The sequence below is a fragment of the Mesorhizobium sp. M7A.F.Ca.US.006.01.1.1 genome, from assembly GCF_003997935.1.
GTDB lineage: Bacteria > Pseudomonadota > Alphaproteobacteria > Rhizobiales > Rhizobiaceae > Mesorhizobium.
The window spans coordinates 1-44,413 of sequence record NZ_RZQL01000021.1 but is presented as its reverse complement, the minus strand read 5'-3'; the positions used below and the strand labels follow the sequence as shown (position 1 = coordinate 44,413).

At 62.8% G+C, this 44,413-nt stretch carries 34 protein-coding genes, 1 tRNA gene and 1 pseudogene; 22 read left to right on the top strand and 14 right to left on the bottom strand.

Annotation, left to right across the window (positions count from 1 at the left end; translation table 11 throughout):
- Window positions 1-75 precede the first annotated feature (75 nt).
- Window positions 76-443 (bottom strand): annotated as a pseudogene (locus tag EN943_RS06460) (four helix bundle protein).
- A 54-nt stretch (window positions 444-497) separates the two neighbouring features.
- A complete protein-coding gene (locus tag EN943_RS06455; RefSeq protein WP_027035719.1) occupies window positions 498-1,934 on the bottom strand; it encodes a glutamine synthetase family protein in 1,437 nt (478 codons plus the stop codon).
- A 164-nt stretch (window positions 1,935-2,098) separates the two neighbouring features.
- Between EN943_RS06455 and EN943_RS06450 the strand changes: the two genes are divergently transcribed.
- Window positions 2,099-2,812 (top strand): HAD family hydrolase, encoded by a 714-nt coding sequence (locus EN943_RS06450; RefSeq protein WP_127411963.1) that lies wholly within the window; start codon window positions 2,099-2,101, stop codon window positions 2,810-2,812.
- 68 nt (window positions 2,813-2,880) lie between these two features.
- Here the strand turns inward: EN943_RS06450 and EN943_RS06445 are convergent, their stop codons facing one another.
- The 3 genes from EN943_RS06445 to aceA form a co-directional block, all read right to left on the bottom strand.
- Window positions 2,881-3,288, bottom strand: coding sequence for a response regulator (locus EN943_RS06445; protein WP_245475612.1), 408 nt, complete (start codon window positions 3,286-3,288; stop codon window positions 2,881-2,883).
- Between the two features lie 275 nt (window positions 3,289-3,563).
- Window positions 3,564-3,806 (bottom strand): hypothetical protein, encoded by a 243-nt coding sequence (locus EN943_RS06440; RefSeq protein ID WP_006202762.1) that lies wholly within the window; start codon window positions 3,804-3,806, stop codon window positions 3,564-3,566.
- Window positions 3,807-3,864: 58 nt separating this feature from the next.
- Entirely contained in the window at window positions 3,865-5,154 is a 1,290-nt protein-coding gene (gene aceA / locus EN943_RS06435; protein ID WP_127411961.1) for an isocitrate lyase, read from the bottom strand.
- A gap of 228 nt (window positions 5,155-5,382) precedes the next feature.
- On the opposite strand from aceA, the gene EN943_RS06430 reads away from it, so the two are divergent.
- The 7 genes from EN943_RS06430 to EN943_RS06400 all read left to right on the top strand — a co-directional run bounded on the left by EN943_RS06430 (window position 5,383) and on the right by EN943_RS06400 (window position 13,469).
- Entirely contained in the window at window positions 5,383-6,825 is a 1,443-nt protein-coding gene (locus tag EN943_RS06430; RefSeq protein WP_127411960.1) for an XRE family transcriptional regulator, read from the top strand.
- A gap of 140 nt (window positions 6,826-6,965) precedes the next feature.
- Window positions 6,966-7,868, top strand: coding sequence for a DUF2167 domain-containing protein (locus tag EN943_RS06425; protein WP_127411959.1), 903 nt, complete (start codon window positions 6,966-6,968; stop codon window positions 7,866-7,868).
- 181 nt (window positions 7,869-8,049) lie between these two features.
- Window positions 8,050-9,000, top strand: coding sequence for a DMT family transporter (locus EN943_RS06420; RefSeq protein WP_127411958.1), 951 nt, complete (start codon window positions 8,050-8,052; stop codon window positions 8,998-9,000).
- 340 nt (window positions 9,001-9,340) lie between these two features.
- Window positions 9,341-10,438 carry a polyamine ABC transporter substrate-binding protein gene (locus tag EN943_RS06415; RefSeq protein WP_127411957.1) on the top strand — a complete coding sequence of 366 codons (1,098 nt, stop codon included), beginning with the start codon at window positions 9,341-9,343 and terminating at the stop codon, window positions 10,436-10,438.
- A gap of 84 nt (window positions 10,439-10,522) precedes the next feature.
- A complete protein-coding gene (locus EN943_RS06410) occupies window positions 10,523-11,662 on the top strand; it encodes an ABC transporter ATP-binding protein (protein ID WP_013530249.1) in 1,140 nt (379 codons plus the stop codon).
- 9 nt (window positions 11,663-11,671) lie between these two features.
- The gene (locus EN943_RS06405) at window positions 11,672-12,646 is read left to right on the top strand and encodes an ABC transporter permease subunit (protein WP_127411956.1); all 975 of its coding nucleotides are present in this window, start codon (window positions 11,672-11,674) and stop codon (window positions 12,644-12,646) included.
- Between the two features lie 4 nt (window positions 12,647-12,650).
- Entirely contained in the window at window positions 12,651-13,469 is an 819-nt protein-coding gene (locus EN943_RS06400) for an ABC transporter permease subunit (protein ID WP_127411955.1), read from the top strand.
- Between the two features lie 23 nt (window positions 13,470-13,492).
- On the opposite strand, the gene EN943_RS06395 is transcribed toward EN943_RS06400, so the two are convergent.
- The gene (locus EN943_RS06395) at window positions 13,493-15,346 is read right to left on the bottom strand and encodes an AsmA family protein (RefSeq protein ID WP_127411954.1); all 1,854 of its coding nucleotides are present in this window, start codon (window positions 15,344-15,346) and stop codon (window positions 13,493-13,495) included.
- A 255-nt stretch (window positions 15,347-15,601) separates the two neighbouring features.
- On the opposite strand from EN943_RS06395, the gene EN943_RS06390 reads away from it, so the two are divergent.
- Window positions 15,602-17,560, top strand: a complete 1,959-nt coding sequence (locus EN943_RS06390) for an acetoacetate--CoA ligase (RefSeq protein ID WP_127411953.1) — start codon at window positions 15,602-15,604, stop codon at window positions 17,558-17,560.
- 261 nt (window positions 17,561-17,821) lie between these two features.
- Here EN943_RS06390 and EN943_RS06385 read toward each other — a convergent pair whose 3' ends face one another.
- The gene (locus EN943_RS06385) at window positions 17,822-21,598 is read right to left on the bottom strand and encodes a PAS domain S-box protein (RefSeq protein WP_127411965.1); all 3,777 of its coding nucleotides are present in this window, start codon (window positions 21,596-21,598) and stop codon (window positions 17,822-17,824) included.
- Between the two features lie 248 nt (window positions 21,599-21,846).
- Between EN943_RS06385 and EN943_RS06380 the strand changes: the two genes are divergently transcribed.
- Together EN943_RS06380 and EN943_RS06375 are read left to right on the top strand one after the other, a co-directional pair.
- Complete coding sequence (locus tag EN943_RS06380; protein ID WP_013530255.1) at window positions 21,847-22,305, top strand: phasin; 459 nt, start codon at window positions 21,847-21,849, stop codon at window positions 22,303-22,305.
- Between the two features lie 370 nt (window positions 22,306-22,675).
- A tRNA-His gene (locus EN943_RS06375) sits at window positions 22,676-22,752 on the top strand.
- A gap of 435 nt (window positions 22,753-23,187) precedes the next feature.
- Here the strand turns inward: EN943_RS06375 and lhgO are convergent.
- Window positions 23,188-24,378, bottom strand: a complete 1,191-nt coding sequence (gene lhgO, locus EN943_RS06370) for an L-2-hydroxyglutarate oxidase (protein ID WP_206522734.1) — start codon at window positions 24,376-24,378, stop codon at window positions 23,188-23,190.
- Between the two features lie 26 nt (window positions 24,379-24,404).
- Entirely contained in the window at window positions 24,405-25,133 is a 729-nt protein-coding gene (locus EN943_RS06365; protein WP_127411951.1) for an ABC transporter ATP-binding protein, read from the bottom strand.
- Between the two features lie 165 nt (window positions 25,134-25,298).
- Here EN943_RS06365 and EN943_RS06360 point away from each other — a divergent pair, with 165 nt between their 5' ends.
- From EN943_RS06360 to EN943_RS06310, 11 genes are all read left to right on the top strand, one after another.
- Complete coding sequence (locus EN943_RS06360; RefSeq protein WP_127411950.1) at window positions 25,299-26,495, top strand: ABC transporter substrate-binding protein; 1,197 nt, start codon at window positions 25,299-25,301, stop codon at window positions 26,493-26,495.
- 95 nt (window positions 26,496-26,590) lie between these two features.
- On the top strand, window positions 26,591-27,361 hold the full coding sequence (locus EN943_RS06355) for an ABC transporter ATP-binding protein (RefSeq protein WP_127411949.1): 771 nt from the start codon (window positions 26,591-26,593) through the stop codon (window positions 27,359-27,361).
- A gap of 11 nt (window positions 27,362-27,372) precedes the next feature.
- Window positions 27,373-28,287 carry a branched-chain amino acid ABC transporter permease gene (locus EN943_RS06350; RefSeq protein WP_027035660.1) on the top strand — a complete coding sequence of 305 codons (915 nt, stop codon included), beginning with the start codon at window positions 27,373-27,375 and terminating at the stop codon, window positions 28,285-28,287.
- Window positions 28,287-29,339: a branched-chain amino acid ABC transporter permease gene (locus tag EN943_RS06345; RefSeq protein ID WP_245475610.1), complete on the top strand. Its 1,053-nt coding sequence runs from the start codon at window positions 28,287-28,289 to the stop codon at window positions 29,337-29,339. The genes EN943_RS06350 and EN943_RS06345 overlap by 1 nt, the downstream gene beginning before the upstream one ends.
- Complete coding sequence (locus EN943_RS06340; protein ID WP_127411948.1) at window positions 29,332-30,033, top strand: GntR family transcriptional regulator; 702 nt, start codon at window positions 29,332-29,334, stop codon at window positions 30,031-30,033. The genes EN943_RS06345 and EN943_RS06340 overlap by 8 nt, the downstream gene beginning before the upstream one ends.
- A 26-nt stretch (window positions 30,034-30,059) precedes the next feature.
- Window positions 30,060-32,090: a hydantoinase/oxoprolinase family protein gene (locus EN943_RS06335; RefSeq protein WP_127411947.1), complete on the top strand. Its 2,031-nt coding sequence runs from the start codon at window positions 30,060-30,062 to the stop codon at window positions 32,088-32,090.
- A gap of 11 nt (window positions 32,091-32,101) precedes the next feature.
- Window positions 32,102-33,799 (top strand): hydantoinase B/oxoprolinase family protein, encoded by a 1,698-nt coding sequence (locus EN943_RS06330; protein WP_127411946.1) that lies wholly within the window; start codon window positions 32,102-32,104, stop codon window positions 33,797-33,799.
- Between the two features lie 4 nt (window positions 33,800-33,803).
- Complete coding sequence (locus tag EN943_RS06325; RefSeq protein ID WP_127411945.1) at window positions 33,804-33,995, top strand: hypothetical protein; 192 nt, start codon at window positions 33,804-33,806, stop codon at window positions 33,993-33,995.
- A 97-nt stretch (window positions 33,996-34,092) separates the two neighbouring features.
- Window positions 34,093-35,397, top strand: a complete 1,305-nt coding sequence (gene gabT / locus EN943_RS06320) for a 4-aminobutyrate--2-oxoglutarate transaminase (RefSeq protein WP_127411944.1) — start codon at window positions 34,093-34,095, stop codon at window positions 35,395-35,397.
- Window positions 35,394-36,848 carry an NAD-dependent succinate-semialdehyde dehydrogenase gene (locus tag EN943_RS06315; protein ID WP_127411943.1) on the top strand — a complete coding sequence of 485 codons (1,455 nt, stop codon included), beginning with the start codon at window positions 35,394-35,396 and terminating at the stop codon, window positions 36,846-36,848. Before gabT ends, EN943_RS06315 begins: the two co-directional genes overlap by 4 nt.
- Before the next feature lie 364 nt (window positions 36,849-37,212).
- Complete coding sequence (locus tag EN943_RS06310) at window positions 37,213-38,559, top strand: FAD-binding oxidoreductase (RefSeq protein ID WP_127411942.1); 1,347 nt, start codon at window positions 37,213-37,215, stop codon at window positions 38,557-38,559.
- Between the two features lie 57 nt (window positions 38,560-38,616).
- Here the strand turns inward: EN943_RS06310 and EN943_RS06305 are convergent, their stop codons facing one another.
- The 5 genes from EN943_RS06305 to EN943_RS06285 all read right to left on the bottom strand — a co-directional run bounded on the left by EN943_RS06305 (window position 38,617) and on the right by EN943_RS06285 (window position 44,320).
- Window positions 38,617-39,885 carry a D-tagatose-bisphosphate aldolase, class II, non-catalytic subunit gene (locus EN943_RS06305; RefSeq protein WP_127411941.1) on the bottom strand — a complete coding sequence of 423 codons (1,269 nt, stop codon included), beginning with the start codon at window positions 39,883-39,885 and terminating at the stop codon, window positions 38,617-38,619.
- Window positions 39,885-40,871, bottom strand: a complete 987-nt coding sequence (locus EN943_RS06300) for a sugar kinase (RefSeq protein ID WP_127411940.1) — start codon at window positions 40,869-40,871, stop codon at window positions 39,885-39,887. Before EN943_RS06300 ends, EN943_RS06305 begins: the two co-directional genes overlap by 1 nt.
- Window positions 40,872-40,908: 37 nt before the next feature.
- Window positions 40,909-42,126, bottom strand: a complete 1,218-nt coding sequence (locus EN943_RS06295) for an ROK family transcriptional regulator (protein ID WP_127411939.1) — start codon at window positions 42,124-42,126, stop codon at window positions 40,909-40,911.
- Window positions 42,127-42,293: 167 nt separating this feature from the next.
- Window positions 42,294-43,307, bottom strand: coding sequence for a substrate-binding domain-containing protein (locus tag EN943_RS06290; RefSeq protein ID WP_127411938.1), 1,014 nt, complete (start codon window positions 43,305-43,307; stop codon window positions 42,294-42,296).
- 44 nt (window positions 43,308-43,351) lie between these two features.
- On the bottom strand, window positions 43,352-44,320 hold the full coding sequence (locus EN943_RS06285; RefSeq protein WP_127411937.1) for an ABC transporter permease: 969 nt from the start codon (window positions 44,318-44,320) through the stop codon (window positions 43,352-43,354).
- Between the last annotated feature and the right edge of the window lie 93 nt (window positions 44,321-44,413).

The following is a 44,413-nucleotide window of genomic DNA, read 5'->3' as shown; positions in this document are numbered from 1 at the left end:
GCAGTAGGGCAGTAGGGCAGTAGGGCAGTAGGGCAGTAGGGCAGTAGGGCAGTAGCAGTAGGGCAGTAGGTGGGGCTATTCCGGTGACAGTTTTCGGATCAGAAGCCGCAAGAGCGTTCCTACACTCTCACTGCGGGTCATCAATGGTTCGACCGTCTCGTGCGAGGCGATTCCGACGCGTTGCGCGATCAGCAGATGGGTCTCCAGTTCCTTGAGGGATCCCTGGGCAATCCTGAGAAATTGCTGATAGGAAGCTCGGCTTTCTCGTCCGTAACCTTCGGCAATGTTGGCGGGAACGGAGGTGCTGCACGGCGTACCTGAGTCGTCAGTCCGTAGAGTTCATCCCTTGGCCAAGCTCTGGTTGTTTCGTAGATCGATACCGCCAGATCCATAGCTTGCTGCCAGACAATTAAATCCCTGTACGATTCAATCTTGGCCGTCATCCTTGCCCTACTGCCCTACTGCCCTACTGCCCTACTGCCCTACTGCCCTATTCCCTAAACATTCAGCAACAAATACTCCCGCTCCCACGGACTGATCACTTCCATGAACGTCTCGAATTCCGCCCGCTTGATCGCCGCATAGGTCGCGGCGAACGACTTGCCCAGATGCGCGCAGAGTTCCTCGTCGCCCTCGAACAGGTCGACGGCTTCGAGCAGGCCACGCGGCAGGTCGATTTCGTCGGCATTGGCTGTGGTCAGGACGGGAGGCTCGGCCTTGATCTTGTTGGTGATGCCGATCAGCCCGCAGGCAAGCGATGCCGCCAGCGCCAGATAGGGGTTGGCGTCGGAGGACGGGATGCGGTTTTCGACGCGCCGTGCCGCCGGATCCGAGCGTGGCACGCGAAACGCCGTGGTGCGGTTGTCATAGCCCCATTTGTTGTTGACCGGCGCCGACGCCGCTTGTGTCAGCCGGCGGTAGGAATTGACATAGGGTGCGAACATCACCAGCGCGTTCGGCACATGCTTCTGCATGCCGCCGATGAAGTGGAAAAAATCGTCGGTTTCCGAGCCGTCAGCGGCCGAAAAGATGTTCTGTCCGGTCTTCTTGTCGATGATCGACTGATGGATGTGCATGGCGGAGCCGGGTTGCCCCTGGATCGGCTTGGCCATGAAGGTGGCATAGATCTCATGCTTCAGCGCTGCCTCGCGAATGGTGCGCTTGAACATGAACACCTGGTCGGCCAGTTCGATCGGGTCGCCATGGCGCAGGTTGATCTCCAGCTGGCCGGCACCTTCCTCGTGGATCAGCGTGTCGATCTCCAGGCCCTGGCTTTCGGAGAAATGGTAGATGTCGTCGATCAGCTCGTCGAATTCGTTGACGCCGGCGATCGAATAGCCGGCGCCGCCGCCGATCGCGCGTCCCGACCGGCCGACTGGCGGCGTCAGCGGATAGTCCGGGTCGGGATTCTTGCGCACCAGATAAAACTCGATCTCGGGCGCCACCACCGGCTTCAGGCCGAGCTTGTCATAGGCAGCCACCACACGCTTCAACACATTGCGCGGCGTGAACTCGACCGATCGTCCGTCCTGGTGGACGAGGTCGCAGATGACCGCTGCCGTCGGATCTTCTTCCCAGGGCACCACCGTCAGCGTCGACAGGTCGGGCATCAGTTTGAGGTCGCCGTCGTCTTCCGGGTAATGGAAGCCGTTGCCATCCTCGGGGTAGCCGCCGGAAATCGTCGTCATGAAGACTGCCGATGGCAGGGCCAGCGAGGTGTTGGAGGTGAATTTCTTCGATGGCATCATTTTGCCACGCGCGACGCCTGCCTGATCGGGCGTGATGCACTCGATGTCCTCGATGCCGCGCCACTCCAGCCAGGCGCTGACTTCCTTCCAGTTCTTGACGCCCCGTTGGTTTTTCACGAAGGCAGGCGTTCGGGCGCGTCCTCCGCGGCTCGACGGACGGACTTCCTTTTTTGCAGGCGGCATCATTCACCAGATTGGGTTGCGGATTGTGGAGTATAGCCGTGCCCTCCTATGGAAGGGAAGGGGAGCCGCGTCGGGCATTGGCCGGCGCGGTTGAAAATCACGCCAATCGGCCTAGTTTCGGCCGTCCCACTTCCAATCGAGGCCCCAAATCTTAATCGAGAAACTGAATGCGGCCCAACGGCAAACTGACTACGATCGGATTCGATGCCGACGACACGCTGTGGCAGAACGAGCAGTTCTTCCGGCTGACGGAAAAGCGCTTTGCCGCCATGCTCGTCGACCATGGCGAAGCGGAGCAGATCTCCGCACGATTGCTGGAGGCTGAAAGGCGCAACCTCGCCGTCTATGGCTTCGGCATCAAGGGATTTACCCTGTCGATGATCGAGACGGCGATCGAGGTCACGCAAGGCCGCGTGCCGGCCTCGGTCATAGCGGAGATTCTCGATGCCGGCCGCGAGATGCTGAGCCATCCGATCGAGGCCTTGCCGCACGCCCGCGAGACGGTCGAAAAGCTTGCCGGCGCATTCCGCCTCGTGCTGATCACCAAGGGCGACCTCTTCGACCAGGAGCGCAAGCTGGCTGGCTCTGGCCTGGGCGATCTGTTCGACGCGGTCGAGATCGTCAGCGACAAGAATGCCGCCACCTATAGCAGGCTCTTCAACCGCCACGGCGATGGTCCGGCGAAAAGCATGATGGTCGGCAACTCGCTGAAGTCGGATGTGGTGCCGGCCATCGAGGCCGGCGGCTGGGGTGTCCATGTGCCGCATGAACTAACCTGGGTGCTGGAGCATGTCGAAGCGCCGGTAACCGAATCGAGGTTCCGCCAGATATCCGATCTCGGACAACTGCCCGGACTGATCGAAAGCATCATCGATCCGTGATCGCCGGGCCTTACCTGGTTTGCTCAATTCCGGACGGAAAAACCGTTACACACTTTCCCGCAATTGCCTTAGCGGCCGATGAGGCGATCGATCACCGGTTGCAACCGTTCGGGCGTGATCGGCTTGGCGACCACCACGTCGATGATACCAGACAGGCCCAGACTTTCCGTCGTGCCGTTCTTGGTTGACAGCAGGATTACCGGTGGCAGCGATTTGCCCGAGGCGCGGCGCAACGCGTCGATGCTGGACATCAGGCCGTCGCAGTCCTTGTTGTCGGCGCCGCCGTCCAGGACAACCGCGCCGGGAATGAGCGACCGCAAGATCCTTGCCGCCGTGTCGGGAGATTCCGAAATCGGCTTGAGCCCGGACCGCTCGACGATCTTTGAAATCACCACGCGATTGATTGGCGATTTGCCGACGACAAGCACCTGCGACGGATCACGGATCGCCTCGGTGGTTGAGTCGCGGGTCACCAGATTCGGATGTCTTGGAGTCTCGCCTTCACGATTCACCGGGCACACAAGTCGGCCAAGAAGCTCGCCCCTATTTCAATGCAGAGTTGAATCCGGAGCGCAATTGGCGTGAGATCGGAGCCTATGTCAAGTTGAAATAAAAGTGCCGAAATCATCTCCGGGAGCAGTGAATTTCAAGCAACGCTACTGTACTCAACTGTCCACACGTGCATCTCATAAAAAGAAAATTCACCCGCGCAGGGGCTGCGCAGGTGAAGCGTCGGTTGCATGGATTTCGGTCAGCCGTGGCTCTGCTGCGTGACGATCACCGGGATCAGCAGATCGCCCCAGTTGCCGTCGCCGCCGTGATGTCGTGCCGAGCGCACGAGTTCCACCGAGACGCCCGCCTCGACCGCCTTCATCACTGACTGGTTGAGGCGGTGCAGGTCGTTGGCCAGCATGCGGATCGTCGCCTGCTGGTCGACGCTCATCGTCGTCGACTGTTCCTCGGCGCGTTCCTTGACGCGGCTTATCGATGCCATTGGTCTTCTCCTTGTGTCCCAAGCCCTGTTGGGCGTTTCCTCTGAGTTCTTCTGTTCGCTATTCCGCGGCCGGTTTGAACTGCGCGTGCTCGGTCGATTCATGCATGGCGGTGGTCGACGACTGGCCGCCGGTGATCGCCATCGACACGGCGTCGAAATAGCCGGTGCCGACTTCGCGCTGATGCTTGGTCGCGGTGTAGCCATTGGCCTCGGCCGCGAACTCGGCTTCCTGCAACTCGGAATAGGCCGCCATCTGCCGCGCCTTGTAGCCGCGCGCCAGTTCGAACATGCCGTAGTTGAGCTGGTGAAAGCCGGCGAGCGTGATGAACTGGAACTTGTAGCCCATGGCGCCGAGCTCCTTCTGGAACCTGGCGATCGTCGCGTCGTCGAGGTTCTTCTTCCAGTTGAACGACGGCGAGCAATTGTAGGCGAGCAGCTTGTTGGGATGGTGCTTGCGCACGCCTTCGGCGAATTTCCTGGCCTGTGCCAGGTCGGGTTTCGAGGTCTCGCACCAGATCAGATCCGCGTGAGGCGCATAGGCGATGGCGCGGGCAATGCAGGGTTCGATGCCGTTCCTGACATGATAGAAACCTTCGACCGTGCGCCCGGCGTCGTAGTCGACGAAAGGCTGGTCGCGCTCGTCGATGTCGGAGGTGAGCAGCTTGGCGGCTTCCGCATCGGTGCGCGCGACGACCAGGGTCGGCGTGCCCATCACGTCCGCCGCCAGGCGCGCGGCATTGAGGTTGCGGATGTGCGCCGCGGTCGGGATCAGCACCTTGCCGCCGAGATGGCCGCATTTCTTTTCCGACGCCAGCTGGTCCTCATAATGGACGCCGGCGGCGCCCGCCTCGATGAAGGCCTTCATGATTTCGAAGGCGTTGAGCGGTCCGCCGAAGCCGGCTTCCGCGTCGGCAACGATCGGCGCGAACCAGGTTTCGACCGAAAGCCCGTTGCCTTCGGAGGTCTCGATCTGGTCGGCGCGCTGCAGCGTGCGGTTGATGCGCTTGACCAGTTCCGGCGCCGCGTTGGCCGGATAGAGCGACTGGTCCGGATACATCGCACCAGCCGTGTTGGCGTCGGCGGCAACCTGCCAGCCCGACAGGTAGATCGCCTTAAGCCCGGCGCGCACCTGCTGCATTGCCTGATTGCCGGACATGGCGCCGAGCGCGTTGACGAAGTCCTCCTCGTGGATGAGCTTCCACAGCCGGTTGGCGCCCATTTCGGCGAGGCTCTGGCGGATCTGCACCGAACCGCGCAGGCGCTTCACATCCGCCGCGGAGTAGGGCCGTTCGATACCGTCGAAGCGACCTTCCGGGGCCGATGGGACGAGGTTGTAAAAATCAGTCATTGGTCACTCCGAGGAATTGCTGAGCTGTATCAAGGCGCCAAGCATTTGGGGTATTTGGATATGACTGGATTTACATTTCTGCGCGAAAACAACCACAAAAATCCAGAAAACCGACGGAATATAAGAGAAAACCTGTGTTGCGTTTGACAGAGGCGCGTTGTAAATTTGTCATTATTGTAAAAGGCCAGAGCCCAGAAAGTTCGTGTAAATTGCTGTAAAGGACAGTCCGTGGCTGACCAGAAGATCTTCGCCGGGCCGCGCATCCGCCGCATCCGCAATGCCAAGGGCCTGACCCAGACGGCGATGGCCGAGGGTCTCGGCATTTCGCCGTCCTATCTCAATCTGATCGAGCGCAACCAGCGGCCGCTGACGGTGCAGCTGATCCTCAGATTGGCCTCCGTCTACAAGGTCGATCCACACGAGCTTCAGGGCGAGGCGAGGGGATCTGTCGCTGCCTTGAAGGAAGTGTTCACCGATCCTCTGCTCGTCGGCGAGTTGCCGGGTGATCAGGAGCTGATCGAGCTTGCCGAGGCGGCGCCCAATGCGTCAGCGGCGGTGATAAAGCTGTTCCGCGCCTATCGCGAGCAGGCCGAGCGCCTGTCCGATCTCAACGAGCTTTTGGCGCGCGAAGGTCGGGCGACGGCGCTTTCCGGCGCGCGACTGCCGATCGACGAGGTGCACGAGATTTTCGAGCGCCGGCCGAACCATTTCGCTGCCCTCGAGGAGGAGGCCGCGGCGTTCACCTCGGTGCTCGATCCCGGCGACGATCTGTTCGGCGCGCTGAAGGCCTGGCTGAAGCGCGAATATGGCATCGTGGTCAAGGTGCTGCCGGTCGCCACCATGCCGAACTGGCGCCGCCGTTATGATCGTCATTCGCAGCGCCTGTTCCTGTCCGAACGGCTGTCGCCGTTCGACCAGCTGCGCGAAGTCGCGATGGAGGCCTGCCTGATCCGCATGACGGTCGCGGTCGCCGGCGAGATCCAGGCGCTCAAGCTGAGCACCGACGAGGCGCGCCGCCTGGCCCGCTTCGAACTTGGCCGTTATGCGGCGCATGCGCTGATGATGCCCTATCAGGCCTTTCACGCGGCTGCCGTGCGCGCCCGCTACGACATCGATGTCCTGCGTTCGCGCTTCGGCGTCTCCTTCGAACAGGCAGCCAACCGGCTGACCATGCTGCAGCGGCAGGGTGCCTCGGGGGTGCCGTTCTTCATGCTGGAGGTCGACAATGCCGGCAACCGCTTCCGCAAGGCCGGCAGCCAGGGCTTTCCGCAAAGCCGCTTTGGCGGCGGCTGTCCCAAACTGCCCGTGCATGTCGCCTTCACCCAGCCCGGCCAGGTCTTCGTCGAGGCAGTGGAAATGCCCGACGGCGCCGAGTTCCTGTGCATCGCCCGCACGTTGGAAGGGCCGCAAGGCGCGTTCTCGGAACGTCCGCGCCGCACCGCGCTGCTGCTCGGTTGCGACATCGGCTTTCGTGACGAGATCGTCTATGGAGCGGCATTGCCCGGTGCGGCAATCACCGCAAAGGCCGGCAGCATCGCGGCGACGCCGGTCGGGCCTGCCTGCCGGCTTTGCGAACGCGTCGGCTGCCTGGCGCGGGCCGAACCGCCGGTGACGCGTCCGCTCGGCCTCGACGAGATGGTGACGGGCCTGAGCGCCTTCGATTTCCAGTGACGACATGAGTCGGCAAGAATATCTTTCGTCCGGCAGCGAAGGCTGCGGAGTCTTCCCTAGATAGTATTGCCGATCGAAATATTGATTCGGCGTTGACGACGAGGTATCAAGACGAAAATACGCAAGGCTGGGGGGCGGCGATGGGCAGGACGGTTTTTTCGCTTGGGCTGACATTTGCCCTCTCAGCTTCATCTGCATATGCAGAAAAATCCTCGGATTTCTTCAGCTCCTACAAACAGTACAATGATGCCGGCAAGGCATTCCTGGACAAGATAGATCCAAAGACCGGACCGATAGACCTCGCCGAAGGCATTCACCTCGACCTCAAGGGCAAGTTCTATTTTCTGGATAAGAAGGACGCCGTCTCGGTCCTGACCGAGGCTTGGGGTAACCCACCCGATGCCGGTTCCGACGCGATCGGCATGATCTTCCCGAGCAATTACGACCCCATCGCCGACAACAATTGGGGAATAGAGCTGCGCTGGGAAAAGATCGGTTATGTCGATGACGGCGACGCTGCCTCCATCAATTACAGCGAACTATTGAGCAGCATGAAGGCCGACACTTTGTCGGGCAACGATCAACGGGTGAAGGACGGTTTTCCGCCCGTCACGTTGATCGGTTGGGCTTCGCCGCCAGTCTATGATGCCGTCAACAAGCGTCTGCATTGGGCCAAGGAACTCCAGTTCGGAAACGACGCCGTCCACACGCTCAACTACGATGTCCGTTTCCTTGGCAGGGAGGGCGTCTTCGTGATGAGTTACATCGCCAATGTGGAGCAGTTGCCGGAGATAAAGCAGAGCCTGGATGAAGTGCTTGGCCTGGCGGGCTTCAGCACGGGCAAGAGATACACGGATTTCCTGCCCGGCACCGACACGGTCGCCGCGGTTGGGATTGGCGGCCTCATCGCCGGGAAATTGGCGGCAAAGGCTGGTCTTCTGGCGGTGGCGCTCATCGCCTTGAAGAAATTCGGTCTGATCCTGCTGATTCCGTTGGCCGGCCTTTGGCGGCTCATTCGGGGCAACAGGAACGCTTCCTCCTAGATTGGGATGATCAGCCAACCCCAGCAGGGCGAATTTGGTCCAGGCGTTTCACCAGTGCGCCAAAGTGGAACATGAAGCTGGATCACGCCCGGCGGCCGTTGCCGATGCATTAGGCGAAAATGGCACGTCCTTGTCGCCCATTGCACATCGTGCACCGCCGGAAACACCGACAGTGGCAGCCATGACCAATACCGCATCGCCAATCGTCGCATCGCCAGCCGTGTCGCCGCGCGAGGAACGCGTCGGCATGCTTTTGGTCTTCCTGTCGGCGCTGATGTGGAGTTTCGGCGGCACCATCGCCCGCTTCATCACCGTCGGTGACAGCTGGACGGTCATTTTTTGGCGCTCCGTCTGGGCAGCCGCCTTCCTGGTCTGCTTCATGGTCTGGCGTGACGGCTGGCGTGGCACGCGGAAGCTGTTCCGCGACATGGGTCTGCCCGGCCTTGCCGTCGGGATCTGCTTTGCCACCGCATCGACCGCCTTCGTCGTGGCGCTGGCCTACACCACCGTCGCCAACATCCTTTTGATGCAGGCAGGCGTGCCGTTGCTGGCGGCGCTGTTTGCCTGGGCGTTGTTTCGCGAAAGGGTTGGTGTCGCCACCTGGGTGGCAATCGCCGCGGTCATCACCGGCGTCGCCATCATGGTGTCGGAATCGCTTGATGGCGCCGTCTCGCCCATAGGCGACGGTCTGGCGCTGTTGATCGCGGTCATGTTCTCGGTCGCCACCGTCATCACCCGGCGGTTTTCCGGCGTGCGCATGACGCCTGCGACGTGCCTCGGCACCATGCTCGCGGCCGGCTTTGCCGTCTCGCAGGCATCGACCTTCACCGTGTCAGTCAGTGACATGGGCTTTCTGTTCGCCTTCGGCGTGGTCAATCTCGGCCTCGGCCTCGCCTTCTTCGCCACCGGCGCGCGGTTGATCCCGGCGGCCATCGCGGCGCTGCTCGGCACGTTCGAGCCGATCCTCGGCCCGATATGGGTCTGGCTCATCCATTCCGAGGTGCCGTCGGGGCGCACCATCATCGGTGGCGCGGTTGTGGTCACGGCGCTGCTCGTCCATATCGGGCTCGAATTCAAGCGCCAGGCACGGCCCGAACGCGCAGGGGTCACCGGGGTGCCGTCGCCTAATTGAAGCGGCCTGCAGCTTTGCCATTGACAACGTCGCTGCAGCACGGGCAGGCTGGGAATACGGCAACAACAAGACAGGCGTATCTTGCCAAGTCTCCCAGCCGGTCCGATCGGGACCGGACCATATCGTCGTATCTCTGCCCGCGCCACGGCGAAAGCCTATGACGGTATTGGCACGCCTTCCAGGCCGCCTCAGGGGCATCGAGCCATCTCATCGAACCGCCTGCATGGTCTCGGCAGTTCACGCTTGTCGCCCCTTGGAAAGCTCAATAGTCTGAAGAAAATGCCGGTCGCGCTGATATCGCGACGAGCCGGTGAAGGAACACTCATCAAAGGAGAATAGCATGATCCGCAAAGCGCTCTGGCTTTCGGCAACCTCGGCATTCCTGACATTTTTCACCGTCGGCGGTCACGCCGAGGATCGTGTCGTCAACGTCTTCAACTGGTCGGACTACATCGACAGTTCGATCATCGACGATTTCACCAAGGAAACCGGCATCAAGGTCGTCTATGACACCTTCGATTCCAACGAAATCCTTGAGACCAAGCTGCTTGCCGGCGGCAGCGGCTATGACGTCGTCGTGCCCAGCGGCAATTTCCTTGCGCGCCAGATCCAGGCCGGGGTGTTCCAGAAGCTCGACAAGTCGAAACTGCCCAACATTTCCAACATGTGGGACACAGTTACCGAGCGAACCGCCAAATATGACCCCGGCAATGAATACTCGGTCAACTACATGTGGGGCACGGTTGGCATCGGCTACAACATCAAGAAGGTGCAGGCGGCACTCGGCACCGACAAGATCGACAGCTGGGATGTCTTCTTCAATCCCGACAGCCTGGCCAAGTTGAAGGACTGCGGCGTCTATGTGCTGGACTCGCCGGCCGACATCATCCCGGCGGCATTGAAATATCTCAATCTCGACCCGAACAGCACATCGCCCGATGACATCGCCAAGGCCGAGGAGGCGTTGCTCAAGGTCCGGCCCTATATCAGGAAGTTCCACTCCTCCGAATACATCAACGCGCTCGCCAACGGCGATATCTGCCTGGCGGTCGGCTGGTCGGGTGACGTGTTCCAGGCCCGCAACCGTGCGGTCGAGGCCAAGCAGGGCGTCGAGATCGGCTATTCCGTGCCGAAGGAAGGCGCGCAGATGTGGTTCGACCAGATGGCGATCCCCGCCGACGCGCCGCATGTCGCGGAGGCGCTCGAATTCATCAACTACATGATGAAGCCGGAAGTTATCGCCAAGTCGTCGAACTACGTGCTCTACGCAAACGGCAACAAGGCTTCGCAGCAATTCGTCGACAAGGCACTGTTGGATGATCCTTCGGTTTATCCCGACGCCGAGACGATAAAGAAGCTCTACACCGTCTCGCCATACGATCCCAAGACCCAGCGCGTCATCACGCGCACCTGGACCAAGATAGTCACTGGCCAGTAAGCAATCCGACACGGTCCCGGCAGCCACCTGCCGGGACCGTTTTTACCTGGGGCAATAAGCAAGAAAATCAGGACGGAGTGGGACATGAAATCGCTTGGCAGCATCCGCAGGGATTTTGCACCGTGGAACGACCCGAACGCCAAGCCTTACATCCAGTTCGACAACGTCACCAAGAAGTTCGGTGACTTCACCGCCGTCAACAATCTGTCTCTGACCATCTTCGAGCGCGAGTTCTTCGCGCTGCTCGGTGCTTCCGGTTGCGGAAAGTCGACGCTGCTCAGGATGCTCGCCGGCTTCGAGGAGCCGACAGCCGGCCGCATTCTGCTCGACGGCCAGGATCTGCGCGGCATCCCGCCCTACCGGCGGCCTGTCAACATGATGTTCCAGTCCTATGCGCTGTTCCCGCATATGACGGTCGAGAACAACATCGCCTTCGGCCTCAAGCAGGACGGCATGCCGAAGCCCGAAATCGCATCGCGCGTCGCCGAGATGCTGAAGCTGGTCAAGCTCGAGCAATTCGCCAAGCGCAAGCCGCATCAACTGTCCGGCGGCCAGCGCCAGCGCGTCGCGCTCGCCCGTTCGGTCGCCAAACGGCCGAAGGTGCTGCTGCTCGACGAGCCGCTCGGCGCGTTGGACAAGAAACTACGCGAAGAGACGCAGTTCGAACTGATGGATTTGCAGCAGAACCTCGGCCTGACCTTCGTCGTCGTCACCCACGACCAGGAAGAGGCGATGACCATGGCCGATCGCATCGCCATCATCGACAAGGGCGAGGTGATGCAGGTGGCAACGCCGGCCGAAGTCTACGAGGCGCCGGGGTCGCGCTTCGTCGCCGGCTTCGTCGGCAATGTGAACATGTTCGAGGGCAAGATCGCGCGGGGCGAGGCCGGCAGCGCCAGCATCGATGCCGGCAACGGCATCACCATCCGCACCGACAATGCCGGCACCGCCGGCGCCGGGACGGCCGTCACCTTCGCCATCAGGCCGGAGAAGATCAAGGTGTCGTCGAAGAAGCCGGCTGAGGCGGTCAACGCCATCGAGGGCGAGGTCTACGACATCGCCTATCTCGGCGACATGACCGTCTATCATGTCAGGCTGGACGACGGCCAGGTGGTGCGCGCCAGCACCATGAATGCGGCCCGCATCACCGAGGATCCGTTGAGCTGGAACGACCGCGCCTGGGTTTCCTTCCGGCCCGACGCCGGCGTCGTGCTGACGCGGTAGGGGGCGACCATGTCGAGCGCCACCGCCACCACAGCATCAGCCTCTCCGGCATCCAATGCCGGCAGATCCATCCTTGCCAGGCTGGGTGCTGCCTTCTTTGGCCGTCTGGTCATCATCATCCCGTATGTCTGGCTGCTGTTCTTCTTCCTCATTCCGTTCGTCATCGTCTTCAAGATCTCGCTGTCGCAGACGGCGATCGCCATTCCGCCCTATACACCGGCGCTCGATTTCAGCGGCGGCATCTCAGGGTTCCTTGCTCAGCTGAAACAACTCAGCCTCGACAATTACACCTGGCTGACGCAGGACGCGCTCTACTTCAACGCCTATGTGACCAGCGTCATCATCGCCGCGGTCTCGACGGTCCTGACATTGCTCGTCGGCTACCCCATCGCCTACGGCATGGCGCGCGCGCCGGCGACGATCCGCCCAACCTTGCTGATGCTGGTGATCCTGCCGTTCTGGACCTCGTTCCTGATCCGCGTCTACGCCTGGATCGGCATTCTCAAGCCCGAAGGACTGCTCAATCAATTGCTGCTCGCCACCGGCGTCATCCACCAGCCGCTGATCATCCTCAACACCTATACGGCGATCTTCATCGGCATCGTCTATTCCTACCTGCCGTTCATGGTGCTGCCGCTCTATTCCGCGCTTGAGAAGATGGATTATTCGCTGATCGAGGCGGCCAAGGATCTCGGCTGCCCGCCGACCAGCGCGTTCTGGAAGATCACCTTCCCGCTGTCGCTGCCCGGCGTCATCGCGGGTTGCCTGCTGGTGTTCATTCCGGCTGTCGGCGAGTTCGTCATTCCCGACCTGCTCGGCGGATCGCAAACGCTGATGATCGGCAAGACGCTGTGGAACGAGTTCTTCGCCAATCGCGACTGGCCGGTATCGTCGGCCGTGGCCGTCATCCTGCTGTTGCTGCTGATCGTGCCGATCATGCTCTTCCAGCGGGCTCAGGCGCGCGCTCAGGAAATGGACAGGTGACCTGATGAACGCCACCTGGAGCCGCTTCAACATCACCTCGATCGTGCTTGGCTTTGCCTTTCTCTATCTGCCGATCGTGCTGCTCATCGTCTTCTCGTTCAACGAATCGAAACTGGTCACGGTCTGGGGCGGTTTCTCGACCAAATGGTACGTCTCGCTGTTCCACAACCAGGGTCTCATGGACGCGACCTGGGTGACGGCGCGTGTTGGCCTGATCTCGGCCACGGTTGCGACGGTGCTGGGTACCCTGGGGGCACTCACCTTGACCCGCTATACGCGCTTCAGGGGCAGGGTGCTGTTCTCCGGCATGGTCTTTGCGCCGCTGGTCATGCCGGAAGTCATCACCGGCCTGTCGCTGCTGCTGCTCTTCGTCGCGGTCGGGCTCGACCGCGGCTTCCTCACCGTGACGCTCGCCCACATCACGCTGACCATGTGCTTCGTCGCCGTGGTCGTGCAGTCGCGCCTCATGACCTTCGACCGCTCGCTGGAAGAGGCCGCGATGGATCTTGGCGCAACGCCGGTGAAGACCTTCTTCCAGATCACATTGCCGGTCATCATGCCGGCGATCGTCTCCGGCTGGATGCTGGCTTTCACGCTTTCGCTCGATGATCTGGTCATCGCCAGCTTTACCTCCGGACCGGGCGCGACGACGCTGCCGATGAAGATCTACAGCCAGGTTCGCCTCGGCGTGACGCCGGAAATCAACGCTGCCTGCACCATCCTGATCGCCGTCGTGGCGATTGGCGTCATCATCGCCTCGCTTGCCAACAAGCGGCGTGAGGTGCAGCGCCAGCTCGACGAGCAGGCGGCGCAGCGCGGGTGAAAGATAGAAGGCGCGGTGGCGGCCTATTCCCCCGAAACGCCGCGGCTGATCGGGGAAATGAACGGCGTGCTCCAGGTTCCGCCGACGAAGAACGATGACTGGTTGGGGCCTTGCTGGCCGTTGGCCTGCGTTGCCGCCTGGTCCGGCTGAACGACGCCGCCGGACAGGGCCAGTCCGCGCCCGGCGTAGGACGCGATGCCGGATAGCCAGATCTTGTACTTCGCTGAATTGGCCTCGGCCTTGTCGATCCGCGCCACGCCCTTCGAAATGGTGGCCTTGATCTCGGCACCGTCGATCGGCAATGTTCCGTCGGAGACGTCGTCGAGCGCGAAGAAGCCGCCCTGTTCGGTATGTTTGAGGAAGGCCGGCAGGTTGAGCTTGCTCAACGCACCCGGCCCGAAGGTCGCCGAGACCGAGCCGTCGGCGTTGTCGAAGATGGAATCCCAGGTCCTGCCCGGCCCCTTGAGGATCACCGAGACGGTGCCCGTGCCGACCGGCACCAGCCGCGTCATCCCTGCCGCCGTACCGAAAGCACCGCCGTCGATGTCGGACGCCAGAAGGCGGATTTCGACCTGCGAGCCTTCCGGCTTGCGATCGAAGCGAAGGCTGGTCTGGATGTTGCCGCCGAAGGCCGAGGCATCGGAGATGTCGAAGACGGACAGACCATCCTTGACCTGGGCGGTGGCGGCGACATCGGCGAGCTGGATAGGCCCCGCCGTCGCGTGGGCCGCGGATAGTCTGAGATCGAGGTTGATCTTGTCGGCGAAACTTGTGTCGATTTCGCCGGGCCCCGCCCCTCCGGTCGGTACCAGCGGGGTGAAGGCCGACAGAAACGATCTGAGGTCGAGCGTGTCGAAGGCGAGCGTACCGGAGATTACCGGTTGTGCTTCACCAAGCGAGAGGTCCAGCGCACCCATCCCCGGATTGTTGTCGAGCGCAATCGCCGTGTTGTCGAACTTGACGCGCCCGCCGGTCGCGGTGATCTTGCTCGAAATGCTGACCGAGCCGATCGCCGCACCCGGAGCGATGCCGGCCTGCGACCATTCCAGGACACGCCGCAGCGAGGGCGCCGAGAACTTCGCCTGACCGTCGAAATAGGTATTTTCAGACATGCTGGCCGTGCCGTCGAACGAGAAGGTGGCGGGTGCCGCCTTGAAGGACAGCGTCAGCGGCGCTGTACCGCCGGCAAACAGCACAAGCGGTTTGGCCGAGGCGACGTCCAGCGCGACGCTTTCGCCCCGCCAGATCCCTGTTGCCGACAGCGTCGCATTGCTGTTCATCGCCGCCCAATTCGCCTGACCGTTCAAACTGCTCAGGATCTCGACATCCTTGCCGCCGATGGAGGCGACCATACGGCCGTCGCGAAACTCGACCGTGCCGAAGGTGTCGGTAGGCAGCTTGTCGAGGTCCGGCTTGGCGGGGTCGGCATTGACCACGCCGCGCGCCGTGTCGATGGAGCGCGTGATGCGCCCGCCGGTCGGGACAGCAGGCAGGAAAAGGCCGGTTGGCGTGCGCTGAACCCGGATCGTCGGCCGCACCAGCCGCGCCGTCGAAAACACCACGTCGCCGCGTAGCGCCGCCATGGCGGAAAGGTCGACCTCGACCCGTTCTGCCTCGACCACCGGCGGCGCCTCGGTGTCGGTCCATTGTGAAAGCGTCACATCGGTCAGGATTGCGCGGAATGTCGGCCAGACCTCGATGCGCGGCGAACCGTCGATGGCGACCCGGAAACCGCTCCATGCACTCATTTCCCAGGCGATGCGGTCGCGCACGATACGGGTGGAGGCGATCAGTGGCAGGGCGGCAACGACCAGCGCGACGACGATCACGGCAGCGCCGATCGCCCATATTCCACGCCGGATCATAGATGATGGCATATGGCCCCGTATGCTTCCATTCCGACAAATCGCCCGACGGGTGTAACCCCAGTCGTCACCACGCCCCCCAGTCGCGACCACGACTTCCGGCCGTCACTACGACTTCAAGTTGTCACTACGACTTAGGGCTGAGGCATTTCAAGTCTTTATGGCCCGGCGATGGCATTTGCGCACATCTGGTCGCATCAGCCGAACAGAATCTTGCTCTGCTGCGCTGCGATATGCATAAGCGATGGCGACCGTGGAGGAACGATCATGGCTGCCGAACAACCGCTCTGGACCCCGACACAAGACCAGATTGACGCAGCACCCTTGACCGCCTTCACCAAGGCCGCCGGAGTGAAAGCCGGCGTAGCGTTTTCCTCGTATTCGCAGCTTCATGCCTGGTCGGTCGAGGACCGTGAAGGGTTCTGGAGCCTGGTCTGGGATTTCTGCGGCATCGTCGGCGTCAAGGGCGATAACCTGCTCGTCGACGGCGACAAGATGCCCGGCGCTTCTTTCTTTCCCGATGCGACACTGAATTTCGCCGAGAATCTGCTGAAGAAGACCGGCTCAGGCGACGCAATCATGTTTCGCGGCGAAGACAAGGTCGAGCGCCGGCTGTCCTGGAACGCGTTGCACGCGCTGACCTCGCGGCTGCAGCAGCTTTTCCTGTCGCTCAAGGTGAAGAAGGGCGACCGCATTGCCGCCATGATGCCCAACATGCCGGAGACCGTCGCCGCCATGCTGGCCGCCGCCTCGATCGGTGCCGTCTGGTCGTCCTGCTCTCCCGATTTCGGCGAGCAGGGCGTGCTCGACAGGTTTGGCCAGATCGAGCCCGTCGTCTTCATCGCGCCGGATGGCTATTGGTACAACGGCAAGGCGATCGAGGTCGCCGACAAGATCGCCGCGGTCGCGGCCAAGCTCGGCACTGTCCGCAAGATCCTGGTCGTCGACTATCTCGGCACATCGAGCGATGTCGCTGCTACCATCGACAAGGCGGTGGCGCTGGAAGAGGCGCTGTCGCCCTTCGCCGGCAAGCCTGTCACTTTCGAGCCGCTGCCGTTTTCGCATCCGCTCTACATCCTGTTTTCGTCGGGAACGACCGGCATTCCCAAATGCATCGTCCATTCGGCCGGCGGCACGCTGATCCAGCATGTCAAGGAACACCGGCTGCATGCCGGTCTCACCGATGGCGACCGCTTCTTCTACTTCACCACCTGCGGCTGGATGATGTGGAACTGGCTGGTGTCGGGGCTCGCTTCGGGTGCAACGCTGCTGCTCTATGACGGTTCGCCCTTCTACCCCGACGGTAATGTGCTGTTCGATTTCGCCGACGCCGAGAAGATGACCTTTTTCGGCACCTCGGCCAAGTTCATAGATTCCGTGCGCAAGGCCGGCCTCAAGCCGATCCGCACGCATGATCTGGCCACCGTGCGGGCAATCTCCTCCACCGGCTCGCCGCTGTCGCCGGAAGATTTCCGCTTCGTCTATGACGGCATCAAGAAGGACGTGCATCTGGCTTCGGTCTCCGGCGGCACCGACATCGTCTCATGCTTCGTGCTCGGCGTGCCGACGCAGCCGGTCTGGACCGGCGAGATCCAGGGACCCGGCCTCGGCCTGGCCGTCGATGTCTGGGACGACGACGGCAGGCCGGTCCGACAGGAAAAGGGCGAGCTGGTCTGCGCAAAAGCCTTTCCGGCGATGCCGATCGGCTTCTGGAACGACCCCGATGGCAAGAAGTACCGGGCGGCCTATTTCGAGCGCTTCGACAATGTCTGGTGCCACGGCGATTTCGCCGAATGGACCGAGCATGGCGGCCTCATCATCCATGGCCGCTCCGACGCCACGCTCAACCCGGGCGGGGTGAGGATCGGCACGGCGGAGATCTACAACCAGGTCGAGCAGATGCCCGAGATCCTGGAAGCATTGTGCATCGGACAGGAATTCGACAACGACGTGCGCGTCATCCTGTTCGTGCGCCTGGCCGCCGGCGTGCAGCTCGACGAGGATCTGGAAAAACGCATACGGGCAAAAATCCGTAGCGGCGCGAGCCCACGTCACGTGCCGGCAAGGATCGTCGCCGTGTCAGACATCCCACGCACCAAGTCGGGCAAGATCACCGAGCTTGCTGTGCGCGACGTCGTGCATGGCCGCGCCATCAAGAACAAGGAGGCGCTCGCCAATCCGGAAGCGCTGGAACTGTTCAAGAACCTGTCGCAATTGGCCGAGTAATTGGGCGGCCGGCATGGTTAACCAAATATGTCGCTAGAATTTACCTAGATTTCATGAGTGGTACACATTCGTAAATTTTCCGGCGCCCCGGTAAGGAGTTGTTAAGGTCCGGCGTCGATAGTCGCAGGTAACTTGAGGGAGAAATCCCGTTCCTCAGCCCCGAGGATCCGAATTCGCTCAAGCCCCGTTGTGACAGCAATCCAATCTCTTAAGGCGTCCTTTGGGCGCCTTTTCTTTTTATCGGGACCGTAAAGGGTTGACCTATTCCGCGAGCACACGGGTCGACGGAAAAGCCACCTCGACCAAGGTGCCTTCGCCCGGTGTCGAATTGATGGTGAACCGGGCACGGTTGGCTTCCACCATCGCTTTGGTCAACGGCAGTCCAAGCCCGGTACCGTCGCCGCGTCCGCGCTTCAGCGCGTTGATCTGCTTGAACGGCTTCAGCGCCTGTTCGATCTCGGCATGGCTCATGCCGATGCCGGTGTCGCGCACCCGCATGACGACGTCGCCCGACGTCTCATAGGCGGTCGAGACGATCACCTGGCCGCCGGCCTGGGTGTAGCGGATGGCATTGGACAGGATGTTGAGCGCGATCTGGCGCACGCTGCGCAGGTCGGCCACCACTTCCGGCAGTCGCGAAGCGAAGCTGGAGCGGATGATGACCCGTTCTCGGTTGGCCTGCGGCTGCATCATCGCCACCGTCTCGGCCAGCGTGTCGTTGAGCGACACCGCCTCATAGGCCATCTCCTGCTGGCCGGCCTCGATCTTGGAGATGTCGAGCAGGTCGTTGACCAGGTCGAGCACATGATTGCCCGAGCGGTTGATGTCGCGCAGATAGTCGCGGTAGCGGTCGTTGGCGACAGGTCCGAATTTCTCGTCGACCATCAATTCCGAAAAGCCGATGATGGCGTTGAGCGGGGTGCGGATCTCGTGGCTGATGCGGGCGAGGAAATCGGTCTTTTGCGAGGACGCGCGCTCGGCCACCGCACGTGCCTGCGTCAAGTCCTCTTCGGCCCGCTTCCACTGCGTGATATCGCGAACGACGGCGCAGAAGCCGCTGTCGTTGGGCAGCCGGCCGATGGTCATGAACAGCGGAATGAAGCGTCCTTGCGATTCGCGCCCGATCACCTCGCGGCCGTCGTTCATGACACTCGCAACGCCGGGCTCGGACAGCCCATTGAGATAGTCGCGTGCCGCGCGCTGGCTTTCGATGGCAAACAGCGAGGCGAATGGCTTGCCGGTCACATCGTCGCTGTCGAAGCCGAACAGTGCTTCGGCCGGCCGGCTGATCGATCGGATGGTGCCGTCACGGCCGATCAGCACGACGCCGTCGGTGGCGGTGTCGATAATGGTGCGCATCTCGGCGATGCGCGCCTTGAGCTCGGAAATATCCGGCTGTGTCTGCTCGTCGCCAACCACATGCAGGCTCGCCGGCGCATCATCCTCGCCGGAGCGTCGCACGACCAGCATCAGCGCCTTGCCGTCGCGCCAGGGGACAGAGCGCAAAATGGCCTCGATCGGAAATTCCTGTCCATCACGCGTCTTCAGCCGCAGCGCGCGATCGGTGCCGTCGGAAACGCCCTCGTCGGCATAGGGGTCGGCAAACAATGCGCCGAGGCCGCCGGCATCCGCCAGATCGTCGAGCGCCTCGTAGCCGGTCAGGCTGAGGAATTCCTCGTTCGCATAGTGCAACTGGTCTCCGGAATGGATGAGCAGCGGCACGGGCAGCTTGCCGAGCAGCGACGTGTCCGGAGCCTTGTGTTCATCTCCGGCGGAAAACGCCGACGGCACGAACCCTTCGGCCTTGAGCGGCGGAACCTGCAGGCGAGGGCGCTCGACGCGTATTTCCGCGGCGTCGCCTGCATTGACGGTTTCCTCGGCAACCGCCTGCTCGTCGGGCGATGCGGCTTCTTCGTCGGGCTGCGCCCAATCCTCACTGTCTTCGGCATCGCGAAAATCTGCGGACGTCATGCTGTCGTCATCAAGGACGTCATGTGTCGCGTCAGTGGCTTCAGGCTCTTCGCCGGGCGAAATCGCAGCGGTGTTCTCTGGTTCCACCGCCACGGGGCCACGTTCGTCATCTTGGCCGGCATAGTCGAGCAACGAGCCCGTCACATTCATCCCAGGCGGGGCTTCGCGAGCCGCTTCGTCCGGGTGACCGTCAAGCCGTGCCAGATCCTGCTCGTCTTCGGCATCGACATCGGTCTCGGATGGCTCGGCCGGTTCGTTCTCTGGCCCCGACGCAGGGATGCCGTCGGCGCGCATCGGGTCGTCGGACGCCTTGACCGGAGCCTCGGTCTCCGCTGCCGACGCCTCCGCAGTCTCATTCTCTGGCGGCTCGGCCGGAGCACTATCCTTCTTCAGCCGCTCGCCGATTTCGCGGAACGCGCTGCGTTCCAGGGTCGACAGGCCCTTGTCGTTGGCTGGCTGGCGGTGTTCGGCGAGCCGGATCACCTTGTCGGCAAAGCGCCGCTCCTGTTTCGGCACGATGGTCAGCGCCGGCACCTCGCCCTTGAACGGGTCCGATGCCTGAGGATCCTCGGCCTTGGGCTCCTCAGCGTTCGGCTGTTCGGGTTGGATGGCTTGTGGTTCCGGCGCTGCCGGCGCCTGGCTATTGGGCACCAGCGCCATGCCGATGGCCTCCGGATCGACGACCGCGTCGCTGGCGCGGGCGACGCCGAAGCCGCGGAAACCCTCGAAGGCGCGGCTGCGCCCATAGACAGGCAGCGCCGCCAGGTCGACCGGTATCTTCAGATCGGTGCCGACGACCGGCCACAGCACGGAGCGCCCGGACCAGGTATCGCGCCGTTCGAGGAGCCCCGATATCTCGCCGGAGGGGTCGAGGCCGAATGTAGCTGCGACGTCCCTGAAGCGTCGGCCGATCACGTCGGCCGCCGGCTTGCCGACGATGTCGGCGAATTCCGGCGACAGCGCGCTGAACTTGCCTTCGGCATCGGTGCGCCAGACGAAGCGCACCGGCGCCGCTGCGCGGTCTATTGCCGAGACGGTCGTCGGCGCGGCCGGGGAGGTGGCCTGGACTTCCAGGGCGGCCGGCTCTTGAGGGGCTTCAGGTCCGGACGCGGCAGGTCGCGGCGCCTGTTGCCCTCCGTCCTCGCCGGCGTTGAAGTACCAATGGTCGTGCTGCGCCGGCGCGCGCTCGGCTGCCGGCTGATCGCTGTTGGCAGCCATCGGCGTCTGCCCGATCGCGTCGGCGATCGCATGCGGCTGCGATGCGGTGATGCCGTCGGCCGGCTGCGAGACGCTCGGTTCGTCGGTCGGTGTCTCGCGACCCTGTTCCGGGTGCGAAGCCGCATCGCCAGCAGGTGCCGCCTCGGCAATGGTTTGCGCAGGATGTTCGCCAGCAGGGGCGGTGTCGTCGAGCTGGTCCTCATCGATCACCACCAGCAGATGCCGCTCCTCGGTCAATCTTGCCAGCCCCGCCGGGTAGGAGGCTGTGCCGCCGGGGACAAGGCGCTTGACGATGCGGTCGCTCTCGGCTGCGACGTCGGCAACCAGTGCCGCCAGCGTCTCCGACAGGATGCCCAGTGCCGAAAATCCTTCCGAGGCCGCCTCGACGTTGCCCCCGGCATCGACAAAGGCGATGAAATGACCATCCTCGGTGAAGCCGCTAATGGCGCGCGCGGCGATTTCGCCGGCACTGCGTGACCCTGTCTGAGCCGCCGGCACTGCCAGCATGATCGCCTTTTCGGCATCCGGCATGGTCACCGCACTGGCCAGGAAGCCGACGGCGCGGCTGGTCATGCCGGTCGCCAGCCGCACCATGATGGCGCGGTCACTGCCAATCTCGGGAAATCCGCTGGTCGCCATGATCTGGCGCCTGGCGATCACGGGCAATTGCGCCGAGGCGCCGATGATCGCCTCGATGTCGGGATAACCGAACATCGCGGCTCCTGGCCCGTTGGCCCAGATCACCTGCTCCAGATCCGCCGACAGGATCGCGATCGCGTCGCCTGCGGCAAAGCGCTGGCGGACCGCGTCGAGCACGGCGACATCGAGGAAGGAATATTCGGACGGCATGCGCTTGGCGGACCTCACGGAGCGGCGATTTTGCAGTTAACGCTTTGTTAATAAAAGCCGGAGGCGCGAAGGTCCACAAGCCAGAACGTGCAAAGGCTGGAATCTGGGCTCTTGGTTAACGGCCCAAAAGAAATTTATGGTGCACTGCAACAAAGATATTGCAATGCACAAAATTTGCCTTTATATTGCCATCATACATGAACGAGACGGCTTTCTGTCAAAGCCGCTGCCGCTGAAAAGGATGGAAAATGTCCAGGACCAAAACCGCCGAGACGATCGAAAACGTTGAATTCCCGAGCTTCGACGCTTCCAAGGCCACTGACCAGATCCGCGCTTTCGCCGAAAAGGGCGTTGAGCAGTCGAAAGAGGCCTATGCCAAGCTGAAGACCGGCGCCGAGGAGACCCAGAAGGCTCTGGAGTCGACCTACGAGACCGCTAAGACCGTTTCCAACGACCTGTCGCTCAAGACCATCTCCGCTTTGCGTGCCAATGCCGAGGCCGGTTTTTCCCACCTCGAAGCCCTGATCGGCGCCAAGTCGCTGTCGGAAGTCGTCGAGCTGCAGACCGCCTTCCTGCGCAAGCGTGTCGAATCGACCGTCGAGCAGGCCAAGGACTTCCAGGCCGTTGCCTCCAAGGCGGCCGAGGACGTCTCCAAGCCGATCAAGACCGCCTTCGAGAAGGCGATGAAGGAAATCAAGGTTGCCTAACATTTGCGCATGATCTGAAGATGCAACAAAAGGTCGCATTTTCTTAAAAACGATCAGGTGTATGATGGCAGTCATCAAGGAATACCCGGTGAGTGGAACCTCCTCCCTCTGCTCCCCGGGGTGACCAGCCAGCACCTCCTCCCGCTGGCTCGTAACAGGAAAAGGCCGGCACCTCCTCCCGCCGGCCTTTTTCTTTGTCCGTCGCCCAGCCCTTGCCTGCGCCTTCTTGCTGGGCGAATGCCGCGCCGATGTGGGGAAGTGACCTTTGCTTTCCAAAAGCCTTGAATTAGAATCCATAAGACCGTAAGGACGCATCGCCGAACGACAGAGCGGGCGGATGAGTTTCTGTTTCGATCCGCTCGGGCAACGTGCCGTTGTAGCTCAGATGGTTAGAGCGCCGGATTGTGGATCCGGAGGTCGCTGGTTCGATCCCAGCCAACGGTACCATAAATAGCCAAATAATTTCAAAGACTTAAAGATTGCTGGCTTAGCCAAGCTGGCTTGGGGGTCGGTGCATCCTTTGGACGTGTACCATTCTGGTACCATAGGGAGGTCGTCCAGCTATGCCCCCTATGACGGTCAACAAAATTGGCGGCAAGCTGGGAGCGAACCCTGCCAACGACGTTGGCCGTCGTTTCGCTTGAGATCTTTGCGCAGCCAAAAATGCCGGCGTCCGTAAGGAAACCGCAGGTCCGAAGGCCGAGCGGCTATGGCCGGCAGGCCAAGTACCCTCTCGCCGGGAGCGGAATTGCTGGTCCTGCGCCGATCTGATTCTGACGCAAAAGCTGCGTTGGCCGCGGCAGTGCCCCAATCTCCTTCTTGGCCAAGACGGATACTCCAGCGTTCAGCGGCGTTGCGACTCCAGTGCATGCCGCCTCGCTTTCAGCAGCCCTGCATGAGGCGATCTCGAATCATCTCCGCAATCGGGATCGCCGAGGTGGCGGCGGGTGAAGGGGCGTTGCAGACGTGCAGCATGCGGTCCGTTTGTGCGAACAGGAAATCATGGATGAGCGCACCGTCCTTGCGCACGGCTTGCGCGCGGATGCCTGCTTCGTGCGGCCGCAGGTCGGCGAGGTCGAGGCTCGGGCAGTATTTCCGGCACTCCTCCAGATAGCCTGGCTTCCAGAGCGAGTTGCGGAGTTCCGTTGCCGCGGATCCACGGTTGGCGAACACGGTCTTCCAGAAGCCGGGAAACAGCGCGTAGTCGGCCACGTCCGCAACATTGAACGAAAGCCGTGGATAACCCTCGCGGGCAAAACCGATAACGGCATTCGGCCCGACCGTGACGCTGCCGTCGATCATCCGCGTCAGGTGCACGCCGAGGAAGGGCAGGGCTGGATCCGGGACGGGATAGATCAGATAGCGGACGATGTCGTTCTTCGATGCGGGAAGGCGATAGTATTCGCCGCGGAAGGGAACGATGCGATGCTCGATCGGAAGCCCGGCGAGCACGGCCAGCCGGTCCGATTGGAGACCGCCGCAGACCACCAGTTTTTTCGCCTGCCAGTTTTCGCCGGCCGAGGCGATATCGACGGAATCGATGACTTCGCGAATGCCGGTGACGCGCGTCGACAGGCGGATCTCGCCGCCGAGCGCCTTGATGCGCCGCCCCATGGCCTGGCAGACATCGGCATAGCTGACGATGCCGGTCGAGGCCACGAAAAGCGCGCCTAGACCGCGGATGTTCGGTTCCCGCTCCTTCAATTCACCCTCGCTGACGCGTTGGACTTCGATCGTGTTCTGCTTCGATCGTTCGTGGAGCGCCTCCATGCGCTGCATTTCGAGTGCGGAGGTGGCGACGAGCAGTTTGCCGCAGACATCGAAGCGGATGCCGTTTTCCTGGCAGAAGGCCTTGGTGGCATCCGCGCCCTTGCGGCAGAGTTCGGCCTTCAGGCTGCCTGGCGGATAGTAGATGCCGGCATGGATGACACCACTGTTGTGGCCGGTCTGGTGCTTGCCGAGAGCCTCCTCCTTCTCCAACAGGATCAGGCTGCAGCCTGGATATGTCTCAAGCAGCCGCATGGCCGTCGCCAGGCCGACGATGCCGCCGCCGATGACGCAATAGTCGAAAATCATGGTTGTAGTCCTTGCCTGCCTGATTATGCGTGCGCCGTCTGACGGTCACCATAGCCGAAATAGGCCTCTTCCAGCGCATGCCCGTCTGCAAGCTCGCTTGCCGAACCCTCCAGCGCGACATGGCCGTTGCGCAGCACGTAGACGCGGGAAGCGAGGTCGAGAATGCGGGCGGTGGACTGTTCGACGACGAGCAGGGTCAGCCCGCTGGCGTTAAGCTGGCGGAGGCTTTCGTAGACCTGGTCGATCACCAGCGGCGCAAGGCCAAGCGACGGTTCATCGATCATCATCAGCGACGGGCGCTGCAGGATGGCGCGGGCGATGGCAAGCTGCTGCTGCTCGCCGCCGGAAAGGTGGCCGGCAACGCCGCGGTAGCGGGTCCTGAGGATCGGAAAGATTTCCAGAACCCGTTCCAGATCGGCGGCCGCTTCGGCCTTGTCCTTGCGGATCATGCCGCCGAGCAGCAAGTTTTCCCGCACCGTCAGTGTCCGGAAGATGCTGCGGCCTTCCGGCACCAGTGCCAGGCCTTTCCGGCATAGTTTTTCCGGCGCCTGGCCGGCGATCGACTCGCTATTGAAGGCAAGCGTGCCCCCGGTCGGCGCCATGAGCCCGGAAATTGACTTCAGAAGCGTGGATTTGCCGGCCCCATTGGGGCCGACGACGAAAATGATCTCGCCTTTTCTGACCTCAAGATCGATCGATTTCAGGGCAGCAAGCCGACCATAGCCGGCGGTGAGGCCGCGTATTTCAAGCATGTCGTTCCCCTTTAACGGTCTGTAGGCGCCGATCGAACTCGGAACGGCCCGCCGCATTTTTGCTGTTGACAAAAAAAATCTAACCCGCATTCTGTCTTCTGTCCACAGAGGACTATATGCAAAATAATTGAAGCGGTGCCTTGCTCACCGCCAAGGGGAACGACGATGAAATCTGTTGCTGTGGCCGCTTCGGCCGCAATCGCCCTTCTGTTGCCTATGACCGGCGTGCGTGCCGAAGAGCCGATCAAGATCGGCTTCGCCATCGCGGAATCCGGCTGGCTTTCGAACTACGACAGCGCGCCCTTCAAGGCGGCGGTCATGAAGATCGAGGAGATCAACAAGGCTGGCGGCCTGCTGGGACGCCAGATCGAGTATTCCGTCATGGACACCAAGACGGACCAGGCCCGCGCTGCAACCGTCGGCGCGCAGCTCGTCGATGGCGGCGTCGACATGCTGGTCGTCTCCTGTGACTACGATTTTGGCGCCCCGTCGGCGCTTGCCGCCAAGCAGGCGGGCAAGATCGCCTTCAGCCTGTGCGCCGCCGATCCGAAAATGGGCGTGCAGGGCGTCGGCCCGCTCACCTTCACCGCCAACAGCGCGGCGCAGTCGGAAGGCATCGCGATTGCCGAATATGCGCAGAAGAAGATGAACCTGAAGTCGGTCTACGTGCTTGAAGACCTGACGATCGAATACAACAAGTCGGCCTGCGCCGGATTCCGCGCGGCCTGGGCCGCGGGTGGCGGCGAGGAAACGATCCTCGGCAATGACACCTTCAAGAACGACGACCCGTCGATCGCCTCGCAGATCACCCGCCTCAAGGGGCTTGCAAAGCAGCCGGACGCGGTCTTCATCTGCTCGTTCACGCCGGGTGGCGCCTCTGCCGTGCGCCAGCTGCGCGCCGCCGGCATCGACCAGCCGATCCTCGCTAACACGGCGATGGTCGACAATTATTGGCTCAACGCCGTACCGGGCCTGAAGGATTTCTACCTGCCCGCCTTCATGTCGCTTTACGGCGATGATCCGCGGCCGGAGATGAACAAATTCCTTGAAAGCCACAAGGCGCGTTACGGCGAGCCGCCGGTCTCCTCCTACTCGGTTCTCGGCTATAGCCTCATCGAGCAGTGGGCGTATGCGGTCGAGCAGGCGAAGACGACTGAATCCGAAGCGGTGGTCGGCGTCATGAACGCCTTCAAGGACCAGCCGTTCACGGCCGGCCCGACCTCGTTTACCGATCAGCTGCATATCCAGGTCGACCGCCCTTGGCTGATCATGAAGGTCGAGAACGGCTCCTTCCATGCCGTCGAGGTCTACCGGAACTCGTTCAAGCCGGACATGAAGCTCCTGTTCCGCGTCGGTCAGTAACCGGCTGCGATCCGCCGACCGCATGGTGGTGCGGTTGGCGGAACCAAATCTCCTGGCAAATTCATAGTCGAGCTTACGGATAGGTCTCGCCCGGTATGTCACGTCCATCGAAAAGATCGGGATCGAAAGAACGGCTGGAGGCCCGCGGTGTTGCCGTCGCTTTTGGCGGCATCCGGGCACTCAGCGGGGTCGACCTCGAACTCAGGCGCGGCGAAGTCCTCGGCCTCATCGGCCCGAACGGCGCCGGCAAGACGACCATGGTCAATGTGCTGAGCGGCTTCCAGCGGCCGACGAGCGGCAGCATCCGCCTTGACGGCATCGACGTCTCGCGGCTGACCGCCCGCAAGATCGCCCAAGCCGGCATTGGTCGCAGCTTTCAGGCGGCGAGGCTATTCCGCACGATGACGGTGGAGCAGAACCTCTCCGTTGCGGCGATCGGCAGTGGGCTGTCTCGTCGGGAGGCCCGGGAGCGGGCGCTCGACATCCTCGACTGGATGGGCCTCGCCATGAAGGCCGACCACCGTTGCGACAGCCTTTCCTATGGCGACGAGCGGCGCGTCGGCATTGCCCGGGCACTCGCCTTGCAGCCGTCCTTCGCGCTGCTCGACGAGCCGGCCTCCGGCATGAATGACGCGGAGTGCGAGGCGCTGATGGAGGTCATCGCCGAACTGCCGGCCCGCTTCGGCTGCGGCGTGCTGCTGATCGAACACAATATGAAGGTGATCATGGGGGTGTGCCAGCGCATCCATGTGCTTGACGGCGGGCAGAGCCTCGCCGAGGGCTCGCCTCAGGACATCCGGATGAATCCCGCCGTTCGCCGTGCCTATCTGGGCGAAAAAGCGGGCGACAGCACCCTCGCGATCTAGGACCGGACGCCATGGCCAACATCGTTCAAGTTCTCGTCGACGCCATTGCGCTGGGCAGCCTCTATGCCCTTGTCGCGCTGGCGATCGGCCTCGTCTTCGGCGTAATGCGGCTCGTCAATTTCGCGCAGGCCGACTATATTACGATCGGCGCCTATGCGCTGGTCGTACCGACGGCGAGCGTCACGCCGCCGCTGCTGCTCGGCGCGCTGCCCGCTGCCCTCATGATCGGCGGCGTGCTTTCCGTGGTGGTCGTGCTGGCGCTGCTGACGGAGCGCGTGGCCTTCCGGCCGCTGCGCAATTCCAACCCGTCGACGCTGCTCATCTCCTCTTTCGCCGTCAGCTATTTCCTGCAGAACCTCGTCATGCTCATCCATACCGGCCGGCCTAAATCGGTCGGCATCGGCCAGAGTCTCGCAAATGCGGTGGAAATCGGCGGCGTGCGCGTTCCGGGCGTGCAGCTCCTGACCATGGGTGTCACGGCCGGCCTGCTCGTCGCGCTGGTTCTCTTCCTCAAGAAGACACCGCTCGGCATCCAGATGCGGGCGGCGGCGGAAAATTTCCAGATGGCCCGTCTGCTCGGCATGCCGGCGAACCGGGTGATCGCACTCGCCTTCGCCATTTCGGGCCTGCTCAGCGGCGTGGTCTCCCTGCTGCTCACGATCCAGACCGGCACGCTCGACCTGCGCATGGGCCTGATGCCCGTCGTCTACGGCTTCTTCGCCACCGTCATCGGCGGCATGGGCTCGCTGCCGGGGGCCGCACTCGGCGGGTTCCTCGTGGGTGTCGCCAGCGTGCTCCTGCAAACCTACCTGCCGACCGATCTACGCCCCTTCCGCGATGCCGGTGTGTTCGCGCTCGTCATCCTGATCCTTCTCGTCCGCCCGCAAGGCCTCATCGTCACCAGCGCCGCGAAGGAACGTGTATAATGAAGATGCCATCCCTTGCTGCGATCGGCCGCTTCTGGTTTCCGGTGCTGGCGCTCGTCGTGCCGCTTGCGCTCATCGTCGTGGTCACCGGCCACTTCGGCGGTCTGTCCCTGCAGCGCACCGTCATCGAAATGCTGATCAGCATTGTCATCGTCGTCGGGCTTTACGTCTTCGTCGGCAATTCCGGCATCATCTCCTTCGGCCATGCCACCTTCATGGCGATCGCAGCCTATGCCTCGGCCTGGCAGACCTGCTGCGAGATGCTGAAGCCGATCACCATGTCCGGCCTGCCGCATTTCCTGCGCGACCAGAGCATTCCGCTGCTGCCGTCCGCCGTCGTCTCGGTGCTGCTCGCCGGCGCCGCCGCTTTCCTCACCGGCCTCGTCATCATGCGGCTCACGGGCCTTGCGGCGTCGATCTCCACGCTTGCGGTGCTCTTCATCCTGAACGTGGTCTATTCCAACTGGGACAGCGTCACGATGGGCTCTGCCTCGATCGTCGGCCTGCCGACCTATGTGACGGCCTGGCTAGCGCTTATCTGCGCCGTTCTCGCGATCGTCGTCGCCTATCTCTACCAGATTTCCGCCTTCGGCCTTGCGATCCGGGCGACGCGGGAAGACGAGGTCGCGGCCGCCGCGTCGGGCATCTCGCTCTACTGGTCGCGGCTCATTGCGTTCACGCTCTCGGGTTTCCTGGTCGGCCTCGGCGGCGTGTTGCAGGCGCACTACCTCGGCACCGTGTCGATCAACAATTTCTTCCTGAGCTTCACCTTCCTCGCGCTCGCCATGCTCATCGTCGGCGGCATGGGCAGCCTTGCCGGCGCGGTGGTCGGTGTCGTCGTCATCACGGCGATGGTCGATATCTTCCGTCGCCTCGAAGGCGGAATTTCGATCGGCGGCCAACAGTGGTCGCTGCCGGCGGGCACGCAGGAACTTATCATCGCAGCCTTTATGCTGTTGATACTGGTCTTCCGCAAAGACGGGATCATGGCAGGGCGAGAAATCGGCCTGCCGCAGCAGCCACAGCGCGATAAGGGGCTCATCAATGGCTAACAATCTCTTCAATACGGACGAACCGATCGGCATCATCGACCACCGGATGCTGTCCGACCAGGTTTCGACGTTACTCGTGCGTGAACTGATCTTCGGCCGGCTCCAGCCCGGCCAGCGCATCAACGAAGCGGAACTGGCCCGCCAGCTCGGGATCAGCCGCAACCCCATCCGCGAGGCGATCCGCCGGTTGGAGGAGCGCGGCCTGCTCGTCGCGGTTCCCCGCAAGGGCACCTTCGTTCGAACCTTCCTGCACAGCGATATCGATGAGATCTTCTCCTTCCGCATCGTCGTCGAACGTTTCGCGATGGAACAGGCGCTGCCGCAGATGACGGATCCCGACATCGAGCGCATTGCCGGTTTCGTTGATGCCATGGTCGCGGCCGCCAATGCCAATGACGAGATCGCGCTGGTCGAAAACGACCTCGCCTTCCACCTCGAGATCTGCCGGCTCTCGAAGAACCGCCAGACGCTGCACGCCTTCACCAACATCCAGGCGGAAGTGCAGATGCTGATCACCATGGCGGAACGCCAGTTCGAGAGCCAGATGGCGGCTGCCGTCGATCACTGGCCGATCGTGGAGGCTCTGCGCACCCGCAATCCCCAAAAGGCGATGGATGCCATCCGCGACCACATCCGCGATTCCTGGCGTCACTTGCTTGAAGCTTACGACCGGGAAAAACCCCGCTCGCCTTGATCCTATCCATGAGAAATGAGGACATAATGCCTGACAGGAAAATCATCGGCATCGACATCGGGGGAACGTTTACCGACTTCGTTTCCTACGATGCGGCGACCGGCACCATCGAAAACTGGAAGAACCTGACGACCCCCTCCGAACCGATCGAAGGCGTGCTCCAGGGGCTCGCACAGTTGGAGGATGTCGCAAGCGTCGACAAGATCCGTCTCGGCACGACGATCGCCACGAACGCGCTGCTGACGAGGCGCGGCGCAAAGGTCGCCTATGTCACGACCACCGGCTTTCGCGATGTCCCCTTCATTCAGCGCGGCGACCGCCGCAGTCACTACGACATTACCTGGATCAAGACCAAGCCGTTGATGAAGCGCGCTGACACCTTTGAGATCGGCGGGCGTTTCAGCGCCAAGGGCGAGCTTGTCACGGCGCTCGATGAGGCGGCCGTGCGCGAGGTCGCCGCAACGATCAAGGCCGACGGCACGATCGAGGCGATCGCCGTCTGCACGCTGTTTTCCTATATCGACCCGAGTCATGAGCAGCGCATCCGCGACATCCTCGCGGAAGAACTGCCCGGCATGCCGATCTCGATTTCCTACGACGTGCTGCCGAAGTGGAAGGAATACGACCGCGCCTCCACCACGATTGCCGATGCATATCTGAAGCCCATCGTCTCCGACAATTTTCACCGCATGCAGAAGCGCCTCGATAGCATCGGCATCGGCGACAGGATCGGCGTGATCAAGTCGAACGGCGGTGAATCGACGCTGAAGGGTGCCGCCGAAGCGCCGGTGCAGATGACGCTCTCCGGCCCGACCGGTGCGGTCGTCGCCACCCGCGTCCTCTCCGAACTCACCGGCATCAAGAACCTCGTTACCTTCGACATGGGTGGAACCTCGACCGATTGCTCGACCGTCGTGGACGGCATGGAGCATGTAACGACGAGCTTCGAGATCGAATGGGGCCTGCCGATCCAGATCCCGATGATCGACATCCACACGATCGGCGCCGGCGGCGGCTCCATCGCCTGGATCGACAAGGGCGGCATGTTGCGCATGGGCCCGCAATCGGCTGGTGCGGCGCCGGGGCCTGCCTGCTACGGCCGAGGCGGGGAGAATGCCACGGTGACGGACGCCAATGTCGTGCTCGGACGCATCAACCCCGACTACTTCCTGGGCGGCAAGATGAAGCTCGACGCCGAGGCGGCGCATCGCGCGGTCAAGACGATCGCCGACCAGCTCGGCCTCGAGGTCGACGCGGCTGCCTTCGCCATGGTGCAGATCGCCAACAACAACATGCTGGGCGCGCTGCGTGCCGTTCTCCTCCAGCGCGGCCTCGATCCGCGTGACTTCTCGCTCGTCGCCTCGGGCGGGGCGGGGCCGGTGCATATCTGCGACCTGATGGATATTTCCGGCATTCCGCAGGGCATCGTGCCCAACTATCCCGGCCAGTTTTCCGCCTTCGGCTTCATCATGACCGATGCGCGCGTCGACCGGCATCGAACGGTACAGCAGATCTCGAAATACTTCGATGGTGCCCGTGCAACGGCGGCAATGACGGAACTGGTGGATGGCGCCATTGCCGAGCTGGTCTCCCAGGGCTACCAGCAGAAGGTGGAGGTCTACCGCTCCATCGAGGCCCGCTACTTCGGCCAGAACCACGAGCTGGAACTGAGCTTCCCAGCCAACCACTTCACCGAGGAGACCATAGCGGGCCTCTGGGAACGCTTCCACGAGGAGCACCAGAACCGCTTCGGCTTCTCCATCCCCGGTGAGACCATCGAGACGGTCAATCTCAAGGTCGTCGCCGTCGCCGTTTCCGAAAAGCCGAAGATGCGGGAACTCGAAAAGGGCGAAGGCACGCCGGCGTCCTCCGGCAGCCGCAAGGTACGCTTCGAGGACGGCTGGCACGAGGTAAGGACCTACGACCGCGGCACGTTCAAGCAGGGGCAGACCGTCGCCGGTCCCGCCATTGTGGAGGAAAGCGCCTCCGTCACCATTTTGCAGCCGAAACAGACGCTCCGCGTTGACCGGCTCGGCAATCTGATCATTTCGGCCTGAGGAGTACCATCATGGACTTCGTTACGATGAACATTCTGGAATCCAGCATGGTCTCTCTCTGCAAGGAGATGGGGATCGTGTTGATGAAGACGTCCTATTCGACGATCTTCAACGAGGCGCTCGACTTCACCTGCGGGCTTGCCGACATGAACGGCGACATGATCGCCGTCGCCGACTATTGCCCGGCGCAGATCGGCGGCATGCCGTTGCTGGTCAAATCCTGCCTCAAGGAAATCCCGATCGACGAGATCGAGGAGGGCGACGTCATCCTGCACAACGACCCCTATCGCGGGGGCCTGCACACGCCGGAGCATACCTTCTTCAAGCCGATCTTCGTCGAAGGCGAGATCATGGGCTTTGCCGTCGCCATCGGCCATATCGCCGAAGTCGGCGGCATGGCGCCCGGCGGCTTCTGTGGCGAGGCGACGGAGATCTTCCAGGAAGGCCTTCGCATCCCGCCGGTCAAGATCAAGAAGCGCGGCAAGGACAATATCGAGGTCTGGAAGCTGCTTCTCGCCAATGTGCGGACGCCGCGCGTCAACTATGGCGATCTGCGCGCCCTCATCGCCGCCGTCGACCTCGGCGAAAAGCAGATGGCGCAGATCTACCAAAAGTACGGCAAGGAGAAGATCAAGGAGACGGTCAACGACCTGTTGCTCTATTCGGAGCGCCGCATGCGCGCCGAACTGGAAGCGATCCCGGACGGCATCTATGCCTTCTCCGACACGATCGAGAGCGACGGTATCGACGCCGACCGCACCTACACAGTCGCCGTCGAGGTGCATAAGCGCGGCGGCGAGATCATCGTCGACTATCACGGTTCCTCGCCGCAGGCCTCCGGCCCGATCAACGCCACGCTCGGCGTTGCCACATCGGCGGCCTACAACGCCGTGCTGCACATGACCGACCCGACGATACCGCGCAATTCCGGCTGCTTCCGGCCGATCCGCGTCATGGCGCCGCCCGGCACCATCGTCAACGTGGACTTCCCCGCGCCGGAAGTCGGCGGCAACACCGAAACCCATCCACGCATTGTCGGCACGATCCTCGGCGCCATGGCTCAGGCGATCCCGAACCGGGTGATGGCGGCGGAGGGTGCCACCCATTGCAACTTCGTCTTCGGCGGCGTCGATGCCGACACAGGCGAGTATTTCGCCTGCTACGACCTCGAAGCGGTCGGCTGGGGCGGCCGCGCCTTTGCCGACGGCAATGACGGCGTCGACTCGATCAACGGCAATTGCCGCATCACGCCGGTCGAAGTCTACGAGACGCGCTTCCCCTGGCGCATCGAAAGCCTCGCCTTCAACGTCGATGCCGGCGGTGCCGGTGAATATCGCGGCGGGGTCGGCTACTCCAAGCAGATGCTGTGCCTCAACGACGAGATCATCTGCTCGCAGATGACCGACCGTCACCTTTTGGCCCCCTGGGGCCTGAATGGGGGCACGGAAGGCGGTCTCGGCGCGACGCTGGTCATGAAGTCCGGGCGAAGCGACTGGCAGACGATGCGCGAGGCCTATGGCAAGGCCTCGACCAGCCGCTACTCCAACGTCTCCATTCGCCGCGGCGATCGCGTGCGGCTCGTCACCCCTGGCGGCGGCGGCTACGGCGAGCCCGCAAAGCGCGATCCGGCGGCTGTCGCGGAGGATGTCCGCGAGGGCTATGTCTCGAAGGCGGCCGCCCACAAACACTACGGCTATCAGGAGGCCTGAGACCATGAAGTTTTCGCTGAACGGACTTTACATCGAAAGCTACACGAAATGCGCCAATTGCGGCGTGCTGATCTACGACGCCTCGGCCGAGGATTCCGCCCGCAGGAAGACGCATGACGGGAGCATCTATTGCTCTCAGGAATGCGTCGACTGGAAGATCGAGCGGGACGCCCGCCGCGCCAAGGCTGCAGTCTAGGCATTGATGCGCCGGCCCCGTCCGTCAGGGATGGGGCCGACCAGTTCAAGCGCCGCGATAAGCGCCGCGCCATAACAAACTGTCCAAGGAGATACCCATGTCCACCAACGCTGCCTTCACGGCGCGGCGCGCTGCCGCCATTCCGGCTGGCCTGTCGAAACATCTCGACGTCTATATCGAGAAGGCGGAGAACGCCGAACTGTGGGACGTCGAAGGCAAGCGCTACATCGATTTTGCCGCCGGCATCGCCGTCAACAACACCGGCCATCGCCATCCGAAGGTGGTCGAGCGCGTGCGCAAGCAGCTCGACAAGGTCACGCACACGTCGTTCCAGACCACGCCCTATATCGACTATGTCACGGTCTGCGAGAAGCTGAACGAGCTGGTGCCGGGTGACTTCCCGAAGAAGACTTTTCTCGTCTCCACCGGCGCCGAGGCCGTGGAGAACGCCGCCAAGATTGCCCGCGCCGCAACCGGTCGCTCGGCCTTCGTCGCCTTCTCCGGTGCTTTCCATGGCCGCACGCTGATGGCGATGACGCTGACCGGCAAGACCAATCCTTACAAGGCCGGCTTCGGTCCGCTGGTGCCGGATGTCTTCCACCTGCCGTTCCCGATCCCCTATCACGGCATTTCCGAGCAGGAATCCCTGGTCGCGCTCGACCGCTTCTTCCGCTCCGAAGTGGATCCGACACGCGTCGCCGGCATCTTCGTCGAACCGGTGCAGGGCGAGGGCGGTTTCTACCCGGCGCCCGTCACCTTCCTGCGCACGCTGCGCGAGATCTGCGACAGGCATGGCATCCTGCTGATCGCCGACGAGATCCAGACGGGCTTCGCCCGCACCGGAAAATTGTTCGCGATGGAACATGCCGGCGTCGCCGCCGATATCGTCGTCATGGCCAAGGGCCTTGGCGGCGGCTTCCCGATCGCCGCCGTCACCGGCCGCGCCGATGTCATGGACAAGATCCCGATGGGTGGCGTCGGCTCCACCTTTGCCGGCAATCCGCTATCCTGCGCGGCGTCGATCGCGGTGCTGGAGATCATCGAGGAAGAGAAGCTGATCGACCGCGCCAACGAGGTCGGGCGCCGGCTGAAGGCGGTCTTCGAGGGCTGGCAAGAGGGCAACGAGTTTTCCTGCATCGGCGAGGTGCGCGGCCTTGGCGCCATGGTGGCGATCGAATTCGTGCGTGACCGCGAGACGCGCCAGCCTTGGCCGGAACTGGTAAAGGCCATCACGCACACCGCCGCCGAAAAGGGCCTGCTGCTGCTCTCCTGCGGCGTGCATGGCAATGTCGTGCGCGTGCTGACGCCGCTGACCATACCCTTCGATCATCTCGACGAAGGCATTGCCATCCTCAAGGACAGCCTGCGGGCGGCGCTGGAAAAGGTGGGGAGCGGACAATGACGCTCGCGTTGCTTCACGACCAGGCCTTCATCGATGGCGCCTGGGCCGGCGCGGACTCGGGCGCGACCTTCGAGGTCCGCAATCCGGCGACGGGCGCGGTTCTCGCCCGTGTCGCCGATCTTGCAGCCGCCGACGTCGAGCGAGCGATCCTTGCGGCCGAGCGCGCCCACGTGGACTGGCGCCAGCGCCCGGCCAAGGAACGGGCCAAGCTGCTGCGCGCCTGGTTCGACCTGATCACCGCCCACACGGAAGACCTTGCCTGGCTGATCACAGCCGAGCAGGGCAAGCCGCTTTACGAGGCCCGCGGCGAGGTTGCGTTCGGAGCGTCCTTCGTTGACTGGTTTTCCGAGGAGGCCAAGCGCGTCTGCGGCGACGTCATCCCATCCGCTGGCCGCGACCGGCGCTTCCTGGTGCTGAAACAGCCGATCGGCGTCTGCGCCGCCATCACGCCCTGGAACTTTCCTCTGGCGATGATCACCCGCAAGGCGGCGGCAGCGCTCGCCGCCGGCTGCACCATGGTCGTCAAGCCCTCCGAGGAAACGCCGCTGACGGCGCTCGCCATAGGCGAGCTTGCCATGCAGGCCGGCATTCCGGCCGGCGTGCTCAACATCGTGCCCTCGAAGGATGCCGCCGGCATCGGGCGCCTGCTCTGCGAGCATCCAGTGATCCGAAAACTCTCCTTCACCGGCTCGACAGCCGTCGGCAAGCTCCTGATGCGGCAGTGCGCCGATACGCTCAAAAAACTGTCGCTGGAACTCGGCGGCAATGCGCCGTTCATCGTCTTCGACGACGCCGACCTCGATCTCGCCGTCGCCGGTGCCATCGCCTCGAAATTCCGCAATTCCGGCCAGACCTGCGTCTGCACCAACCGCATCTATGTGCAGGACGGCATCCACGACGCCTTCGTGGCAAAGCTGACCGAGCAGGTTGCCAGCCTGAAAGTCGGCGACGGCGCTGCGCCGGAGGTGGTGCAGGGTCCGCTCATCAACGCGAAAGCCGTGGCGAAAGTGGCAGAGCTTGTCGGCGACGCCGTTGATCGCGGCGCGCGCATCGAGACTGGCGGCAAGCCGCATGCGCTCGGCGGCACCTGGTTCGAGCCGACCGTGCTGAGCGGAATGCAGGCGCCGATGCGGCTGGCGCAGGAAGAAGCCTTCGGTCCAATCGCCCCGGTCTTTCGATTCAAGGACGAAGCGGAAGTCATCCGCCTCGCCAACGACACGCGCTACGGTCTGATGGCCTATTTCTACGCCCGTGACGTCAACCGCATCTGGCACGTCCTGGAAGAATTGCAGTTCGGCATGGTCGGCATCAACGAAGGCCTGATCTCCACCGAGCTTGCCCCCTTTGGAGGCGTCAAGGAAAGCGGCTTCGGCCGCGAAGGCTCCAAGTACGGCATCGATGAATATGTGGAGCTGAAATATGCCTGCTTCGGTGGGCTGAAGGTGGGATGAGGCATGGACGACCATCTCGCGAGACAGGAGCAGGCCTTGAAAGGGACTGAGATGGGCCGGCCGCCGCGAATAAGCGTGCTCGGCATCGCCGGTGCTATCCGAGATCAGGAACCTCGTATTCGCCACGGTTTCTCGGGGCACGGCTTGCACAGTCGCCAGCCTTTGGCCGGCGATTTCAGAACTCATTGTCCAGAGGGGCTTCCGAACCGCGGTCTGTCGCCGTCGTTCTCGGCAAGCAGTAGCTGACGATCAATCTCCTCGCGTGGTATCGACATTTCACGGCGGCCGGATATCGCTGCCCCGATATCGCTGCCAGGTGCGTAGACCGGATGCCGCCGCGGAATACCAGGAAGGATAGTGCTCTTTGACAATCTTCCCCTTCACCGAAGCCACCCCGATCCAGTTCCAACAGCCCCTGCCGAAGGGCTCGGACGTGGTGATCATCGGCGGCGGGGTCATTGGCGTGACCACGGCACTTTTCCTGGCGCGACGGAACGTCTCGGTGACGCTGCTGGAAAAGGGCCGCATCGCCGCCGAGCAATCCTCGCGCAATTGGGGCTGGATCCGGCAGCAGGGCCGCGATGCCGACGAACTGCCGATCGTCATCGAAGCGCAGCGCCTCTGGCGGCAACTGGCGCAGGAGTGTGGCGAGGACATAGGGCTGAAGCAGACGGGCGTCACCTATCTTGCGCGGACGGACAAGGAGATGGCCGGTTTCGCGAAATTCCTGACGATCGCCCAGGCTCATGGCGTCGACACGCGTCTCCTCGACCAAGGTGAGTTGGCAAGCCTGATCCCGGCCATGTCGGGACCGTTCAAAGGCGCAATGACCACCCTATCGGACATGCGCGCCGAGCCTTGGGTCGCGGTGCCCGCGCTTGCTCGCCTGGCCGCCCGCGAAGGCGTGACGATCATCGAGAATTGCGCGGCACGTATGCTCGACATCGCCGGGGGCCGCATCAGTGGCGTCTGGACCGAGAAAGGGCTCATCGCGACCTCGAGCGTCCTCGTCGCCACCGGCGCGTGGACGTCGCTCTTTCTGCGCGCCCACGGCATCTCGATTCCGCAGCTCAGCGTCAGGGCGACCGTCGCCGCGACAGCGCCGATGGCGGAAATCCACGCCGGTGCCGCCGCGGACGAACGCATCGCTTTCCGGCGCAGACAGGATGGCGGGTATACGCTCGCATCGGGAGGCAGTAGCCAACTCTATATAGGGCCGGACGCATTTCGCCATGCGGGCAAATATATCAGCGCCCTGATAGCCAATCCCTTCGGCACACGCTACCTGCCGGCGGCCCCGCGAGGATACCCGGACGGCTGGTCGACGCCGCGCAGATGGAACGCGGATGAAGAAAGCCCTTTCGAACGGATGCGCGTCCTCAATCCGGCTCCCGAAATGTCGGCGCTCCGCGCCATCGACCGCGGGTTCAGGGAGCTTTTCCCTCAGTTCACGACTGTACCGCTCAAGGCGAGCTGGGCGGGCATGATCGATGCGATGCCCGATGTCGTGCCCATCGTCGATCGCGCCGCTGCGATCCCAGGCCTCGTTGTCGCGACCGGGATGAGTGGCCACGGCTTCGGCATAGGACCCGGAATGGGCCGCATCCTGTCCGATTTGATCCAGGGCAACGAGACCCGGCACAATCTCCACAGGTTCCGTCAATCCCGTTTCAGCGACGGCAGCCCGATACGATTGGGACCATCGCTGTAAGTATTTCTGCCGCCAGCCAGCCCATCCGCTCTGGCCTTGAAGAACCGGACGAGGGGTTCAGGTGCCGCATGCCCGGGCGTAGACCTCGATGCTTCGCTGGACGTGATCGATCGCGATCTCTTCGCCGTCGCAGGCTCGGTCGGCCCAAGCGAGCGCCGAAGGCAGATGCTGGAGAAACAGCGTCACCGGCACCTTGCGGCCGTTCAGCGTATCGAAGAGCCGGTCGCAGGCGGCACGGGCTTGCGGGGTCGCCCAATAATATCGGATGCGATCGGAATAGGAGTAGTGGCGCAGCGTCCGTTTGTCGGCATCGCTGCCATGATAGTGGCTTGCCCAATTCTTGGGGGCGGCTTGCATCAGCTCTTCCATGGCGTGGTAAAGCGGCCGCTCGCCATAGCCAGGCACCAGGTCGGAAGCGATCAGGTCGAGCGCGTACAGCGCCTCGCGCAGTTTGAAGGTCAGCTCGGGGCCGACCTTGAGGATGGCGAAACCGTCCTCGACGAGTTCACGCAGCGGCCTCTCGCCCTGATAGTCCGTCGAATGAGCTTCGAAAATGAGCGACGGCAATGTGCTCAGGGTTGCCGCCAGGTCGCTGGCCTTGGTCCGATCGTAGAAAATCACATTCTGGTTGCCGAACTCCACGCCCGGCTGCACGACAAGCCCGATGACGCGGGAAAATGCGCTTTCAAGCCCGGCGGTTTGGAATGCCTGGGCGTGAATGGCATGTGTCTGGCTAGCCGCCTCCGGACTGGTCGGGGTGATCGCATCCAAAGCGTGATCGGCGCCACCGGGCGGCGGCACCTCCGTGCCGATGATGTAGACCGGGCTTGCCCCGCCGCTCTGCGCTGCCGCCTGTTCCGCGACGCCCGCCATTCTGGCCGCGCGCTCGGCCACCGTATGGTCGTCGAGCGCCGCCGGTTCACCCGCGCAGCCCATCGAGGCATCGAGGTGGAGCTTGCGGAAGCCGGCGCGGACATAAGCATCGACCATGGTCCCGGCCTGCGCCATCGCCTCGTCGGCGGGCCGGTCTTTCCAGGGATTGGGGCCGAGATGATCCCCACCAAGCACGATCAGCTCTTTCGGGCACTGCTCGGCTATCGCGAGCGCTTCCACCATCGCCGCGAAATCAGCCGGCGTCATGCCTGTATAACCGCCCAGGTGGTTGACCTGGTTGCACGTCGCCTCGACCAGGACGGTGGTGCCGGTTTCCCGGCCGTGGCGCAGTGCGGCTGTCAGCACCAACGGGTGCGCCGAGCACACCGAGGTCACCCCGATCTTCTTTCCGTCCCTGTGCCGGGTCGGCAAATCTTCGATCGCCACACGCATCAACTTCTTCTCGCCGTTCTTGCCATGAAATCTTCCAGCTCGGCCCGCGTGCCGGCTCCCTCCATGGGGCCGAGGCGTGTGACGTTGCGCGCCCCTGCCGCGTTGGCGAATTCGAGCGAAGTTCGCAGCGGCATGCCCAACCGCCGGCATGCGACATAGGCTCCGCCGAAACAGTCGCCGGCGCCGGTGGGGTCCGTTTCCTCGACGATGAGGCCGGGACAATCGGCGCTGGCGCCCGTGTTTTGACGGGCTGACGCGCCACGTTCACCGCGCTTCACGGCGATCTCCTTGACCCCTCGTTTGAACAGCGCCTCGATTGCGTGTTCCTCGCCATCCATGCCGGCGGCCAGGAACAATTCATTGCCCGACGGCAGCAGCAGGTCCGCTTCGTCCACCAGACCGGCGAATTTCTCCTCGGTCTGGCCGTGCGCCAGCAATTCCTTGCGCAGGTTCGGATCGAGCGACATCGTGCCGCCGCGCGCCTTGATCAAGGGGATCGCGCGTTCGGTGATCGCCCAGGCGGCGGGGCTTGCGAACACCGTTCCCATGATGTGGATATGCCCGCAACGCGCGATCAGCGCCTCTACCTGCGGGGTCCAGTCCAGTCGAGCGGCGGCGGATTTGGCGATGTTGTAGACGAAATCGCGACTTCCGTCCGTGCGGTAGCGAACAAAAGCGCTGCCCGTCGGATAATCCGCGGAAACAGCGATGGCGGAAGTGTCTACGCCGTCCCGCTTCAGGCGCTCCATGTTGACGGCGCCGAAATCGTCGTCGCCGACCACGCCCACCATCGCGGCCGCTCCGCCCATACGCGCGCATTGATCGATGAAGATGGCGGGCGCGCCGCTCGGAAAGGGACCAATGAGGTCGATAGGTTCCCGGAAGCCGGTGCCTGTCTGCCTCGCGACGATCTCCACCAGGATTTCTCCAATCGTCACGGTTGGCCCGAGCGAGTCCGGTGCAAGCGTTTGGGGGAGGTCGTTCATCAAGCGTCCAATCCTGGGTGTGGTGTCGTTTGCGGTTTCACGACGCCGAGGCGTCTGGACCGGAAACCGCGTCCTTGTTGAGCATCTGGTTGTCGAGCGACATGAAGCGCTGATGCATCATGCAAGCGGCTCCGAAGGCAGCTCCATAGATGGCGCTCTCGTTGAAAACGATCTCGGGGATGGGAAAGGTCGCGGCCTGGAGCTCGCGGATATGTGCATCGACGCGAGCGGCGACCAATGGATACAATTCCGCGACCGACCCGCCCAGCACGATGCGGTTAGGGTCGATCAGCCGCGAGATCTGCACGACTGCAAATGCGAACAAGACAGCCCATTCCTCGGCGAGCTGCACCGCTTGAGGAACACGATCGCGGACGTCACGCAGGAAGAAGTCCAAGTCGGCGTCCGGTTTGTACTGGCGATACGATGACAGAATGCGGTCGCGCCCGATGGCCTGCTCCAGATTCCGGTATGCCGGGTTCCGTGTCTTGAGGTGGCCGACTTCGCCGGCCAGGCCATTGCCGCCGCGGAACAACTTACCGTCGATCACGATTCCGCCGCCGACACCGTTCTCGATGACCATGAAGAAGGTGACGCCGCTCGCCGCTTCCGGCTGGCTGTAGGTGATGCCGATGCCGAATGCGTTGCCGTCATTTTCCGCGCATACCGGGATCTCGGCCGGAAGAAGCCCGCGGGCAAGGCCTGTGAGATCGACATTGCGCCATCCAAGGATCGGTGCGACGTGGATGAAACCGTCCTGGTTCATTTGTCCGGGCACCGCGATGCCGATGCCCTGACATCGCGCCAGGCTATCCTTCCGCATCTCGAGAAACACCTGTTCGATCGCCATGCGGACCGCGGCCTCCGGATCGCTGTCGTGTCCTTCGAAGCGCGTCATGGTGCTGCGAACGATCTTGCCCGCGAGATCGATCTCGACGCATGTCATATGTTCGACACCGATCTCTATGCCGGCGAAGAAAACGGCTTCAGGCACGATTTCCACGAGGATGCCCGGCCTTCCGGCCCTGGGCTGGCCCGCCGGATTCGTGACATCGTTCTCCGCTACTTCACGAACGAGTCCGGCCTCGACCAACTCCAGGACGATATTGCCGGCGGACGAGCGGTTGACCCCCATATGCCTGGCGAGATCGGCCCGGCTCAAAGGGCCGAAACGGTGGAGCGCGTTCAGCGTCGCTACCGAATTGCTCTGGCGGATCCTGCGAGGCGAGCTGCTGGCGAAGGTTGCATGGTTCATGGCGGACTCCGCATGTTCGTTCCCAGCCTATACTTCACCCGAGCTTGTTTTTCCTCCGGCAACGCAAAGTCCTCAAAAGAATGAACGGCCTGATGTCCGAAGCAAGCAATTCCCGCTGCGCCGGACGAAAAGGAGGATGCCGCGAGCGGCATCCTCCTGTTGGAGCGTCAATTGCCGACAAGCACCTTGTCGACATTCTCGGAGGTCACCGCCAGCCACGGCACGTAGTAATGCTGGTCCTTGCCGTCTTTCCAGGCGAGCTTGCCGCCGTTGACGTCCCAGACCGCCGCGCGCGGCTTGTAGCTGTCGCCGACGATCTTGTGCAGCGCGAGGTCGATCGCCCCTTGTGCTTGTCCGTTGGCATCCTGGAGGATGGACATCGACTGTTCGCCGCGCTTGACGGCCTCAAGCGCGTCCTTGATGCCGTCCACGCCGGCGACCGGAACCGTCTTGGGCTCCAGGCCGTGGTTGCGGATGCCCTCGATGGCGCCGACGGCCATCTCGTCGTTTTCGGCCAGGACGCCCTGGATCGCATCGCCATGCGAGGTCAGGAAATTCTCCATCAGCGTGATGGCCTCGGCGCGTGACCAGTTGGCGGTGTTCTGCTCCAGGATGGTCACTCCAGGATTTTCCTTCAGCACCTTCTGGATTCCTTCAAGCCGTTGCACCTGGGCCGATTGGCCCAGCATCCCTTCCAGGATCACGACCTTGGCCTGTGGGCCGGCCTTGTCGATCACGGCCTTGGCCAGCATTTCGCCGGCCTCGACATCGTTGGAATTGATGTAGGCATCGTAGAGTGCGGTGTTGGAAACCATCGTGTTGGAGCCGAACACCGGAATGCCGGCTGCCTTCGCGCGCTCGATCGGTTCATTGCCGGCGTCGATGTCGACGGGGATGAAGATGATCGCGTCGTATTTTTCGGTGATGGCTGTGTCGAACAGGTTCGACTGTGTCAGCACGTCCTGGCGACCGTCGAGAACCGTCAGCGTGGCTGTGCCGTCCGCAAGCGCGGGGTGCGCCTTGGCGGCATCGGCCCACAGAACATTGTACTCGGTATTGAGGCTCTGGACGATCGCCGCGATTTTCAGCGTCTTGGCGTCGGCCGAACTCCCCCCGAACACCATGCCTGCAAGGGCAAGGCCGGCCGCTGCTCCCATCAGGAAGCGTCTTGTCGTTCTCATGTGCATTTCCTCCATGTTGCGTGCGGCCGCGCCGCTTGCGCCTGTTACTCTCTCCCGGCTCGGGAGCGGTCGATCAGCACCGCGAGGACGATGATCGAACCCTTGATGATCTGCTGGTAGTATGAGGACACCCCCAGCAGATCGAGACCGTTGCTGATCATGCCGATGATCAGCACGCCCACCAGCGTGTAGCCGATGCGGCCGATGCCTCCGGTGAGGCTTGTTCCGCCAATGACCACCGCCGCGATGGCATCCAGTTCGTAGCCGATGCCCGCCTGTGGCAGGGCGGACGTCGTGCGGGCCGTCAGCATGACACCCGCGAGACCGGCCAACGCGCCCATGATGATGTAGACCGAAAAGATGATGCCGGTGGTGTTGATGCCGCTCGTCTTTGCACTGCGCGGGTTTCCGCCCACCGCATAGACCCGCCTTCCGTAAATGGAGTAGCGGAGGACGATCGCCGCGACAGCGAAGACGATGGCGAAAATGATCACCGGTACCGGTATGCCGAGCACGAGACCCTGGCCGAGCCAGCGGAATTCGAGGCTGAGATTTGGAATCGGGCGGCCGCCGCTGTAAAGCAGCGTCGCGCCGCGCGCCACGCTCAGCATTCCGAGCGTGGCGACGAAGGCCGGCACCTTGAAGTAGGCGATCAGGCTACCGTTTATGGCACCGCAAAGCGCGCCCATCGCGATGCCGGCCGCAACCGCCACGAGCGGATTGAATGCATCCGCGCCGGTGACCAGACTGGCCGCCACCGCACCGGCCAGCGCCAGGAGCGAGCCGATGGACAGATCGATGCCGGCGGTCAGGATCACGAAGGTCATGCCGACAGCCAGCACGCCGTTCATGGAGACCTGCCGCAGCACGTTCAGCAGATTGTTGGTGGACAGGAAGTTCGGCGATGCCAGCGACAACACGACGAACAGCAGGACGAACGAGATGACGATGCCATAGCGGGCGATAAACTTTCCCAGGTTCATGCCGCTCATGCTTTGACTGGCGGATACCATTGGATTCTTCTCCACGAAATGGATCGTCTGGCTAGGAAGCCAGATGAACGAGGGTTTCCTGGGTGGCCTCGGGTCCGGCGACCTCGCCTGCGA

What these genes read in the sequence shown, in the direction of transcription:
- EN943_RS06335 (WP_127411947.1), top strand. Translation starts at nt 30,060, where the DNA reads ATGCCTGACAGGAAAATCATCGGCATCGACATCGGGGGAACGTTTACC.
- EN943_RS06305 (WP_127411941.1), bottom strand. Translation starts at nt 39,885, where the DNA reads ATGCGTGTGGCGATCGAAGATTTGCCGACCCGGCACAGGGACGGAAAG.
- EN943_RS06410 (WP_013530249.1), top strand. Translation starts at nt 10,523, where the DNA reads ATGAAATCGCTTGGCAGCATCCGCAGGGATTTTGCACCGTGGAACGAC.
- EN943_RS06360 (WP_127411950.1), top strand. Translation starts at nt 25,299, where the DNA reads ATGAAATCTGTTGCTGTGGCCGCTTCGGCCGCAATCGCCCTTCTGTTG.
- EN943_RS06385 (WP_127411965.1), bottom strand. Translation starts at nt 21,598, where the DNA reads ATGCCGTCCGAATATTCCTTCCTCGATGTCGCCGTGCTCGACGCGGTC.
- aceA (WP_127411961.1), bottom strand. Translation starts at nt 5,154, where the DNA reads ATGACTGATTTTTACAACCTCGTCCCATCGGCCCCGGAAGGTCGCTTC.
- EN943_RS06290 (WP_127411938.1), bottom strand. Translation starts at nt 43,307, where the DNA reads ATGAGAACGACAAGACGCTTCCTGATGGGAGCAGCGGCCGGCCTTGCC.
- EN943_RS06405 (WP_127411956.1), top strand. Translation starts at nt 11,672, where the DNA reads ATGTCGAGCGCCACCGCCACCACAGCATCAGCCTCTCCGGCATCCAAT.
- EN943_RS06395 (WP_127411954.1), bottom strand. Translation starts at nt 15,346, where the DNA reads ATGCCATCATCTATGATCCGGCGTGGAATATGGGCGATCGGCGCTGCC.
- EN943_RS06300 (WP_127411940.1), bottom strand. Translation starts at nt 40,871, where the DNA reads ATGAACGACCTCCCCCAAACGCTTGCACCGGACTCGCTCGGGCCAACC.
- EN943_RS06285 (WP_127411937.1), bottom strand. Translation starts at nt 44,320, where the DNA reads ATGGTATCCGCCAGTCAAAGCATGAGCGGCATGAACCTGGGAAAGTTT.
- EN943_RS06325 (WP_127411945.1), top strand. Translation starts at nt 33,804, where the DNA reads ATGAAGTTTTCGCTGAACGGACTTTACATCGAAAGCTACACGAAATGC.
- EN943_RS06390 (WP_127411953.1), top strand. Translation starts at nt 15,602, where the DNA reads ATGGCTGCCGAACAACCGCTCTGGACCCCGACACAAGACCAGATTGAC.
- EN943_RS06330 (WP_127411946.1), top strand. Translation starts at nt 32,102, where the DNA reads ATGGACTTCGTTACGATGAACATTCTGGAATCCAGCATGGTCTCTCTC.
- EN943_RS06400 (WP_127411955.1), top strand. Translation starts at nt 12,651, where the DNA reads ATGAACGCCACCTGGAGCCGCTTCAACATCACCTCGATCGTGCTTGGC.
- EN943_RS06345 (WP_245475610.1), top strand. Translation starts at nt 28,287, where the DNA reads ATGAAGATGCCATCCCTTGCTGCGATCGGCCGCTTCTGGTTTCCGGTG.
- EN943_RS06380 (WP_013530255.1), top strand. Translation starts at nt 21,847, where the DNA reads ATGTCCAGGACCAAAACCGCCGAGACGATCGAAAACGTTGAATTCCCG.
- EN943_RS06425 (WP_127411959.1), top strand. Translation starts at nt 6,966, where the DNA reads ATGGGCAGGACGGTTTTTTCGCTTGGGCTGACATTTGCCCTCTCAGCT.
- gabT (WP_127411944.1), top strand. Translation starts at nt 34,093, where the DNA reads ATGTCCACCAACGCTGCCTTCACGGCGCGGCGCGCTGCCGCCATTCCG.
- EN943_RS06355 (WP_127411949.1), top strand. Translation starts at nt 26,591, where the DNA reads ATGTCACGTCCATCGAAAAGATCGGGATCGAAAGAACGGCTGGAGGCC.
- EN943_RS06415 (WP_127411957.1), top strand. Translation starts at nt 9,341, where the DNA reads ATGATCCGCAAAGCGCTCTGGCTTTCGGCAACCTCGGCATTCCTGACA.
- EN943_RS06365 (WP_127411951.1), bottom strand. Translation starts at nt 25,133, where the DNA reads ATGCTTGAAATACGCGGCCTCACCGCCGGCTATGGTCGGCTTGCTGCC.
- EN943_RS06450 (WP_127411963.1), top strand. Translation starts at nt 2,099, where the DNA reads ATGCGGCCCAACGGCAAACTGACTACGATCGGATTCGATGCCGACGAC.
- EN943_RS06315 (WP_127411943.1), top strand. Translation starts at nt 35,394, where the DNA reads ATGACGCTCGCGTTGCTTCACGACCAGGCCTTCATCGATGGCGCCTGG.
- EN943_RS06340 (WP_127411948.1), top strand. Translation starts at nt 29,332, where the DNA reads ATGGCTAACAATCTCTTCAATACGGACGAACCGATCGGCATCATCGAC.
- EN943_RS06440 (WP_006202762.1), bottom strand. Translation starts at nt 3,806, where the DNA reads ATGGCATCGATAAGCCGCGTCAAGGAACGCGCCGAGGAACAGTCGACG.
- EN943_RS06420 (WP_127411958.1), top strand. Translation starts at nt 8,050, where the DNA reads ATGACCAATACCGCATCGCCAATCGTCGCATCGCCAGCCGTGTCGCCG.
- EN943_RS06295 (WP_127411939.1), bottom strand. Translation starts at nt 42,126, where the DNA reads ATGAACCATGCAACCTTCGCCAGCAGCTCGCCTCGCAGGATCCGCCAG.
- EN943_RS06455 (WP_027035719.1), bottom strand. Translation starts at nt 1,934, where the DNA reads ATGATGCCGCCTGCAAAAAAGGAAGTCCGTCCGTCGAGCCGCGGAGGA.
- EN943_RS06350 (WP_027035660.1), top strand. Translation starts at nt 27,373, where the DNA reads ATGGCCAACATCGTTCAAGTTCTCGTCGACGCCATTGCGCTGGGCAGC.